46 protein-coding genes and 3 pseudogenes (2 of these 49 cut by a window edge) are annotated in these 57671 nt (G+C 63.7%); 23 read left to right on the top strand and 26 right to left on the bottom strand.

Annotation, left to right across the window (positions count from 1 at the left end; translation table 11 throughout):
• The 3 genes in view from DNK10_RS08800 to DNK10_RS08790 are tightly spaced (at most 56 nt apart) and all read right to left on the bottom strand, a layout consistent with a single transcriptional unit that may run on beyond the window.
• Nucleotides 1-775, bottom strand: partial view of a Bug family tripartite tricarboxylate transporter substrate binding protein gene (locus DNK10_RS08800; RefSeq protein ID WP_131191283.1) — the 5' portion only. Its footprint begins 200 nt before the window's first position; 775 of the gene's 975 nt are visible here — the first part of the coding sequence; its start codon is at nucleotides 773-775; the stop codon falls past the left edge of the window.
• A gap of 56 nt (nucleotides 776-831) precedes the next feature.
• Complete coding sequence (locus tag DNK10_RS08795; RefSeq protein ID WP_131191282.1) at nucleotides 832-1527, bottom strand: RraA family protein; 696 nt, start codon at nucleotides 1525-1527, stop codon at nucleotides 832-834.
• Complete coding sequence (locus DNK10_RS08790; RefSeq protein WP_131191281.1) at nucleotides 1524-2513, bottom strand: hydroxyacid dehydrogenase; 990 nt, start codon at nucleotides 2511-2513, stop codon at nucleotides 1524-1526. The genes DNK10_RS08795 and DNK10_RS08790 overlap by 4 nt, the downstream gene beginning before the upstream one ends.
• Nucleotides 2514-2611: 98 nt before the next feature.
• Here DNK10_RS08790 and DNK10_RS08785 point away from each other — a divergent pair, with 98 nt between their 5' ends.
• On the top strand, nucleotides 2612-3514 hold the full coding sequence (locus DNK10_RS08785) for a LysR family transcriptional regulator (protein ID WP_131179956.1): 903 nt from the start codon (nucleotides 2612-2614) through the stop codon (nucleotides 3512-3514).
• A gap of 12 nt (nucleotides 3515-3526) precedes the next feature.
• Here DNK10_RS08785 and DNK10_RS08780 read toward each other — a convergent pair whose 3' ends face one another.
• The 6 genes from DNK10_RS08780 to DNK10_RS08755 form a co-directional block, all read right to left on the bottom strand.
• A complete protein-coding gene (locus DNK10_RS08780) occupies nucleotides 3527-4498 on the bottom strand; it encodes a Bug family tripartite tricarboxylate transporter substrate binding protein (RefSeq protein ID WP_131191280.1) in 972 nt (323 codons plus the stop codon).
• Nucleotides 4499-4550: 52 nt separating this feature from the next.
• Nucleotides 4551-5582, bottom strand: a complete 1032-nt coding sequence (locus tag DNK10_RS08775; RefSeq protein ID WP_131191279.1) for an AbrB family transcriptional regulator — start codon at nucleotides 5580-5582, stop codon at nucleotides 4551-4553.
• A 4-nt stretch (nucleotides 5583-5586) separates the two neighbouring features.
• Nucleotides 5587-7104, bottom strand: coding sequence for a tripartite tricarboxylate transporter permease (locus DNK10_RS08770; protein WP_131191278.1), 1518 nt, complete (start codon nucleotides 7102-7104; stop codon nucleotides 5587-5589).
• Between the two features lie 3 nt (nucleotides 7105-7107).
• Nucleotides 7108-7578 (bottom strand): tripartite tricarboxylate transporter TctB family protein, encoded by a 471-nt coding sequence (locus DNK10_RS08765; RefSeq protein ID WP_131175569.1) that lies wholly within the window; start codon nucleotides 7576-7578, stop codon nucleotides 7108-7110.
• 71 nt (nucleotides 7579-7649) lie between these two features.
• Nucleotides 7650-8912 carry an OprD family porin gene (locus DNK10_RS08760; protein ID WP_131191277.1) on the bottom strand — a complete coding sequence of 421 codons (1263 nt, stop codon included), beginning with the start codon at nucleotides 8910-8912 and terminating at the stop codon, nucleotides 7650-7652.
• A 159-nt stretch (nucleotides 8913-9071) separates the two neighbouring features.
• Nucleotides 9072-10046, bottom strand: coding sequence for a Bug family tripartite tricarboxylate transporter substrate binding protein (locus DNK10_RS08755; RefSeq protein ID WP_131191276.1), 975 nt, complete (start codon nucleotides 10044-10046; stop codon nucleotides 9072-9074).
• A gap of 423 nt (nucleotides 10047-10469) precedes the next feature.
• Between DNK10_RS08755 and DNK10_RS08750 the strand changes: the two genes are divergently transcribed.
• Nucleotides 10470-11228, top strand: a complete 759-nt coding sequence (locus DNK10_RS08750) for a porin family protein (protein ID WP_131191275.1) — start codon at nucleotides 10470-10472, stop codon at nucleotides 11226-11228.
• Nucleotides 11229-11558: 330 nt separating this feature from the next.
• The gene (locus DNK10_RS08745; protein WP_131191274.1) at nucleotides 11559-12302 is read left to right on the top strand and encodes an endonuclease/exonuclease/phosphatase family protein; all 744 of its coding nucleotides are present in this window, start codon (nucleotides 11559-11561) and stop codon (nucleotides 12300-12302) included.
• A gap of 59 nt (nucleotides 12303-12361) precedes the next feature.
• Here DNK10_RS08745 and DNK10_RS08740 read toward each other — a convergent pair whose 3' ends face one another.
• Nucleotides 12362-13258, bottom strand: a complete 897-nt coding sequence (locus DNK10_RS08740; protein ID WP_131179947.1) for a peptidoglycan DD-metalloendopeptidase family protein — start codon at nucleotides 13256-13258, stop codon at nucleotides 12362-12364.
• A 230-nt stretch (nucleotides 13259-13488) separates the two neighbouring features.
• Between DNK10_RS08740 and DNK10_RS08735 the strand changes: the two genes are divergently transcribed.
• Nucleotides 13489-14985 carry an acetyl-CoA hydrolase/transferase family protein gene (locus tag DNK10_RS08735; protein ID WP_131191273.1) on the top strand — a complete coding sequence of 499 codons (1497 nt, stop codon included), beginning with the start codon at nucleotides 13489-13491 and terminating at the stop codon, nucleotides 14983-14985.
• A 27-nt stretch (nucleotides 14986-15012) separates the two neighbouring features.
• Here the strand turns inward: DNK10_RS08735 and DNK10_RS08730 are convergent, their stop codons facing one another.
• The 16 genes from DNK10_RS08730 to tagH form a co-directional block, all read right to left on the bottom strand.
• Nucleotides 15013-16959: a GGDEF domain-containing protein gene (locus DNK10_RS08730; protein ID WP_131191272.1), complete on the bottom strand. Its 1947-nt coding sequence runs from the start codon at nucleotides 16957-16959 to the stop codon at nucleotides 15013-15015.
• Nucleotides 16960-16961: 2 nt separating this feature from the next.
• Nucleotides 16962-17825 carry an endonuclease/exonuclease/phosphatase family protein gene (locus DNK10_RS08725; protein WP_131179944.1) on the bottom strand — a complete coding sequence of 288 codons (864 nt, stop codon included), beginning with the start codon at nucleotides 17823-17825 and terminating at the stop codon, nucleotides 16962-16964.
• Nucleotides 17826-17846: 21 nt separating this feature from the next.
• Entirely contained in the window at nucleotides 17847-18476 is a 630-nt protein-coding gene (locus DNK10_RS08720) for a thiol:disulfide interchange protein DsbA/DsbL (RefSeq protein ID WP_131191271.1), read from the bottom strand.
• A 153-nt stretch (nucleotides 18477-18629) separates the two neighbouring features.
• Nucleotides 18630-19235: a c-type cytochrome gene (locus tag DNK10_RS08715; protein ID WP_131179942.1), complete on the bottom strand. Its 606-nt coding sequence runs from the start codon at nucleotides 19233-19235 to the stop codon at nucleotides 18630-18632.
• A gap of 459 nt (nucleotides 19236-19694) precedes the next feature.
• Complete coding sequence (tagQ, locus tag DNK10_RS08710; RefSeq protein ID WP_131179941.1) at nucleotides 19695-20579, bottom strand: type VI secretion system-associated lipoprotein TagQ; 885 nt, start codon at nucleotides 20577-20579, stop codon at nucleotides 19695-19697.
• Between the two features lie 159 nt (nucleotides 20580-20738).
• Nucleotides 20739-22436, bottom strand: a complete 1698-nt coding sequence (locus DNK10_RS08705; protein ID WP_131191270.1) for a formylglycine-generating enzyme family protein — start codon at nucleotides 22434-22436, stop codon at nucleotides 20739-20741.
• Entirely contained in the window at nucleotides 22429-23625 is a 1197-nt protein-coding gene (locus DNK10_RS08700; protein ID WP_131191269.1) for an FtsX-like permease family protein, read from the bottom strand. Before DNK10_RS08700 ends, DNK10_RS08705 begins: the two co-directional genes overlap by 8 nt.
• On the bottom strand, nucleotides 23625-24341 hold the full coding sequence (locus DNK10_RS08695) for an ABC transporter ATP-binding protein (protein ID WP_131191268.1): 717 nt from the start codon (nucleotides 24339-24341) through the stop codon (nucleotides 23625-23627). Before DNK10_RS08695 ends, DNK10_RS08700 begins: the two co-directional genes overlap by 1 nt.
• A complete protein-coding gene (locus DNK10_RS08690; RefSeq protein WP_131191267.1) occupies nucleotides 24341-27385 on the bottom strand; it encodes a serine/threonine-protein kinase in 3045 nt (1014 codons plus the stop codon). Before DNK10_RS08690 ends, DNK10_RS08695 begins: the two co-directional genes overlap by 1 nt.
• A 110-nt stretch (nucleotides 27386-27495) precedes the next feature.
• Nucleotides 27496-28224, bottom strand: coding sequence for a PP2C family protein-serine/threonine phosphatase (locus tag DNK10_RS08685; protein ID WP_131191266.1), 729 nt, complete (start codon nucleotides 28222-28224; stop codon nucleotides 27496-27498).
• On the bottom strand, nucleotides 28221-28880 hold the full coding sequence (gene tagF / locus DNK10_RS08680) for a type VI secretion system-associated protein TagF (protein WP_131191265.1): 660 nt from the start codon (nucleotides 28878-28880) through the stop codon (nucleotides 28221-28223). Before tagF ends, DNK10_RS08685 begins: the two co-directional genes overlap by 4 nt.
• Nucleotides 28877-32392 carry a type VI secretion system membrane subunit TssM gene (tssM, locus tag DNK10_RS08675; protein WP_131191264.1) on the bottom strand — a complete coding sequence of 1172 codons (3516 nt, stop codon included), beginning with the start codon at nucleotides 32390-32392 and terminating at the stop codon, nucleotides 28877-28879. Before tssM ends, tagF begins: the two co-directional genes overlap by 4 nt.
• Nucleotides 32389-33738, bottom strand: a complete 1350-nt coding sequence (locus DNK10_RS08670; protein WP_425273847.1) for a DotU family type VI secretion system protein — start codon at nucleotides 33736-33738, stop codon at nucleotides 32389-32391. The genes tssM and DNK10_RS08670 overlap by 4 nt, the downstream gene beginning before the upstream one ends.
• Before the next feature lie 6 nt (nucleotides 33739-33744).
• Nucleotides 33745-35079: a type VI secretion system baseplate subunit TssK gene (gene tssK / locus DNK10_RS08665; RefSeq protein WP_131179933.1), complete on the bottom strand. Its 1335-nt coding sequence runs from the start codon at nucleotides 35077-35079 to the stop codon at nucleotides 33745-33747.
• Nucleotides 35080-35093: 14 nt separating this feature from the next.
• Nucleotides 35094-35561: a type VI secretion system lipoprotein TssJ gene (gene tssJ / locus DNK10_RS08660; RefSeq protein WP_131191263.1), complete on the bottom strand. Its 468-nt coding sequence runs from the start codon at nucleotides 35559-35561 to the stop codon at nucleotides 35094-35096.
• A gap of 52 nt (nucleotides 35562-35613) precedes the next feature.
• Nucleotides 35614-37107, bottom strand: a complete 1494-nt coding sequence (tagH, locus tag DNK10_RS08655) for a type VI secretion system-associated FHA domain protein TagH (protein WP_131191262.1) — start codon at nucleotides 37105-37107, stop codon at nucleotides 35614-35616.
• Nucleotides 37108-37463: 356 nt separating this feature from the next.
• Between tagH and tssA the strand changes: the two genes are divergently transcribed.
• The 19 genes and pseudogenes from tssA to DNK10_RS08560 all read left to right on the top strand — a co-directional run.
• Complete coding sequence (gene tssA, locus DNK10_RS08650; protein ID WP_131191261.1) at nucleotides 37464-38501, top strand: type VI secretion system protein TssA; 1038 nt, start codon at nucleotides 37464-37466, stop codon at nucleotides 38499-38501.
• An 87-nt stretch (nucleotides 38502-38588) separates the two neighbouring features.
• Nucleotides 38589-39107, top strand: coding sequence for a type VI secretion system contractile sheath small subunit (tssB, locus tag DNK10_RS08645; RefSeq protein WP_131179929.1), 519 nt, complete (start codon nucleotides 38589-38591; stop codon nucleotides 39105-39107).
• A gap of 12 nt (nucleotides 39108-39119) precedes the next feature.
• A complete protein-coding gene (gene tssC / locus DNK10_RS08640; RefSeq protein ID WP_131179928.1) occupies nucleotides 39120-40613 on the top strand; it encodes a type VI secretion system contractile sheath large subunit in 1494 nt (497 codons plus the stop codon).
• Between the two features lie 73 nt (nucleotides 40614-40686).
• Entirely contained in the window at nucleotides 40687-41175 is a 489-nt protein-coding gene (locus tag DNK10_RS08635; protein ID WP_131179927.1) for an Hcp family type VI secretion system effector, read from the top strand.
• Between the two features lie 170 nt (nucleotides 41176-41345).
• On the top strand, nucleotides 41346-42146 hold the full coding sequence (locus DNK10_RS08630; RefSeq protein WP_131191260.1) for a type VI secretion system accessory protein TagJ: 801 nt from the start codon (nucleotides 41346-41348) through the stop codon (nucleotides 42144-42146).
• Nucleotides 42134-42649, top strand: coding sequence for a type VI secretion system baseplate subunit TssE (gene tssE / locus DNK10_RS08625; protein WP_131179925.1), 516 nt, complete (start codon nucleotides 42134-42136; stop codon nucleotides 42647-42649). Before DNK10_RS08630 ends, tssE begins: the two co-directional genes overlap by 13 nt.
• Nucleotides 42646-44505: a type VI secretion system baseplate subunit TssF gene (tssF, locus tag DNK10_RS08620; protein ID WP_131191259.1), complete on the top strand. Its 1860-nt coding sequence runs from the start codon at nucleotides 42646-42648 to the stop codon at nucleotides 44503-44505. The genes tssE and tssF overlap by 4 nt, the downstream gene beginning before the upstream one ends.
• Nucleotides 44469-45491, top strand: coding sequence for a type VI secretion system baseplate subunit TssG (tssG, locus tag DNK10_RS08615; RefSeq protein WP_131191258.1), 1023 nt, complete (start codon nucleotides 44469-44471; stop codon nucleotides 45489-45491). Before tssF ends, tssG begins: the two co-directional genes overlap by 37 nt.
• A pseudogene (locus DNK10_RS08610) lies at nucleotides 45491-45922 on the top strand (DUF4150 domain-containing protein); the annotation flags it as partial. The gene tssG and the pseudogene DNK10_RS08610, both read left to right, overlap by 1 nt.
• A 581-nt stretch (nucleotides 45923-46503) precedes the next feature.
• Entirely contained in the window at nucleotides 46504-47361 is an 858-nt protein-coding gene (locus DNK10_RS08605) for a hypothetical protein (RefSeq protein ID WP_131179922.1), read from the top strand.
• 74 nt (nucleotides 47362-47435) lie between these two features.
• On the top strand, nucleotides 47436-50144 hold the full coding sequence (gene tssH, locus DNK10_RS08600; RefSeq protein ID WP_131191257.1) for a type VI secretion system ATPase TssH: 2709 nt from the start codon (nucleotides 47436-47438) through the stop codon (nucleotides 50142-50144).
• A gap of 35 nt (nucleotides 50145-50179) precedes the next feature.
• Nucleotides 50180-52036, top strand: a pseudogene (locus tag DNK10_RS26145) (type VI secretion system Vgr family protein); the annotation flags it as partial.
• Between the two features lie 961 nt (nucleotides 52037-52997).
• Complete coding sequence (locus DNK10_RS08590; protein WP_131177310.1) at nucleotides 52998-53468, top strand: hypothetical protein; 471 nt, start codon at nucleotides 52998-53000, stop codon at nucleotides 53466-53468.
• A gap of 24 nt (nucleotides 53469-53492) precedes the next feature.
• Complete coding sequence (locus DNK10_RS08585; RefSeq protein ID WP_165495967.1) at nucleotides 53493-54602, top strand: DUF2169 family type VI secretion system accessory protein; 1110 nt, start codon at nucleotides 53493-53495, stop codon at nucleotides 54600-54602.
• Nucleotides 54595-56331, top strand: a complete 1737-nt coding sequence (locus tag DNK10_RS08580; RefSeq protein ID WP_165495966.1) for a DNA/RNA non-specific endonuclease — start codon at nucleotides 54595-54597, stop codon at nucleotides 56329-56331. The genes DNK10_RS08585 and DNK10_RS08580 overlap by 8 nt, the downstream gene beginning before the upstream one ends.
• 5 nt (nucleotides 56332-56336) lie before the next feature.
• A complete protein-coding gene (locus DNK10_RS08575) occupies nucleotides 56337-56726 on the top strand; it encodes an immunity protein YezG family protein (protein WP_131181683.1) in 390 nt (129 codons plus the stop codon).
• Between the two features lie 70 nt (nucleotides 56727-56796).
• Nucleotides 56797-56991: pseudogene (locus DNK10_RS26400) on the top strand (immunity protein Imm33 domain-containing protein); the annotation flags it as partial.
• A gap of 56 nt (nucleotides 56992-57047) precedes the next feature.
• Nucleotides 57048-57452 (top strand): antitoxin YezG family protein, encoded by a 405-nt coding sequence (locus DNK10_RS08565; protein WP_131191253.1) that lies wholly within the window; start codon nucleotides 57048-57050, stop codon nucleotides 57450-57452.
• A gap of 47 nt (nucleotides 57453-57499) precedes the next feature.
• Nucleotides 57500-57671: the 5' portion of a hypothetical protein gene (locus DNK10_RS08560; protein ID WP_131191252.1), read on the top strand. It continues 140 nt past the right edge of the window; 172 of the gene's 312 nt are visible here — the first part of the coding sequence; the start codon lies at nucleotides 57500-57502; its stop codon lies off the right edge, out of view.

Here is a 57671-nt window from a genome sequence, read left to right as displayed (position 1 = left end):
CGGTGTACACCCCACGGATCATCGGCCAACTGACGTCGTAACCCTGCTCCCTGGCCGTGGGGATCGAGGCCAGCTTGTCGCCCATACGCTCGTCGGCGAGCACCGCCAGCACCCGCACATCACCGGACTCGACGTAGTTGGCGGCCACGCTGATATCGGTGCTGATGACCTGTACGTGGCCGCCGAGCAACGCCGTGAATACATCGCCCATGGCATCGAAACCGACATAGCGCAGCTCACGCGGATTGACCTGCGCCTCGCGCATCAGCAACGCCGCCTGCATCCATAACTGGCTACCGACCGTACCATTGCCGCCAACCGCCAGGCCCTTGGGATCCTTGCGCAGATCGGCCAGCAGATCCTCCAGGGTCTGATACGGCGAGTCGGCGCGTACCACGATGGCCCCGTAGGTGGCGCCCAGCGCGGCCAGCCACTTCACGTCATGCTGGTCGTACTGGCCGAATTTGCCCTGGGCGATGTTGAGTAGCGAGCCGCTGGAGAACACGGTGATCATGTCACCCGCGCTCGGCTTCTGCGCCACCACCATGTTGTAGGCCACCGCGCCGATACCGCCCGGCATGTACACCACGCGCATGGGTTTCTTCAGCATGCCCTGATCCTTCAGGCCAATCTGCGCCAGCTTGCAGGTCATGTCGAAACCGCCGCCCGGCTTGGACGGCGCGACGCATTCCGGGCGTCGCGGTTCGGCATGGGCCAGGCCGGTACCGACCAGCAGCGCGGCCACGATCAGGGTTCTCGAAAGACGAGTGAACATGGGGATTCTCCATTGTTTTTATTGGGACGGAGCGGTGCAGCGGCAGAGCGATGACGTCAGACCGGGCAGCCCTTGGTGCGCAACAGCGCGTTGAAACGTTCCGGATCGGCATTGCCCTGCTGGTTGGTCAGGCGGATGCGCGCCTCCTTGTCGGCATGAGCGCGCACTTCGGGCAGCAGGCTGTGCAGGCGTGCAGCGGGAATCGCCACCACGCCATCGGCATCGCCGAGAATCAGGTCGCCCGGCGCCACCATCAGACCGGCGCAGGACACCGGCACGTTGACTTCACCCGGCCCCTCCTTGCTCGGCCCACGATGCACATGGCCCAGGGCGTAGACCGGGATCTCGCCTTCGGCCCACTCGGCCACGTCGCGAATCACGCCGTTGACCACGAAACCGCCGAGGCGCTTGGTCAGCGCCGAGGTGCGCATCAGGCCGCCGATCACCGCCTGGCTCAGGTCACCCGCGCCGTCGATGACGATCACATCGCCTGGCTCGGCCATGAGCATGGCCTTGTGGATCATCAGGTTGTCGCCGGGGCGCACGCGCACGGTCACCGCCGGCCCGCACATCACCATATCCAGCGAGCCGTGGTAGGCGCGCAGGCCGAGACCGCCGACCGTACGGCCCATGCAGTCACTGGCATGGGCGACCGGCACCCGGCGAAAGGCCTCGACCAGCTCGCGGTCGGGCGACGCGGCACGTGGATTGACGGCGAAGCCGGCGGGCCAGGCAGGGGTAGCGTGACTCATGATACGAACTCCTCTTGGGGCAATACATGGGGGTTGATGCAGGCGCTGCGCTGCGGCGACTCGCCGTTCAGCCAGGCGAGCACGTGACGGGCCGCGCCCGCCGCCATGGCGGCCAGGGCATCGGGCGTGGAGCCACCGATATGCGGCGTCATGACCACATGGGGATGAGCGAACAGCGGGTTATCGGGAAGCAGGGGCTCCTGGCAGAAGGTATCGAGGCCGGCAGCGGCGACCTGACCACTGGCCAGCGCATCGAGCAGCGCCGCCTCGTCGATCAGCTCGCCACGGGCGGTATTGATCACCAGCGCAGCGGGCCGCAGGCGTGCCAGCTGCGCCCGTCCGAGCATGCCGCGGGTCGCCGCCGTCAGCGGACAGTGCAGGCTGAGCACGTGACAGTCGGGCAGTAACGCATCCAGCGAATCGCGAACCGCCACGCCAGCCACCGGGCTGACGCCGCCCAGGCCAGGGTCGAAGGCCTGCACGCGCATGTCCAGCGCCAAGGCCACCCGCGCCACGCGCTGGCCGATCTGACCGAAGCCGACCAGGCCCAGGGTACGCCCGGCCAGTTGCTGGCCATCACCCGCACGCAGCCATTGCCCGGCCCGCAGGTCGCGGTCGAAGCGGGCGATACGCCGTGCCGCAGCCAGCATCAGGCCAATGCTCAGCTCGGCCACCGACTGGGCGTTGGCCGCCGGCGTGACGAATACCGGAATACCACGCGCGGTGGCGGCCTCGACATCGATGTTGCTTACCCCGACGCCGTGCTTGGCGATCACTTTCAGGCTCGGGCACTGCGCGATGGCCGCCGCGTCCAGCTGCATGGTGCGGGAAATGATGGCGTCCACCGGTTCGCTGGCCAGCAACCTGGCGATTGCGGTGGAATCGTTCTGATCGGAGACGAACAACAGCCGGCAGCCGGCCTGCTCGAGAAGATCGATACCGGCCGCCGAGAGCTTCGGTGCCGTGATGAGAATGGTATGAGGCATGCGCCGCGCCCTGTTGTTATTGGCTGGGTGGATTATTGACAGGCAAAATGATGAAGTCTATTTTCCATTTTTAATCAAACAATAACTTTGGATCATCAATGGATTTACGTGACCTGCGCTACTTCGAGGCCATCGCCGACCACCAGAACATGCGCCAGGCCGCGGAACGCCTGCATGTCACCCAACCGGCCCTGACCAAGTGCATTCATCGTCTGGAGGAGCAGCTCGATGCCGAACTGTTCGAGCGGGTCGGCCGCGGAATCCGCCTGACCGCGGTCGGCCAGGTGCTGTTGGCCCGCGCCCGTTACCTGCGCAACGCCATGGAGGAAACCCGCCGCGAGGTACGCGACTTCGCCCAGGGCATCGCCGGACACGTGCGCATCGGCGCGGCAGCGACCGTGGCCCAGCACCTGCTGCCGGATCTGTGTCGCGAGCTGCTGATCCAGGCGCCGCAGGTCACCCTGGAGATCGTCATCGGCATGAACGACGTGCTGCGCGAGTCACTGCGCAGCGGCCAACTCGACCTGATCGTCGGCCCACTGCCGGACAACGAGGAGTTCGCCGCGCAGCCCATCGTCGAGGACGAGGTGGTGGTGATCGCGCCGCGCAGCCATCCCCTGACCCGCGGCAAGATCAGTCTGCAACAGCTGTGCAACTATCGCTGGGTGCTGCCAGCCCCCACCGTGGCGACCCGCCACTGGCTCGACCGCACCTTCGAACTGAACGGCCTGGCCAAGCCCAACGTGCAGATCGAAACCAACTCGATCATTCTGCTGCCGCGCCTGATCGCCGAAACCGAACTGCTCAGTTTCATTTCCCGGCGCAACCTGGGGCCGGGCAGAGCCGGTGACGCGCTGGTGGAACTGCCATTGGCGAAAACCACCATGCACCGGCGTTTCGGCACCCTGTACCGGCGCGACGGCTACCTGTCACCGGCGGCGCAGCACCTGCTCGGCCTGCTCAGCCAGCGCGGCGCGCAGATCCTCGACGGGCCGCATTGAGCGAACGATGGCTCATTCCGCCAGACCGAATTCCTTGGCCAGTTGCCGGTATTCGGCGACCTGGCGTTTCACGTAGGCATCCAGCTCGTCCCCTGCCATGGCCAGTGGATAGAGATCACGGCGCTCCACCTGCTGGCTGAACTCGGCCGAGGCGAACAGACGATCGAACGCAGCCCGCCACCAGGCGAATGCCTCATCGCTGACCTCCGGGCCCATGTAGAAACCACGGATGACCGGCCAGGAAACGTCGTAGCCCTGCTCCTTCGCGGTCGGAATATCGCTCAGCTTGCCCGGCAGGCGCTCGTCGGCGAGCACCGCCAGTACCCGCAGCGTGCCGGCCTCGATCTGCCCGGCCACTTCACTGGTGGCGCCGAAGACCACCTCGATATGACCGCCCATCAACGCCGTGTAATGGGTGGCCCCTCCTTCGAACGGCACATAACGCAACGCCCTGGCGTCCACCCCGATCTCTCGCGCCAGCAATGCCGCGCGCATCCAGCCGTGGCTGCCGACCGTACCGCCAGCGCCCATCGGCACCGCCCCCGGATCCTGCTTCAACGCCGTGGCCAGGTCGTCGAGGGTCTTGAAGCGCGAGTCGGCGCGCACCGCCACCAGGCCATAGTCCACACCCAGGGCTGCCAGCCACCTCACCGCGCTCTCGTCGAAGCGACCGAATTTGCCTTGTGCCAGGTTCATCAGCGAGCCGCTGGAGAACACCGTGACCAGACCTGGATCGGCTTTCTTCTGCCCGGCGATCACGTTGTAGGCCACGGCACCGAGGCCGCCCGGCATATAGGTCACGCGCATCGGACTGTTGAGCAGTTTCTGCTCGTTCAAACCGCCCTGCAGCAGCTTGCAGGTGATGTCGAAGCCACCCCCCGGACTGCTCGGCGCGATGCATTCGGGGCGCCGCGGCTCATCGGCCTGGGCGCCGACAACGACCAGCGAAAAGGACAGGGCCAGCAGGAAAGCGGGACATTTCATATCTATCACCTTGTTGTTTTTGTAGGTTGAGTGCGCGTCCTGCACGATCGATTCATCCCTGTCGCGACGACGACCAGCGTCGCCAGAGGCGAAACACGCGCTCGGCGAGAAACACCACCAGCACGAAACGCAGTACCTGGATGGCGGTCACCAGCGCCACCGACTGATTGAGGGCCTCGGCGGTCAGGCTCAGTTCGCTGATGCCGCCGGGCATCATGCCCAGCATGGTCGCGGCCACCGGCAGGCCGCCGAGCTGCGCCAGGCACCAGGCCAGGCCACTGGCGCCGAGCACCATCAATGCGGTGAACGCCAGCACGCGCAGCAGGAAGGCCGGCGCCGAGCGGAAGAACGGGCGATCGAAGTAGCTGCCCAGCGAGCAGCCCATCAGCCATTGCCCCGCCTCGCCGAGCCCGGGCGGCAGGCCGATATGCAGATCCATCCACACCGCGCAGGTGGCGCAGACCAGCAGCGGCCCGAGCATCCACGGGTTGGGCTGGTGCAGGCGTTGCCAGGCCCAGGCCACCAGGGCGCCGAGCGGCAGCAGCAGAGCCAGCCAGCGCCAGTCCACCGCTGCCGGAGCCGGCGCGCTCGGCGCGGGGATACCCAGGGTGAACAGCGCCGGGATGCACAGCACGATCAGCACCATGCGCAGGCTCTGCCCGGCGGCCACCCTATCCAGTTGGCCAGCGCCGTGGCGTGCCGCCAGGTTGATCATTTCACTGGCACCACCGGGCATGCTGGCGAAGTACGCCGTGACCGGGTCGTTGCCGCCACGGCGAAAGATCACCACGCCGATCACCGACAGCAGCAGCGTGGCCAAGGCGCAGAGCAGGATCACCAGCGCATGACTGCCGATCTGCTCCACCACCTCGCGGGTGAAGTGCAGGCCCAGGCCGGTGGAGATCAGCCACTGCCCGCACTTGCGCCCGTTGGGGATGTCCTCGATGCGCCAGCCACTGCAGCGCACCAGGATGACCGCCAGCATGGCGCCGACGATCCACGGCAACGGCCAGCCGACCAGGCTTGCCAGCCAGCCGCCGAGCAGGCCGACGAAGGGCGTGGCGTACCAGCGCGATCCGCGCATGCCGTTACTCGGCCGCAGCCAGGGCGCGGCGTACCTCGCGGCGACGACGCAGGGTTCGCCAGATCGGGAACAGGATCATCCCGGCGATCAGCACCCAGACCACCCAGGTGATCGGGCTGGAAAACAGAATGCCCAGATCGCCATTGGAGATCGACAGCGCCCGGCGCAGGTTCTGCTCCATCAGCCCGCCGAGAATGAAGCCGAGCAGGATCGCCGACAGCGGGAAATCCATCTTGCGCAGGATGTAGCCGACCACACCGATGGCGATCATCAGGTACAGGTCGAAGGTGGTGGCGTGCACCGCATAGACGCCGATCGAGGTGATGATGGCGATCACCGGTACCAGCGCCCAGTACGGTACGGCGAGGATCTTGGTGAAGATCTTGATCATCGGTACGTTGATCACGATCAGCATCAGGTTGGCGACGAACAGCGAGGCGATCAGGCCCCAGACGATGTCCGGCTGGTTCTGGAACAGCAGCGGGCCCGGGGTGATGTTGTACAGGGTCAGGGCGCCGAGCATCACCGCGGTGGTGCCGGAGCCGGGCACGCCGAGGGTCAGCATCGGCACCATGGAACCGCAGGCCGAGGCGCTGTTGGCGGTTTCCGGAGCGGCCAGGCCGCGCAGGTCACCCTCACCGAACTTATTGTCCTTCACCGCCAGGCGCTTCTCGGCCATGTACGCCACGGCGCTGGCCAGGGTCGCGCCGGCACCAGGCAGGATGCCGAGGAAGAAGCCCAGGGCACCGGTGCGCAGGTTGGTCGCCAAAACCTGCGCGCCCTCCTTGAAGTTGAACAGCATGCGCCCGCCAGCCTTGATGGCCTTCTGGCCATTGTGCGTGCGCTCGAGCAACACGAGGATCTCGCTGACCGAGAACAGGCCAAGTACCAGCACCACGAACTGGATGCCATCGGCCAGGCCGAGGCTGCCGAAGGTGAAGCGGTACACGCCACTGTTGGAGTCGATGCCGATGCACGACAGCAGCAGGCCGATCAGCGCGGCGATGGCGGTCTTCATCGGCTTGTTGCCGGCCATGCCGGCCAGGCAGACGATGGCGAAGACCATCAGCACGAAGTACTCCGCCGGGCCGAAGGCGACCGCCCAACTGGCCAGCAGCGGGGCGAAGATCACCACGCCGCAGGTGGCCATCAGGCCGCCGACGAATGAGCTCCAGGCGGAGATCGACAGCGCTACGCCCGCCTTGCCCTGACGCGCCAGCGGGTAGCCGTCGAGGGTGGTCATCACGGCCGAGGCTTCGCCGGGAATGTTCAGCAGGATCGAGGAGATACGGCCGCCGTATTCGCAGCCCAGGTATACGGCAGCGAGCAGGATCAGCGCGCTCTCCGGCGGCAGGCCAAGGGCGAAGGCGATCGGGATCAGCAGCGCCACGCCGTTGATCGGGCCCAGGCCCGGCAACAGGCCGACCACGGTGCCGATCAGGGTGCCGCACAGTGCGGTGAACAGGTTGTAAGGCGTGAGCGCAACGCCGAAGCCATGCCCCAGGTAGCTAAGAGTTTCCATCGATCAGATCTCCAGGAGTTCCAGAACGCCCAAGGGCAGGGGCACGTCGAGCGCGTAATCGAACAGCAGGTAGAGGCCGATCGAGGCGACCACGCCGATCACCGCGCATTGCCACCAACGGGCGCCATACAGGCGGGCGATGAACAAGCCGAACAGCGTGGTGCTGAGCACGAAGCCCAGGTTTTCGAACAGCGCGGCATACACCAGCAGCAGACCGACGCAGGTACAGACCTTGATCAGCATGGGCCGATCCAGCGGCACGTCTTCGTCGTGACCGGGCTGCGCAACCAGGGTGAGCGAAGCCGGTTTGAACAGCAGGTACAGCGCGCCGCCCATGATCAGCACCAGCAACAGCAGCGGATAGGCCCGCGGCCCGACCGGCTCGTAGGAAAACGGTGCCTGATAGCCCCAGGCGACGACGACCAGGCCGACGCAGATCGCCAGCAGGATCGCCCCGAAGATGCGTTGATACATGAAACTCCCCTCGCGGACGTGGCTCACGCGTTCCGCTGCAAGAAGGCCGCGCAGGCGGCCAGGTTCGCTGGTTACCAGATCGGCAGGCTGTAGCTGACGATCAGGCGGTGCTCGTCCGTGCCACGGGTGAAGTTGGCGCGGTGACTGGCATGGCGCCAGCGCACCCCGACGTTCTTCAGCGCACCGCTCTGTACCTTGTATTGCACGTCGATGTTGCGCTCCCACTCGCGACCGGTCTGGCTGCTGCCGGTGACCTGGGCATGGGAACCACTGACATAGCGGGTCATGAAGGTCAGCCCCGGTACGCCCAGGGCGCTGAAATCGTAGTCGTAGCGCGCCTGCCAGGAGCGTTCTTCGGCCTGGGCGAAATCGTTGAGCTGGAGGAAGTTGACCAGGTAGGGGTCGGAGCCGTCGATGTAGGCGAAACCGGTATCGCCGAACATGCGCTGGTAACCGGCACCGATGCTGTGTCCGGCCTGGCTGTAGGTGAGCATGCCATTGAGCGCGCGATTGTCGACCTCGCCACCGAGGGCGCGGCCCTGGTCGTCACTGATGGACAGGCGCAGGTCGGTCTTCAGCTCGCCCTCGCCCAGCGGCAGCGAATGCTGCAGGCCGAGGAAGTGCTGGTTGTACACATCGTCCAACTGACCGAAGTGGTAGCTGCCGGTCAGCGCCGGGGTGAAACGGTAGTCGGCGCCGGCGAAATCGAAATGTGCCGATTCCGCCGCACCACCGCTGAAACGGCGGTTCTTGTTGTTCAGCGCCAGGCGCTCGGAATGACTGGCCTCCCGCGCAGTGACCCGTTCCAGGCGACCGAGATTGAGGGTCAGACCCTCCAGCTCGTTGGCGGTCAGCTGCCCGCCGCGAAACACCTGCGGCAGGATGCGGCCATCGTTGGGCCGCACGGTGGGCAACCTGGGAATCAGCGTGCCGACCTTCAGCTCGCTCGCGGACACACGCACCTTGGCGGTCAGCCCGAGTTTGGAATACTCGTCCGCGGCGCGGCCGTCATCGTGAGTGGGCAACAGCCCGGTACCCGTGCGCCCGCGCCCCGAATCGAGCTTGAGGCCGAGCATGCCCAGGGCATCCACGCCGAAGCCCAGGGTGCCATCGGTATAGCCGGAACGCAGGTCGAGGATGAATCCCTGAGCCCACTCTTCGCGCTTGGACTGGCCGGCGCCATCGCGGAAGTCGCGGTTGAGGTAGAAATTGCGCAGATCCAGCCTGGCCGAGCTGTCCTCGACGAAAGCGGCCTGGCTCCCCAGGCTGCAAACCAGCAGAGGCAACGAAGTGCAGATTGCCGCAGCCAGCGGCGCGGAACGGAAAACGGGCATCGACTGCCTCCTTGTTGTTATCGAGTGATGCGTATGCAGCCGTCATCGGCCTGATGACGGCGAGGATGTTCGCGGCTGAGACCGATAGCGTCCATTACCGAATATTCATCATTCGATTCCCTTCGGAAATCGAATCAGCCAGCGTCGCCGTGGCCTCTCTTACTGCACCAGGCCAAAGTCGCTGGCCAGTTGCTTGTACTCGGCCACCTGCTTCTTCACGTACTCGCCCAGTTCTTCGCCGGTCATGGAGAAGGCGTACATTTCCCGCTGATCGCGCAGGCGGGTGAACTCTTCGGTCTGCATCAGCTTGTCGAAGGAGGCGAGCCACCAGGCGTAATCCTCATCCTTCACTTTCGGGCCCATGAAGAAGCCGCGAATCACCGGCCAGGAAACGTCATAGCCCTGCTCTTTTGCAGTGGGGATTTCAGCCAGCTTGCCGTCCAGACGTTCGTCAGCCAGTAGCGCCAGCACGCGCACATCACCCGCCTCGACATAAGGCGCGGCCACGGCGATATCGCCGCTGATCACCCCGACGTGTCCGCCGAGCAATGCGGTGAACACATCGCCATTGGTGTCGAAACCGACATAACGCAGCTTGCGCGGGTCGATGCCGCCTTCGCGGCTGAGCAACGCGGCCTGCATCCAGTGCTGGCTACCAACCGTGCCGGCTGCACCGAGCGGCGTGACGGCCGGGTTTTCCTTGAGGGCAGCGATCAGGTCGCCGAGATTCTGGTAGGGAGAATCCTTGCGTACGGCGATGACACCGTAACTGGCACCCACGGCGGCCAGCCAGCGCACATCACTCTCGTCATAACGACCGAACTTGCCCTGCGCCAGATTGAGCAGCGAACCGCTGGAGAAGGCCACGATAGCGCCGGCATCGGCAGGACGCTGCGCGACCATGGTGTTGTAGGCCACCGCACCGATGCCGCCAGGCATGTAGGTGACGCGCATCGGCGACTTGAGCAATTCGATGTCCTTGAGGCCGCTTTGCGCCAGCTTGCACGTCAGGTCGAACGCGCCACCCGGGCTGGAAGGCGCGATGCATTCCGGACGACGCGGCTCGGCCTGCAGGCTGCCCGCGATCAAAAGAACGCTCAGCCCGAGCGCGTAACGCTTACTCAAACGCAACATAGGAATTCCTCTTTGTTTTTATTGGCCATTGCAGTCTCGGAAGCCACAATAGTTCTACCTGACAGAACATCGTTCTGATTTATCGACAGATTAAGAAATAAAACGCTCGATGTCCACCATTCCTGGGCAAAAGGAGCGGATGTGCAGTGGGAAACAGGCGAGAAAAGTCATCAGCGTTCTGCGCAATGGAACGCAAGGGAGTGACGGCATATGGCAGAAGAGCAAGGATCTGGCAGGAAAAATATTGACCGATTGGTCATTTAACGGATGAAAAATACGAAGTCTTGTTCATTAAAAACAGACACTTGTGACCGTTTGTCGGGCTCTCCGAATCCTCGAGACCTGCGGCAGTCCACCGTGAGCTGGACGCTCTATATCGGTGCACACAGCATTCAATCGACTGTCTCAACACAGGATCTCGCCATGACGCTCAATGGATTAACCTCGAAAACCGCCCTCGCCCTCTGCCTCGCCGGCGCCTCCCACGCGTATGCCGATTCGATCACTGACCCGATCTCCACCATTGGCGTGATCGGATCGCACAACCAGTACAAGCAGAGCACCTTTGGCGAAAGCGACAAGGAACGTCTGAATCAGGGCGGCCTGTTCTACAATTTCGGCAACAAGCTGACCGGCCACGAAGGATTCATCTATCAGGCGGGCATCGAAGGCCAGTACCGTGAGAAGGACGACGACGAATACAAGTCGGCTCGCGCCGACATCGACCTGGGCCTGCGCGCCGCGCTGAGCACCAACAACTACATCGACTTCATCATCGGCGGTGGCTACGACTGGGGTCGTATCGAACAGGACGATGTCGGCCCGCTCGATACCAACGTCAAGCTGACCAGCAAAGCGCCCTTCGCCAAGGCCGGCGTTGGCTACAACTACCTGACGCCGGACTACACCGTCCGTCTCGAAGCCGGCGCACGCTATTCGCTCGACGCGGAAGCCGAGCTGAAAGTCAGCGGCGAAGGCAGCGATACCGTCGACCTGAAGGACAAGGCCAACCCCTACGCCGAACTGACCGTGCTGTGGAACAAGGGCATCAACAACCTGCCGATCAGCACCAGCCTGTACTACACCCGAACCAACTACAAAGTCGACAGCGACAGCGTGCTGGCCGAGAACAGCAAGCTCAAGCAGGAACAGGTAGGCCTGAAGGTCGGCCTGGCGTTCTGAGTAAAACGCGCGCATAGAGAATCGCCCGGCTTGCCGGGCGATTCTCGTTCGTCGGTTACCACGCCCGCTCTTAATCGTGGCGTGAGCCGATCATTCGGAGCGTCCCGCGATAACGAAACCCGGATTACGCCTGCGGCTAATCCAGGCTACAGGATCGTCTGCCAGACTACCGGACGCGAGTGGCGAGCTTGAAGTCATCTCGGTGGTGAGGGCGCAGGCCTTCTGCGGCGGGCGCCTGGTATACTTCGGCATCCCTAGGGTCTCATCGCTGGCGCAGCGCCCCGTGCGTTCTCCACGCTGCCTTCCATGCCGTAATCGCTTACTGACTCCATGTCGCTCAACATCGCCTCCATCAATATCGAACGCTCCAGACACCTGCCGCGAGTCGAGGCCTTCGTTAGTCGTGAACGCCCGGATCTGCTCTGCCTGCAGGAGCTTTGCGAGCGCGACATTCCGTTCTTCGAAGCCCTGATGGGCGGCCGCATGGCCTTCGCGCCAATGCTGCGCTATCCGGGTGAAGGCCCTGCAAATGTGGTCGGCGTCGGCATGATCGCCCGCGCAGAAGCATTGACGGACGTGGTCGCCGACTATTACTCAGGCAGCGCGCACAGCATTCGCGAAATAACCTTCTTCAGCACGCAAGGCCAACGCACTGCCGACCCGCTGAGCATCGCCGAAGTCATGCTGACTGCCACCGTCCGGGGCTTGCGTATCGCCGTCACCCATCTCAACGTGACCCCGCTCGGCACCTCCACGGCGTACCAGCGGGAGAGTGCCGGCAAGCTGATCCGTCTGGCCCAGGCGCAAGCGCAGCAGGCTGGCGACCTGCTGCTGGCAGGCGACTTCAACGCCCCGCGCGGCCGCGCCACCTTCGACCTGATCGCCGAGCACTTCATCGATGGCATACCGGCGCACTACACCAGCAGCATCGACGGCTCGCTACACCGCGCCGGAGACATTCCGTTCATGGTCGACGGGCTGTTCCACACGCCGGGCTACCGGCTTGAAAACGCCCGCCTGAGTACTGGCGTGTCCGACCATTGCGCTCTCGGTTGCCGCTTGAGCAAAGCCTGATGCACTGCTGTAGCGGCACATATCCATAGGGCACTTGAAAGCGGATGGATGCTAGGGCCTCAATCGCCACCCACGGCGAAGTTGGGCAGGCTGTCCACCGGCTGGCTGAACTCGAAGGGAATCGATTCCAGGGCCATGCCGACGTTACGCTGCACCACGAAGTGCAGGTGCGGGCCGGTGCTGTTTCCGGTGTTGCCGGAGCGGGCAATGGGCGCCCCGGCGGCGATGCGCTGACCTTCACGAACGCTGACCGAACCCTGCATCAAATGCAGGTAGACGCCCATTGTGCTGTCGTCATGAAGGATGCGCACGAAGTTGCCGGATGGGTTGGTACCGCGCCCACTCTGGGAATTTTCGATTTTCACCACCACGCCGCTGCGCGCGGCGACGATCGGTGTGCCCTCGGGCATGGCGATGTCCACGGCATAGCGCCCCTTCGGGGTGAAGTGGCTGTACTGGCCGTTGGCACCCTGAGTCAGACGAAACGGCCCGCCTTGCCACGGCAGTGGATAACGTTTCTGCATCGGCAGCAACCGCGGGTCACCCAGGGCGTAACTCAGCTTGGGCGTATAACGCAGTGGCTTGGAGGGATCGAGCGGCGCCAGGGTGGCCAGGCGGATCTCGCTACGCGGTGGCAGCACCCAGTTGATCGGCTTGCTCGGCACACCACTGGCGTTGGCGACCTGCTCGATTTTCAGCTCCACCTGAACCGGCGCATACAAGTCGTTGCGCACCAGCAAGGTCTCTCCCGCCGCGTGTTTGCGGGTTTCCAGCTTCACCTGGTTGTCGAGTTTTTCCTCCATGCGGTCGCTGAACACGAATACCTTCGCACCGGGCGCAGCCTGATCACTGTAGGTGACCACGCCATTGGCGTCGGTGTACTTGTATACGGTCAGCGCACTCGCCTGACAGGCGAACGCACAGAGTCCCAGAAGAAGAGAGAAGCGCCCTAGCATAACGACTCGAGTCGATTTATTTAGTTATCAAGTGTTGGCGGGCCAAGACTAGCAGCGTCTCCATCACCGGGCGACTACCGACTGCGCGCTTTGCGACAACCGGCACAGGCTTTTTGCATACTCTCGGGAACGGCGATGCCAGAGCCTTCCATTCGACCTAAGTCCTAGGGGCAGAACACCGCACGAAGCACTAGACTGCCGCTCTTCTTTTTTGCTCCCAGAGATTCGCCATGTACCGTGACCGCGTGCGCCTTCCTTCGTTGCTGGAAAAAGTGATGAGCGCCGAACAGGCCGCCGCCCTGATCGAAGATGGCATGACTGTCGGCATGAGCGGATTCACCCGCGCAGGCGAAGCCAAGGCCGTGCCCCGGGCCCTGGCCGAGCGTGCCCGCCAGCAGCCGCTGAAGATCAGCCTGATGACCGGTGCCAGCCTGGGCAACGATCTGGACAAACAACTGACCGAAGCCGGCGTATTGGCCCGGCGTATGCCGTTCCAGGTCGACAGCACCCTGCGCAAGGCGATCAACGACGGTACGGTGATGTTCATCGACCAGCACCTTTCGGAAACCGTCGAGCAATTGCGCAACCACCAGCTCAAGCTGCCGGACATCGCAGTGATCGAAGCGGTTGCCATCACCGAGCAAGGCCACATAGTGCCGACCACGTCAGTGGGCAACTCGGCCAGCTTCGCGATCTTCGCCAAACGGGTGATCGTCGAGATCAACCTGGCGCACAACGCCAATCTCGAAGGCCTGCACGATATCTACATTCCGACCTACCGGCCGACCCGCACACCAATCCCGCTGACTCGCGTGGAAGACCGCATCGGCCTCGGTGCAATCCCGATTCCAGCGGAAAAGATTGCCGCCATCGTTATCAGCAACCAGCCGGACTCACCGTCCACCGTGCTGCCGCCCGATGGCGAAACCCAGGCCATCGCCGATCACCTGATCGATTTCTTCAAGGGAGAAGTGGCTACCGGACGCATGAGCAACAACCTCGGCCCATTGCAGGCTGGCATCGGCAGCATCGCCAACGCGGTAATGTGCGGTCTGATCGAGTCGCCATTCGAAGGCCTGACCATGTACTCCGAGGTGCTGCAGGACTCGACCTTCGACCTGTTCGACGCCGGCAAACTGAGCTTCGCCTCAGGCAGCTCGATCACCCTCTCTGCACGACGCAATGCCGAGGTGTTCGGCAACCTGGAGAAATACAAGGATCGGCTGGTGCTGCGCCCGCAGGAAATATCCAACCACCCGGAAGTCGTCCGCCGCCTGGGCATCATCGGCATCAATACCGCCCTGGAGTTCGACCTGTACGGCAACGTCAATTCGACCCATGTCGGCGGAACTAGGATGATGAACGGTATCGGTGGCAGCGGCGACTTCGCCCGCAACGCCCACCTGGCGGTGTTCGTCACCAAGTCCATCGCCAAGGGTGGGGCGATTTCCAGCGTGGTGCCGATGGTCAGTCATGTCGACCATACCGAGCATGACGTGGACATCCTGGTCACCGAGCAGGGCCTGGCCGATCTGCGCGGCCTGGCTCCGCGCGAACGCGCGCGGGCGATCATCGACAATTGCGTGCACCCGGACTTCCGCGGCCCGCTGAACGACTACTTCGAGCGTGCCTGCACACGCGGCGGTCACACCCCACATATCCTGCGCGAAGCCATGGAGTGGCACATCAACCTGGAAGAAACCGGGCGCATGCTCGCTGCGGTCTGAGCGGTAGCGCCTGCTTCGGCGGGCGTATCAGCCTTGTTCGATACGGTTGCGTCCACTGCGCTTGGCGCGATAAAGCGCCTGGTCGGCGCGCTCGAACACCTGCTCGCTACGCTCCGCGGCACTGAACGAGGCGATGCCGCCAGACAGGGTGATGGTCACGCGCTCGCCCTTGAAGTGGAACGGGCAGTTCTCGATCGCCGAGCGCAAGGTATCGAGCAGTTTCAGGCCGCCCTCCATGGGCGTGGACGGGATCAGCAGAACGAACTCTTCGCCCCCGAAACGGGCGATGAAGTCGGTCTTGCGCAGCCGCTTGAACAGTTCACCCGCAATGATCTTCAACACCTTGTCGCCGGCCAGATGGCCGAAATCATCGTTGATGCGCTTGAAGTGGTCGATATCCAGAACTGCCAGCAGCAGATCACCACCATAGCGCTGCCAACGCGCCAGTTCGAGATCCAGGCGCTCTGTCCAGGCCGCGCGATTGGGCAGCCCGGTGAGGGGATCGAGCAGCGCCTTCTGCCGTTGCTCTTCAAGGTGATCACGAAAGCCCTTGGCTTCCAGCTCCATGCTCGCCACGCGCTCGACCAGAACCTGCAGACGCTCACCCACCTGCTGTTCGCGTTCGTCGCGCTGCTGCTGATACTGCGCCATGGTGCCGAGCAAGCCGTTGAGGCGGTTTTCCACCAGACTTTTAAGGCTGTCGAGATCGGTGGCTTCCTGCATGCTGCTGTGCAATCCATCGACCTGCTGACGTAGCTCGCTGTCCAGACTGCGCGCGGCCTGGGTCGAGTCGGCATAGTCCGTGCGCACATCACCCAGGTTGCCCTGGAAGGCCGCCAGGCGCTCGTTGAGTTGCTTGAGATAGCCCTCGAACTCGCGCTGACCGACATCGGCGATCGCCAGCATCAGCACACCGAGGTCATCCAGCACCGGCACGAGTTCGTACATGTTGAGGCCGGCCGTGATGCGCTCACGCAGCACATCGGCCTGCGCCTGATGTCGCTCAGGCAGCGGCAGCTCCTCCAGCAAACCGAGCAGGCTGCTTTCGACATGACTGGCGATGGCGATGTAGCCGGGCTCGGGCACAGCCGGCAGTGCATATTCGGGATCAGCCTGGGCCGCTTCTTCTATCGTGGCTTCATAGAGAATGGCGGCTTCTGCCACCTCGGTGACGGGTTCGCGCGCTGGCTGGGCGGCAGGCGTCGGTAACAGCAGCGAGGACGGCAATGGCAGGCTATCCAGCAAAACAATGCCATTGGCAGCGGCCGAACTGACGGGTGCAACGGCAGGTTCGAGTACCTCAGGCGGCGCGGCCATCACGGCAAGCGCGGGCTCGGCTGCTGCGGGCTGCTCGACCAGCGCTACAGCCGCGGGCGTGCTTTGCGGCGGCAAGGCCTGCGCAATCGGCGTTGTCTCTGCCGCTGCCTCAGGCTGCGCTACCGGGTTCGCCACATCACGGCTGCCGAATAGCCGCTCGATCAATCCCGGGCGCTCGACCTGCTCCGTTCCCAGGGCAACCAGTGCCTGCTGCTGCAACTGGCTCAGTTCGGCCAGCAGGGCGGGCAGCTCACGGGATTGTCGCGCTCGCTCATCGACCTGCTTGGCATAACGTTTGAGCGGTTTGCGTACGTCGCTCGGCAGATCCATCTTCAGCAACTGCGCCACCAGGTTCGACAGCCCGCTGGCGACCTGCTCGATACGTTGCTGACGGCGCTGCTCGGAATCCAGCACGGTCTTTTCCAGCCGCGGAATCAGCGCGCTGAGCCCGACATCCATATCGTCACGGCGGAGGATCTCACGCAGATCCTGCATGCACTGGTCGACCGATTTGTCGGAACCCTCGGCCGCCAGGCTGCTGCGTACCAGACCGCGACGCAGCAGGTCGATGCGCGCATCCCAGCGGCGTTCGAGTTTTTCCTGCTGCTCAAGGTTGGAAAGGTATTTCTCGCGCCAGCGCTGGGCGTCGTCGTCCATGCTCAGGGCTCTTGTACACGGAGCGGCAACGGTGCTGAAAAGGCATTGGGCAAGCGGATTTCCACGGCCACCGGCAGGTGATCGGAGATCGGCTGGGCCAGCACCTGAAAGCGCTCGAGTTCCAGGCCTGGACTGAGCAGGATGTGATCGAGGCAGCGCTGTGGACGCCAGCTCGGAAAGGTCGCTTCGATCTGCGGCGCGAGCAGGCCGAGGTCGCGCAGTGGCGAGTTTTCCAGCAGATCGGCGGCGTGGGTATTCATGTCACCCATCAGGATCTGATGACGGTAACCGCCGATCAGCTCGCGAATGTAGGCAAGCTGCCGGGTGCGGGTACGCGGCCCCAGCGCCAGATGCATCATGACCACGGCAATGGCGTCCTCGCCTTCACCGATACGCAACAGGATCGCGCCACGACCGGCAGGGCCAGGCAGTGGATGATCCTCCAGCAGCGTTGGGCGCAGACGACTGAGCAGCCCGTTGCTGTGCTGGCCGAAGCGGCCAAGATTGCGATTGAGTTGCTGATACCAGTAAGGAAAGGTGCCCAGGCGGGCCAGGTGCTCGATCTGGTTGACGAAGCCGGAACGCACGCTGCCGCCATCGGCTTCCTGCAGCGCCACGATGTCGTAATCACCGAGCAGATCGCCGATACGCTGCAGATTGCCGGCGCGCCCCTGATGCGGCAGCAGGTGCTGCCAGCCGCGAGTCAGGTAATGGTGATAACGCTCGGTACTGATACCGACCTGGATATTGAAACTGAGCAGGCGCAGGCGCCCGTTCTGCGGCCAATCGCCGTCCGGGGTGCAGTCCGGGTTGACCTGTGGATCACACAGGCCAGCCTGACGGGGCATGGAACGGCGACGCAGCATGGCAGGGCGCTCCGGATGCGGTTACTTGGCTGCGCGCTCTTTGGCGATCAGGTGATCGGCGACCTGCAGAGTCTGCTCCGGGCCACCCGAGCTGGAGATATCGAAACGGTATTTGCCGTTGACGATCATCACCGGTACGCCATTGATCTGGTATGCCATGGCCAGCTTCTTGGCTTTTTCCATCTGGCTTTTCACGCCGAAGGAATTGAACGCCTTGAGGAAGGCGTCACGGTCGATGCCCTGGGTGACCAGGAAATCAGCCATCTCATCCGCAGTGGCCAGCTTGCGACCTTCCTGGTGAATGGCGCGGAACACTTCGTTGTGTACCTTGTGTTCGACCTTCATGCTTTCCAGGGTGATGAACAGCTGGCCATGGGCGTTCCATACGCCGCCGAACAGAGCGGGAATACGCACGAAGTTGACGTCATCCGGGAGCTTCTCGACCCAGGGATTGAGGGTCGGCTCGAACTGGTAGCAATGCGGGCAGCCGTACCAGAACAGTTCCACGACTTCGATCTTGCCGGGTTTGGAAATCGGTACCGGGCTGCTCAGTTCGACATACTGCTTGCCGGCCTCGATCTCGGCGGCATGAGCAGCAACGCCGAACAGGCTGGCACCAGCCAGAACCGCGGAAAGGATCAGATTACGCATGCATGACTCCTTGCTATGAGGGTGCTGCGGACAGCTTCGCTTCGACTGGATAGCCACCCGGTAGGTTCCGTCCATTGTAGCGGCCTCGACAACGAAAAAGGGCGGTCAAGGCCAGCCTTTTTCGTTACCGGTATGCAAACGCCGATCAATGCCTCAGTGCAGGCCCTGAACGTAACTCGACACCGCCTCGATATCCTTGTTGCTGAGTTTGGCGGCGATGTCGCGCATGATCATGCTGTCGCCATCGTTGCTGCGCTCGCCTTCGCGGAAGGCAGTCAGTTGCTTGGCGATGTAGTCGGCGTGCTGCCCCCCCAGATGAGGATAGCCAGCGGTGGCGATGCCGCTGCCATCCGGCGAGTGGCAGCCGGTGCAGGCCGGCATGCCTTCAGCCAGTTTGCCGCCGCGGAACAGATCCTGGCCACGCTCCACCTGTCCCGCATCGGCAGCGCCCACGCTCATCTTCTGGCTGGCGAAGTAGGCGGCGACATCGACCATGTCCTGCTCGCTGAGCGGTTCGAGCATGCCGGTCATTTCCAGCACCGGGCGGGCGCCTGACTTGATGTCCTGCATCTGCTTGAGCAGGTAGCGCTCGCCCTGCCCGGCCAGTTTCGGAAAGTTCGCCAGTTGGCTGTTGCCATCCGGCCCGTGACAAGCTCCGCAAACGACGGCCTTTGCCTGCCCCGCAACCGGATCACCTGCGGCCTGGACAGCCCCGACCAGGCCCAGAGCCACCAGCAGACTCACTATTATCTTGTTCATCAGCTAATCCAAAACGGCGTAAGAGAGAAGTGTTATGAACCGGTGAGATCCGCCCGCCGCTTAATCGACGATGGTACGGACATACTCAAGCCGTGCATCCCTGCTCGAACCATGGGGTGGTATGGACTCGCCTCGCAAGACGCCGTCACTAGCACGTCAATCCGGCCATGCCGCCCCGAACAGCCTGCTCACCCACTCGGCACCCGCCATGATTGCTCAGCGCGACACCCCCGATAGTGACCGGCATCAATCACCTGTGCACATTCATGTCAGGGGCTTGATGGCTACGCATCGCCAGCGCGCTGCACATTGATCGAATCAGTCTATACGAACGCATGCTCGACCCGAGGCCTCGAAACGGCGCCAATCAGAAGCCGCGAAAGCCGAAAACTCTCTGCCATCCCGCTGACGGCAGGCATAAAAAAACCGCGCCTGGCGCGGTTTTTTATCTAGCTGGCGTCAGGCCTTGCAGCTGGCTGGCGCCCAGTCACCCATGTCCGGGTTGTTGCACACATCGCTTACCAGTGTGCGACCACGGCTGGCCACCTGCTGGCTTTCCTTCTGCTTGGCCTGGGCCTTCTGCAGCGATTGCTCGGTGGTGATGACTTCCTTGGTCACCTTGGCCGTGGCTTTCGGCTGCTTGGCAGTGGCCACCTTGGTCACCTCCTGGCGCTCGACGCCGACGGTCTGCAGATCCTTCTCGTACGCCTGGGTGTAGGTGCTGACGTTCTCGCCAGTACGGCCGTCCACCTTGGCCAACAGCGCATTGGTTTCGTTCAGGCCACTGACGATTTCAGCCAGGCGCGTACGCCCTTCGGCGTCACTGATCTTGTTCGCCTTGCGATCAGCACGCAGCTGGGTGAACGACTGCTGATAGCAGCTCTGTGCAGCAGTGGCGTAACGAATGTTGCGATCGATGGCTTCGTTGTTGGTGTCGATATCGGTGGCATAGGAAGCCAGGCGTGCATTGTCATCGCTGATCTGCTGCTGACGCTGGTTGTAGTAGGCCACTGCCCCGCCAGCCAGTGCGCCACCCGCTGCACCGATGGCAGCGTTGCGACCGCGCTTGTCGTCGTCGACCAGCGCACCGCCGATGGCACCCAGCAGCCCGCCGGTCACTGCCCCGATGGCGATGCTGCGGCTCATCGCCTCATCCGAACTGCGCAACTGTTTCACGGGCTCGTAGCATTGCGGGAAGAACTCCGCCTTGGTGGTCGAGGCGACCTGGGAGCTCGGCGAGGATATACCGGCACAGCCTGCCAGCAGCACGCTGGTGCAGGTGACGGCAGAAAGCAGCGCAGTGCGCATCGAGGAAAAAGCGAGGGCCTTGTTGGGATTTTGCATCGTCATCGATCTCGTACTTGAGTGAGTGGTTTATTCCATTCAGGCTGCGTTGCGTGACAACCGCCTGCTTGATCACGGCCAAGGCCGCCAGAATTCCTTTCAAAGCCGGCATCGGTCAACAGCCGATACCTGGCATCCATTGCTGAAACGTTACTGCCCTCAGGGCGCCAGCAACTGTTTCAGGATCACGTCCGCGTCTGCCTTGCGGTTCTTGCGATACTCGCCGACATGCCGCACGAACAGCGTAGCCCGATTCACCAGACTTTTACCCAATACCGGCTTACGCGCCAGCTCTTCCTTGGTGCGCTGGAACTGTGCCTGGATAACGGCATTGCTGTAGCGCGTGCCGTTGGCCAGGTTGTCGATGTAGATCGCCAGCGCGCCGTCCAACGCGCTCTGCCCATTGGCCAGCGCGGCATCGAACAGTTTCGCCGAGGTTTCATCCTTGGCACTGCGAGCCTCGTCACGGCTCTTGCGTAAATTGGTCAGGCGAATGTTGTAGTTGTTGATCGTCTCGGCCACCAGCGCCGCCGACTGGATCAGGTTGCCCGCGGCATCCTCGCGCTGCTTGGCAATCAGCGAGACGCTGCGTTTGAGCTCCTCGTTGACGATCGCCAGGCGGTCACGCAGCTGCGGATCGTCGCTATTGGCGATCAGGCCATCAAGTAGTTTGGTGGCGTCCTGTTCTTCGTCGATCTCATCGGTGAGCGTACTGACTCGTCCTTCGTCCTTCCATTGCGCAAACAGTTCCTTGTAGCGCGAACGCGGTGCCGACAGCGCACCGATGGAGACGCGAAAGCCGGTCGTTTCGTTGCGCTGCTCGGAGCCATCGGCGGCGAATAGCGGGTACTCGCGGCGCATGCCGGTGAACAGTGTCATTTCACCTTCCAGGTAGTTGCCACCCTTGACCACGAAACCACCGTAGGTGCCCTGACGCCGCCCGGCGTGCACCAGCTGGAAAGACTCCTGCACCATCTCCGCGGCGTTGCCGACGACGTCGAACAGGCCGATGGGGTTGGGCTTCTTCAGGCCGATGGGCAACAGCCGCGCATTCTGCCCGGTGCCGCCGGATACCTGGTTGAACACCGCCCAATCGCCGAGCGGACCATCGCTGTCGCTACCCTCCACCGGGCGTGGGAACAGGCGCGCCTCCAGTTGCTGGCGGCTGACCGCATGACCGCCACGGGCAGCGTATTCCCACTCCACTTCGGTAGGCAGGCGCACGAAACCCTGGCCACCGTCTTCGCGGTTACTGCTGCGGCCGCTGACCGGCAGCCGATCACGGTGATGCTTGAGCAGCCAGGCGCTGTACACCGCCGCGAAGCGCTCGGCGTCGAAGCGCGACAGGTTGACCTTGGGCAGGCGCCCGGCCATCCCGGAAGGTGCCTCGCAGGCCGGCGCCTCGCCCTCCCCGGCCAATGCTGGCGCCTGGGCCATGACCAACTCGTACTGGCGCTGGGTCACTTCGTACTTGCCGATGAAGTACAGCATCGGTTTCAGCGGCGTCACGCCCTCGGCCTTGGGCAGCTCGCCGCGCACCTTGGCCTGCCAGTCGCGGGACAGATCGTTGAGGGTGAACTGGCCATTGATGTAGTCGCGCCGGTAGCCGGAGATGAACGACTGCTGATAGCCCGGCTCGCCCTCGCTGAAGGGATAACCGAGGATCACCTCCCGGTCATCCAGAGAACCCTTGGCCAGAACGTAGACATGCCGGAACACCATCTGCCCATCGCAAGGCAGCGGCAAACTCACGTCGCCCTTCAGGGGCTTGGGGTTGTAGAGCGGATCCGGATCGTCGGCCCAGGCGACACCGGTGAAACACGACAGAACCAGCGTGGCGCTCAGCACCTTATACATGACGCAATCCTTCCGAGGCTTCCAGGTAGGCCGCCCGCCAGCCACCAGCGGCCGCCGCGAGCATGCAGCACAGCAAAGTGGCCAGTGCCGCCAACAGGTAATGGGAAAGCAGCAGTCGGCAAGCATATTCGCCGGACGCCGACTGGAACAACAGATTCAGACCGCTCGCTGCGATGGCGTACAGCAGGGCCGAAAGCAACAGACTGGCAACCCCCGTGTACAGCGCCTGCAACACCACGAAGGCGACCAAGGCTGCGGCGGGGAAACCCAGCAAGCGCAGTACCGCCAGTTCGTGGCGTTTGCGCTCCACCGCGCCCAGGGTACTGGCGATGAGCGCCGCGAAGGCCCCGGCCAGCGACAGACAGGCCACCGACCAGAAAATCCACGCCAGGTTGCGGCTCAGGGTTCGTACCTGGGCCACCGCCTCGGCCTGGGTCACCACCGCCTGCCGCGTCTGCTGAAAATGCAGGCGCAGACTTTCCACCCCATCGAGGTCGCGGGCATACAGGCGAAAGCCGGGGTAGATTCGCTCCGGTCGCACCCCGGCCTCGACACCCGGCCAAGCGAAATCGGCAACCGCCAGGCCATCGCGATAATCCTCCACAGCTTCCAGCAACGGCAGAGAGGCGAACAGCGCGTCGCGGGAGAACGCCGCCAGCGGCAGCACCGCCTGTACCTGCAACCGGGCACGCGCGTATTGCGGCACTCCCTGGACGGTACGTCCGAACCCCGCTTCCAGCGCATCACCGGCAGCGACACCGAGTTTCTCCGCCGCGCTCTGGCTGAGCAGCACGGCATCGTTGCCCACTGGCGCCGGCAAGCTGCCGAGCAGCGGATCACCCGATGCAGTCGGCAGCATTTCCACGGTGATGGCCTGCCCCGTCCCCTGCAGCTCGGCGGTGGCGGCGATTTGCCGGGTACGCGGAATCACGAAACCGACATCGTCACGCAGGGCCAACGCCTCGATGGCCGGCAGGCTGTAGCGAGCGCCGCCGAGCGGAATGACTTCACGAACGCCGGGGTCGCGCTCCAGGCGCTCGGTGAGCGTCGTCACCAGGCCGAACTTGAGGCCGAACAGCACCAGCAAGGGGGCGATAACAGCCGCCAGCGCAAGGATCGCGCACCAGGACAGCCGCGCATCGCAACGATAGTCCTGCCAGGCCAGACGGGCGAACAGGGCCAGACGCATCAGCCTGCCTCCCCCAACCGCGCAGTCACCACACCGTCGCTACGCTGCGCCACCTTCAGACGCATTGGCGTCAGGCCGTAGTGCACGGCCAGCGTTTCGTCATGGGTGGAGATCACCAGGCACAGGTCACGTACCGCGGCCTGTTCGACCAGCAGTTGCATCACCCGCTCGGCGTTCAGCGGGTCGAGAGAAGCGGTCGGCTCGTCGGCCAATACGATGGCGGGGCGATGGGCCAACGCACGGGCAATGCTGACCCGTTGTCGCTGACCGACGGAAAGCCGTCCCGGCTGCCGGTCAAGCAGATCGGCGATCCCCAGTTGCTCGGCCAGTTGCTCGACCGAACCATCCCTCGGCAGGCCCAGCAGCTCGCGGGGCAACTGAATATTGCCGCGCACATTCAGAAAGCCGAGCAGGCCGCCGGTCTGCAGTACATAACCGAACTGGCGCGCACGCAGCCGCGCCAGTTCGTCATGCCGCCCAAGGCGCCACAGCTCGGCGAGGTCGAGGGACTGCTCGCCGCCGTCCCAGCGCAGGGTGCCGCCAGTGTCCGGTGACAGCGCCAACGCCAGCAGATCGAGCACCGTGCTCTTGCCGCTGCCGCTGGGGCCGATCAGGGCGATTCGCTGCCCGGCGCGCAGTTCCAGCTGCGGGATTTCCAGGCAATAGCGCTGCCCCTCCGCCCCGCGGGTCTTGCTGATCGCGCCAAGCGTGAGCATCAGGGTAGCGTCGACAGGGGCACGCGATACAGCGCGTCACCCGGAGCCGCATCGCCAAAACGCACCCAATTGACCGTGTCGTTGTGGAAGGTTTCGTACAGCTGGATCTTCGAATCCAGCTCGTCGATGAAATCTTCCTGCTCGGCCACACTGAGCGACAGCCACAGATCCTGGCTCATGTTCAGCACCTTGCTGCGGTAGGGCAGCCCATCCAGGTACTCGCCCAGTACGCCGCTCTGAGCCAGGTTGCCACCCTTGACCATAGCCGATGGGTCGCGGCTCATATGGGCGCTGGCGCTGGCGATCTCATCGAAGAAGTCCTTGGGCGAACGCTGCGTACGCCGCGCCGCATCGACCACCATGCGCAGCGATTGCTGCAGATCGTTGAGCTGCAGCTTGGTCAGCAGCACGCAGACCTGGAAGGCCGGCAAGGCGGGATCGGTGATATCGCGATCGCTGGTCCAGGCAGTAACCACCTGGGGCGCGCGGGCTTCGCTCTGATGACCGAGAAAATCCATGTGCATGGCGTAGCCGACCGCGGCGGATTTGTCGGCGATGCTGGCGCCGCCTTTGGGCTCCGGCAGACTGTTGTCATTGCGCACCTGATGCACCAGCTCGGCGAAGGCGCTGCCGATTTCCGTCACGCTGTTGCCGAAGGCGTTCACATCACCGCCGGCTACCGGGACATACAGATCGCCGATGCGCGGGTTGGCGTCGGCCGTGAGGCTGCGGTACTGCTGCTCGGCAAAACCGTGATTGCGTTTGCCCGCGGCGGTCTTCAGGTGCAGCGCATAGATCTTGATCTGCTTGCGCAGCGCCGCTTCGCGCACCTCGGCCTCGTTCATCCGGGTCAGCCCCAGCGGGTCGCTCTTGCGTAGCGCGCCGGCATCGCTGACCAAGAGGATCAGGCGCCCGCCATAGCCATTCCAGTCCATGCCGTCGACGGCCTGCATGACCCCGGCGAAGGCATCCTCATTGAAATCATGACTGGACACGCCGGTGGCCTTGATCTGCTGCGCCAGTTGCAGGAAGCGCTCGGGATCACGGCCCTGTTCCAGGGAAACCAGGGTCTTGGCGGTGTATTCCAGGCCAGGCGTCTTGTCGGTATTGCTGCGGAAACCGACCATGCCGAAGCTGACGCTGTCCAGATCGCCGCGGCTGGCGATCTGGCCCTGCAGTTCGTGGACGACATCACGCACACGGTCGATATAGGGCTGCATCGATACCGAGGTGTCGACCACCAGCACGATGGCCGTTCTGAAACCCTCCGGTCTTGCCACTGGTGCGCTTTCGCCCTGGTTCTGCGGAGCGTTGCCCGGGTCGATGGAGGCGACGTTGAGCAGTTGCATCGGCTGGCCATTGGCGTCGAAGGTTTCTTCCGAGTCGAAGATCGGCAGCAGGTAGAACTGATCCTGAGGCACCGCACTGCCGCCCGGCTCGACCGCCACCACGTTGTGACCGGTACCCTTCAGCGCTTCACGCAGCGCCTCACGAGCCCGGGCCGGTTCGGCCAGCAACTGCTCCAGCGCCGAGGCATCGCGCACGAACATCACCGGCGCACGACCGGAGCGCTCGGTGAATTTGAGCACCAGACTCTGCTTCCAGTCGCTCACCGCCGTGGCCGGCAACCAGCCATCGCGGCGGCCGTCGCTGGAGGCCCCGATTTGCAGCCACGGCTGGCCGTCGATGTCCTGGCGGGCGTACACGTAGAACACCGAGAACGCCGGCATGTCCTTGCCGCTGCTGGCGCCAGCCGTATCGGCAAGCTTGGCGCCCGGTTTGCTCAGCACGCGCTGGAACAGGGTTTTCTTGCCCGGCATGAGCAGCGGCCGCTCGCCGCCGTCACTGTCGGCTGCAGCCGAGATGGGCCCGGCCTCGGTGGTTGAAATGGCCTGGACGGGCCCGGCTACCGGAGCCGAGTCAGTCGGGCTGGAGCCAGAGTCGGAGCCGGAGCCGGAGCCGGAGCCGAACAGCAGGTAGCCACCACCAGCCAGCAACAGGACGCCGGCCAGGGCAGCGCCGAGGATCAGCGGCTTCCTGCTCGAGCCGGCATTGCCTTCACGCACCGAGGACGCCAACGGGGAAGGCTGCGGGCGCGGCGGCGGCACAGCGGTATCCACAGCTGGTGCGTGGGTCGGTATTTCCACGGAAACCGGCGCCAACGATGGCACGCTGGTATCGCCCTGCGCCTCGGCAGCGGGCGGCAGCACCAGCGGCTGGAACAGGGTCGCATCGTCATCTGCAGCAGCCGGCACCTGCAGGCGATCCAGCGCGGCGATCAGCTGCGCTGCATCGGCGAAACGCTCGTTGGGATCCTTGGCCAGCAGGCGCTCGAGAATCGGCTGGTAGCGGCCATGCACCATGGGCAGCGCCGGCAATGGCTCGGTCAGATGCGCCAGGGCCGTGGAGAGCGAATCGCTGCCGATATAGGGCAGCTTGCCGGTGAGGATTTCGTACAGCACCACGCCAAGGGCATAGAGGTCGGCACGGCCGTCGATATCCAGGCCGCGGGCCTGTTCCGGACTCATGTAGCTGGGCGTACCGACGGCGAAACCGGCCTGGGTGAACTGGGTGCGGTCATCCAGCGCCTTGGCGATCCCGAAGTCGCTGAGTACCGCCGTGCCGTCGGCGCGAAACAGGATGTTGGCCGGTTTCACATCGCGATGCACCATGCCCTGGGCATGGGCGTAGCCAAGGGCCGAGGCGATCTGGCGAATCCACACCAGCCCCTGATCGATGCTCAGGCCGGCACTGATGCGTTCCTTGAGCGTACCGTTGGGCAGGTACTCCATGGCCATGTAGTAGAGGCTGCCGACATTGCCGATGTCGTGGATGGTCACGGTGTTCGGGTGCGACAGCCGCGCCAGAGTCTTGCCCTCGCGCAGAAAGCGCTCGCAGAAGGTCGGGTCGGCCGCCAGCGAGGCGGCCATGATCTTCAGCGCGACCTTGCGGTCGAGGGAACGCTGTGTAGCCAGGTAGACCACGGCCATCGCACCATCGCCCAGCTCGCGTTCGATGTCGTAACCCGGTATTTGCATGTCCATGCTTTTGGTCTTCCAAGACCGTCCCGAACGACTCGGATACGGCAAATATTTAGAATGATTGGCAGATCAGCGTATTCCAGGGGCACCTCCACGAGCGCCCCGAGTGAGCACTAGGCGGCCTTGATCACCACGGCGGTAATATTATCCGGAGCGCCTCGGGTCAAGCCAAGGTGCACCAGGCTACGCACCATCTGGTACGGATCCTCGTGCCCCAGCACCTCGCGCAATTCGTAATCCTCGACCGTCTTGTTCAAGCCATCGCTACAGAGCAGAAAGGTATCGCCAGGGCGTACTTCCAGGCGGGCGGTTTCCAGTTGCAGGTCATCCTGCACGCCCAGAGCCCGGGTGACGATATTGCCCATGGGGTGGCTGCGCGCCGCTTCGTCGTCGAGCAGGCCGCTGTCGACCAGTTCCTGAACGTAGCTGTGATCACGGCTGATGGGTTGCAGGTCACCGTTGCGCAGCCGATACAGGCGGCTGTCTCCGGCCCACAGGCACAGCGCTTCGGCACCGCGCGCGGCAAGCACCACCACGGTGCTGCCCATGGTCGCTCCGCCACGCTTCTCGGCCTCGATGCGTACCTGCTGGTTGACCTGATCCAGGGTGTCGATCAACGCCCCTTCGTAAGTGCTCAGCACGGCGCTGGGCGGCAACGCACGCAGGCTGTCGATGATCAGGCTGCTGACGTAATCGCCGCTGGCATGTCCACCCATGCCATCGGCGACAGCCCACAGGCCGTTATCCGGTGCATCCAGGCAGGCATCTTCATTGATCTTGCGCACCATGCCGACATGGGTGTGGCTGGAGGAGTGGTATTGGGTAACGCTCGACGGACTCATGCCTCGCCTCCCGCAGACTCACCGAGCAGGCGGCAGAAGGCCTCGGCCGGTGGCAGCCCCGCGAAACGCACCAGGCCAGGCGCGACGCGCTCGGAACCACGCCCCCACCACAAGCTGGCGCCGCTGCAGGCCTGCTGCATGAGGGCCAGGCCGCGGGCTCGCGGGTTATCCACAGACCAGATCTCAGCGCCGCTGGTATCCCGGCGTGGCACGCTACCAAGTGCCAGCAGCGGGCTGCCCAGGGCGCCCACGCCGTGCTCGAAGACATCTGCGTCGGCATCGGCCTCCAGGGTCGAGAGCAACAGGGCCTCGGCCCGCTCGAACCAGTCGTCGGTCTCGCTGAGCAGGTGACCGAGATCGGTCTGTGCCGGCAGAGCCAGGGCGATGGTCAGTGGAAAGTAACGACCGACCCGATCGACGCTGGGCATCATCACCCCGCAGAAGGCCTCCTGACCGAGCAGGCCAGGCGCAATCGCGAAACGCCAGAGCGGACTGACCAGATAGGCGTCCAGCCAGGCTTCGCCCAGCGTCTGCCGGCTGGCGGTGATACCTGTCGTCAGCCAGTTGTCCCAGGCCTCGACGAAGCCCGGCGCAAGACCGCGATGAATGAAATCTCCACGTACGGCCAGTTTGCCGTAGAAACCTGGCGTACTCACAAACGCTCCGGCAGGCTGAAACCGCTGACGACCTGGCGGCGGAATGGATTGAATGCACTGCTGGCGCGCAGTTCGCTGGAAATGCTCGCGTTGTCGACACGCATGCGCAGGGTGAAACGATCCGGCGAATTACCCTGGGCGAGATCCGATTGATCGAGCAGTCGGAACCAGGCCCAGGGCCCTTCCAGGGTGATTCCGGAGCGGCCGGTGACCGACGCCGGTGAAATGTTCAGGCGCACCACACCGCTGCCGTTGCTGCTCGGCCATTGCATGGCGACCGGTCGTGCCGGGCCGTGGTCGTAGCTGAACTGCTGGCCGTCGAGGTCGAGCTGGAACTGCTCGATGCTGGAATCCATCGCCACCGGCCTCAGCTCGAAGCGCACCATCGGCTGGGTGCCGCCGGAACGGAAGAACGCCTCACGAATGGTCGAGGCCCGCTGGAAGGTCTGCAGTACGCCACTGCCGATGCCGAGCTTCTGCGCGGCGCCGGGCTGCCAGCGCCAGGTGCTCGCCGAAGTATCCACATAAGGCTGCAGGTACTTGCGGAAGTAGCTGTCGAGCACCCCGCCCTGGCCGAAGAAGTGGCCGAAGTCGTCCAGGGTCGCATCACGGCTGCTGCCGCGATCCAGCGGATAACGGCCGGCCAGGGACTGGCGATATACCGACACCACCTCACTCATCCAGGCGGCATTCAGCTGGTTGCGGATGCCGCCCATCATGGTGCCGGTGGTCGAACCGACCACCGACTTGAGGAAGCCCTGCACCAGCGGCGGCTGGCGCTCGGCGCTCAGGCGCACCTGATCGGCGGCGGCAGTGGTCTGGTTGCGCGACTCGCCGAGCAGCGCCTCGCCGCTGGCGCCGCTCATGGCACTGACCTGCACATAGAGCGCGTTGAGATCCTGCAGCAGGGCATCGATGGCCGGGCTCTGGCCATCGCCCTCTTCGACCAGGCTATTGAGCTCGGCGAAGTGCGCGGTGATCGGATCCATCTCCGTGGTCAGGGCATTGGCCACGCCCTCCTCGGGCTGGCCGACCAGGGAGCCGAGCTGTTGCTTGAGGCGGTCGACGGTATCGCCACCACGCTCCTTGAGCTTCTCCGCGACCAGCCGTTCTTCCTTCTGCAGATCGGTCTCCTTGGCGACGGCCTGCAGCAGCTTCTTCAGCGGTGACGTCGGCCCCGACAGCACGCGCAGCACATCCGCGGCCTGGGCCACGCTGGTCACCGGCACAAAGTCGATATCGGCGAGCAGCGCATCCCATTGGCGCATGTAGTCCTGCACGTAGAGGCGACGAACTTCCAGGCCGAGGGCGACAGCATTCTGTCCGTCCAGACTGCGACCGAGAACCCACTGCTCTTCGGCCAGGGTGCCGGCCTGGCTGACGCTGCCGACGAGGAAAGCCTCACGGTAGCCGCGCTGGGTGTAGAAGCCGCTGAGCGGTTCGTTGAGCGGCTTACCACTCTTGCGCGTGAACACCAGCGCGGCATCACGACCGGCGGCATCGCTGAGGCGGAAGTCCGGGATGCCTTCGGGCAGTTTCTGGCGTTTCACCCGGTCGTAGGCGCGCTGCTCGACGGACAGCCGCTGCAGTTGCCGACGCACGTCTTCGACCAGGTGCTCATCGAGACGCACCACCGGCGGCTGACGATCATACAACGCCACAAGATGCCGGTTCAGCGCCTCGCGCTGCTCCGGCTGCAGATCGCGCGGCAGGCTGCGATCCCAGTCGAGGGCGACCCAGGCCTTGATGAAGTCGGCATCGTAATGCTCGGATTCGCCGAGCATCAGATAGGCCTTGAGGCCTTCGTAGAGGAAGTCCGAATTGCCACCGGTACGCAACTGCTCCTCCAGCCGCGCCAGCACCCGTGGTGCCATGACCGCGATCAACAGCTTGCGGTAAACGCTGGAGGCTTCGCTGTCGAGCATATCGCCCTGGTACAGGCCAAAGCCCTCGGCCCAGCCCGGTGCATCGCCGCTGACATTGCGGATGGCGTTGAGCAACGGCTGCACCGCCAGGACTTCGCGTTGTGCCGGGCTCAGCGCCTGCAGCTCGCCACGCAGCGGTTGCACACGGGCATCCACGGCGGCGATATACGCCTGGTTGGCGCGGAAGCTGGCGAACCACACCGCGGCAGTGCCGAGCACCAGAATGGCGGTGGCAGCGATGACACCCCGCGCCAGCCAGCGCTTCTGCCGTTCGACCCTGGGGTTGGCCCCGACCAGGCCGCGCTCGCCGAACACCACGTCACGCAGCAGGCGCTCGATGAAATAGCTGCGCCCTGTACCGGTCTGGCGGGCCAGGTGCTGGCGGTCGAGGCTCATGCTCTGTGCCATGGCGCCGATCAGACGGTCGATCGGGCTGCCTTCCTGGGTGCCACTGGTCAGGTAGACACCGCGCAGCAGCACCCGCTCCTCATAGGGGTTGGGCTTGAACACGCCGTCGAGGAAGCCGGCCAGCGCTTCACGTAGAGCGGCGAACTGTTGCGGGAAGCCATAGATCAGGTCGCGACGCGCGGGGTCGCGCTCCTGCTGCAGGCGCTCGACCAGACGCTCGTTGAGGCGCAGTTCCAGCGCATCGAACTCACTGCGGAACACCTGCAGCGGGCCTTCGGCACTCTTGCCGTCATCGAGGGTGAAAGTCATGCCCCAGACCTGAGCGCGCTCTTCCTTGCTCAGACCGTCGAAGAACTCCATGAAACCGGGCACCAGATCCAGCTTGGTGAGCATCACGTAGACCGGGAAGCGCACACCGAGCTGGGTATACAGCTCCTGCACCCGCGCACGGATGGCCACCGCGTGCGCCGCCCGCTCGCTGTCGCTGCCCAGCAGCAGATCGGACAGACTGATGGCGACGAAAGCGCCGTCGATGGGCCGACGCGAGCGCTGTTTCTTGAGCAGGTCGAGGAAGCCCAGCCAGGCGGCCTTGTCCACTGCGGCATGGCTGTCCTGGGTGGTGTAACGCCCGGCAGTGTCGAGCAGCACCGCCTCGTCGGCGAACCACCAGTCGCAATTGCGCGTGCCGCCGACGCCCCGTACCGCACCGGCACCCATCTGCTCGGCCAGGGGGAAGCGCAGCCCGGAATTGGCCAGCGCGGTGGTCTTGCCGGAACCGGGCGGGCCGATGATCACATACCAGGGCAGTTCGTAGAGATTGCGCCGCTCACCGCCACCGAGCTTGGCGCGCTTGAGCAGCCCCAGGGCTTCGTCCATGCGCTGGCGCAGGGTGGCCAGCTCTTCCGCGGTGGCTACGCTGGTCGGATCCGGCGCGACCTCCACCAGCCCCTGCATGACCTTGGCCGCATTGCGCCGCGCCTGGATGATGCGCATCACCCGCCAGGCCGCCCACAGGGCGAACAACAGGATGATCAGCGTCCAGCGCGCAGTGCTGCCGGCCAGCGGCTCGAAGCCGCCGATGGCGATCAGCGGGCCAACGAACCAGATCACCAGGCTCAGCGCCAGCAACCCCAAAACCGGCATGACCCAGCGGGCTATGAAACCGAAAAACGCCTTCACTCGACGCCCTCCGCAAAGACTGTGATTTCGACCCGGCGGTTACGCGCGCGGCCCTCCGCCGTATCGTTCGAGGCCACCGCCTCGGTGTCGCTGCGTCCCTCGGCACGGAAGCGCGCGGGCTGGCCGGTCTTGGCCGCCAGCACGTCCATCACCTGCTGGGCGCGATCCTGGGAGAGCTTCCAGTTGGACGGATAACGCAGCGTCGCGATGGGACGGTTGTCGCTGTGCCCGGTGACCAGCACCTGGCCGTTGACCTGGCGAATGGCTTCGGCGATGCGCAACAGCAGTGGCTGGAAATCATCGGCAATCGACGCACTGCCGGAGGCGAACAACTGGTCACCACGGATGGTCACCACGGAACGGTCGACGGCGTCTTCCACCGCGACCTTCTGCGCGCGAATCTCCTCGGCCAGGAAGCCGGCCAGGCGCGGACGCTCGACGATGCGCGGCTGCTGTGCCGGACGGTCGATGGTCTGCACCGGCACGTCGCCCAGGGCGTGCAGGTTGCGAAATACCGGCTCGGCTTCGGCGGCCAGCTTCAGGCGCAGGCCGAACAGCAGCAACAGCAGGATCGCCAGACCGATGGCAACCGCCACCCAGGGCGGCAGGAACTGGCGCAGACGGTCACGCGCCACCACCAGGCCCCGCCAATGCGGCGACAGTTCGCGTTCGATCTCGCCACGGGTGCTGCGAATGGTCGCACCGACCCGCTCGCGCAGCGCATCGAGCTGGCTGCGGCCATCCTGCATGACCCGGTAGCGCCCTTCCATGCCGAGGCTGAGGCACAGATACAACAGCTCCATCAGGTTCAGACGCTGGCGTGGGTTCTGCAGGCAATGATCGAGTAGCTGGAAAACTTTCTCGCCACCCCAGGCCTCGTTGTGCAGGGTGATCAGCAGGCTCTGCTTGCTCCAGTCACTGGCGCTGCCCCAGGGCGTACTGAGCACGGCCTCGTCGAGCGCGGTGCAGAGCACGTAACGCGCCAGCATCACTTCATCCTGGGCAACCCCGGCGGCACGCGCCTTGTCCTCGAACTGGCGCAGATAGCCGAGCAGTTGCGCACGCAGGCTGGCTGGCGCCGGATGGGCGATGGTGCTGCGCAGCCGGGTAAGCAGCGCCAGCATCGGCCCGGCAGCGGCTTCGATAGGGTTCAAGCCCAGGCCGCGGGCGGCCAGTGGTGGCGCGCTGGGCATGGCCGGCGGCGGCGAACCGGCGGAGGTGGGCCGCGAGGGCTCGGCCGCGCGGCCACCCGGCCGCGGCATGATCATGGTGCGGTCGTTGCCCGCCTGGTCGTGTGCTTTGCCGGGCTGGCCGGGCAAGGCACCAAATGGATCGTCGATGGTCATCGCGCGTCAGCCTCGGATGGCCCAGAAGGCCAGGTTCAGGCCAGGGAACTGGCCAGCGATATGGAAAGCGAAGCCGCCGGAGTGGATCAGCTGCTTCCAGTGGTCGCTGCCCCGATCCAGTTCGAAATAGTTGGAGCCGGCGTGGTACGGCAACTGGCGTGGCGCCACCGGCAGCGGCAGCAGGCCGATGCCCGGCAGTTGCAGGTTGACCAGATCGCGGATGTGCTCCACCGAACCGATCTTGGCCTGCTGCGGGAAATGGCTGCGCAGGCTCTCACCCGGCACGTCCGCACGTACCACCAGGATGAAACTGGCGGAATCGAGCAGTGATTTGTCGGCCAGCATCGCCACATGCACGCCATGGGATTTTTCGACGATGGGGATGGGGATGGCGCGACTGTCGATGACCATCGACAGCGCCTGACGCAGGGCCAGCATCACCGGTGCGAAGGTGGTGGTCAGATCGTCGTGCTCATAGACCGGGTATTCGCCCGGTCGCCGCTCGCTGGCCGTGAAGGTGGCGAACTCACCGGCCAGCGCCACCAGCTCGCGGTACAGCACTTCGGGATGCAGCGGCGTGATGCGCGCCAGGTGCGCGACCAGCGGCTGGGCACGGTTGACCAGTTGCAGCAGCAGAAAATCGGCGATTTCCGACGCGCCACCGGCACCGGAAGCGACCACCCGGCCAGCCAGGGCTTCACCGCGCTGGTGCAGCAGGCCGAGCAGTTCGTTGCGAAACGCCGAGAGCGGCCGCGAGGCGCTGACGTCGAGCAGCGGCGGGATGTAGCTGTCGTCCAGCAGCAGGCTGCGGTCTTCGCGCTTCTCCACCACGCGCACGATACCGATGGCTGCGTGCTCGTCGAGGCCGTCACGTTCGGTGATCAGGCGCAGCGCCAGGGAACCGATGGCCACCGGCGCGCGACTTTCCAGCGAGGAGTTGTCGTCACGCACCTCGTGCACGCTGCTCTGATAACGGGCCGAGCCCAGGCTCTCGCCGCTTTCCACGGTGTCGCGCACGCCAGCACGACGCAGTGGCAGGGCCAGGTAGACCACGCCATCACGCAGGCTGTCATCGATGTTCAGCGGAATCGGCGCAGCATCGTTCTCGGGAATGTTGAACGGCGTGCCATCCGGCAACAGGCCGCGCGCCGACAGAATCGCCAACTTGCCCTGGGTCAGCAGCGCGCTGTCGATGAGCAATTGGGAAAACCCCCAGGCGCCAGGCTGCGAAGCATGGTTACGTCCTTCCACCAGGGTTTCGATGTAGCGATCCTGCTGCTGGAAGTGCTGCGGCCGCAGGAACATCCCCTCCGACCAAACGACACGATTGTTCCAGGACATGAATGGGTCTCCAGTCACTCAAGAGGGGTCAGCGGCATGGCGCTGATGGCATAGGCGTCCAGCTGCAGGCGCAGGGCGCTTGCCTGATGGGCAGGGATTTCGATGACCTGACGCCAGACCGAGCGGTCGAGGGCGCGATAGGCCACGACCACACCGAGGTGACGGGTGGCATCATCCAGGGTCAGTGACTTGCGCTGGGTTTCGCCGGGGCGCACTACGAAACGATCATGTTCGATCAGCTCGCCGGCCAGGGTGGCGTCGGCACGGTCGACCAGCGAGAAGAAGTCGGCACGGGAAAAGGTCGAGGCATTGCGCAACTGATAGACATGCACCCATACCGGCGCTGCCGCACCCTCGAGCGCCGGGTTGAGATCGCGGCTGGCCTGCACCTGCAGCTCAACGGTAGTGGGTACCGGCTTGCCCGGGCCGGACGCGCAGGCGCCGAGCAGCAGAAAAACCAGCAGTGTCAGAATCCTTTGCATAACGCTTCCTCAGTAGGTGCAGCTGGCTCGCGACAGCGCGAGCCGGGTGATCTCAACGGCCTCGCAATCGTGCGATGTGTTCCTCATAAGCACGACTGAACTCGCGACCGAACAGCTCCTGAAAACCGTCTTCGGCCTCCTGGGAAATGGTCGCGTAGAGTTCGGTGAACAGTTCCCAGTAATGGGCGCGGCGGCCATTGGGCAGCAGGGCCGAGAGGCCGCTCGGCTTGTTCAGACGCCCTTCCAGCTCGCTCGGTTCAAACCGCGCGAGCAAATGTTTGATGGCCGCCTGCACGCCAGCCATCAGGGCCAGTTGGTGAGCACGCAGGTCGTCGAAACTCTCGCCAACCGCCTGATCGGGCGCCATGAACGCCTGATTGTCGTGGCGTAGCAGCAACAGCAGCGCTTCGTCGACATTGGGCGCGAACTTCAGTGGATTGTTCTGTATGGGCTGGATCATGGTCTGCGCCATACGGAATTCGCCCTTGAGACTGGCGCGAGCACGCAGCACGTCGATCAACCCTTCGACCATCAGGCGGTAACTGCGTCCGATGGCCTCCATTTGCGCAGCAGCGGCGGCACGATCCAGACGCAGTTGCTGCAGACCGGCACCACGCAGGAATGCCTCCATCAGCTCACCATCATCGGCAGCCGGCGCTGCAGGTGCAGGTGCAGGTGCAGGTTGAGGTGCCACTATCGGCTCGACAACCGGCAGTGGCTGTACCAGTGGCTCATCCGCTGTGAAGGCGGGGATTTCCACGGCGGGCATCGGCGGCAACTCGGCAAACGAATCCGGCACCGCCACTGCCTCGCCCCTCGGCGTCTCGGCGAACGGATCGGGAATCGGCGGCGCAGAGGCGGCCTGAAGATCAGCGAAAGGATCCCAATCCGCCGGAATCACCGAGGCCGGAGGGGTCGGCGGCGCAGCCGTATCGATTGCAGGCGCCGCCGGTTGTGACGGTCGGGGTGGCCGAAAATCATGGTGCTGGGCCGGTAGGTGATCGGAGACCGATGGCGCCACTGCCGCCGGAGGGCTGAGGAAATCGAACAGATCCGGCTTGGTGTCGAACGGCGAATCGCGCCGTGGCGATGGTGTAACGGACGCTGCGGGGGCATTGACCGGCGGCATCTCGAGTGGCTGCGCGCTGCGGTTGAGCAGCGCCTCGAAGCTGTTGAACGGGTCATCCGTCGCGCCACTCGGCGCAGGCGCGGACGCCAGCGCAATGCCGCTGATCTGCGCGCGAATCTCGTATTCGCCGATCTTCAGTACCTCGCCATCTTCGAGCGGCTCACTGCTGCCGCGACGCAAGCGCGTACCGGCGTTCTGCAGGATCACGCCATTGGTGCTGGTGTCGGTGATGTAGTAGATGCCGTCGCGGTACTGAATCACGCAGTGCTGACTGGACACCAGCCGTTCGGGATCCGGCAGCACCCAATCATTGCCGACGCTGCGCCCGATTTTCAGCTCACCCCGATCGAGCTCGACCTCGGCCCGTTGCCCGGGAGTCAGCTTGTGATAGGTGGTGATGACCAAACGCAGCGGCATTGCGGCTCCTTGCAGTGCGGACGAATAGCATGTGCCATCGACGAAACCATCGTCGATGGGCAAAGCACTCTATTTTTTTCCCTTACCCGATACGGTTCAATGGTCAGGCGGGAATAAAATCGAGGCGGTTGTGAGTCACCGCACAGAAGAAGGAAATACTGTGCGTCGCGATAGTTTCTACCGCCTTACCCTTGCTTGACAATGATCGGAGAGCACTCGGAGAATGGCCATGATTGGCATCAAACCCTGCCTGAATAGTGGCATTTAGCCGCTTTTCATAATGAGTTCAGGTCGGCAGGAAGCCAGCCGACAATGATTCATTTCGACTTTCAGGCCTGACATGGAGAGCACCTGACGTGGTGGATGTGTCGCATTTGCTCAACGCAGTATCCGACGAAACCCCATGCGGGGAAGACCTCGAATACGATGCTGACTTCCTTGAGCTGGAGCGCCTCGCGCAAGGCCAGCCGGAACGCCAGATGGGCCAGTCGGTCATCGCGGCCGAACCGCCGGATTGGCGCCAGGTTCGTGAGCGCGCCAGCGAACTGTTCGCACGCAGCAAGGATCTGCGTCTGGCCAATCTCTACCTGCAGAGCGCCATTGCCCTCGACGGCCTGACTGGTCTGGCACAAAGCCTGACCCTGGTTCGTGAGTTGCTCACCCAGTATTGGGACGGTGTCTATCCCCAGCTGGATGCCGATGACGACAACGACCCGACCATCCGCATCAACGCCCTCAACGCCCTGAGCGCCGAGCCGGTGATCGTACTGCTTCGTGAAGCCAGCATCACCCGCTCACGCGCCTTCGGCTCGGTAAGCATCCGCGCGGCCCTGAACGCGGCGGATCTGCAGCGCTTCGCCAGTGAAAACCTCTCCGCGGATCAATTACGCGGCGCCTTCCTCGACACCGATGTGGAATTGCTCGACAGCACCCGCACGGCGCTGGACGAAGCCAGCGCGGCGCTCGCCGATATCGAAAGCCTGCTCAGCGAGCGGGTCGGTTCGGCGCAAAGCGCCAACCTCGAAGTATTGAAACAGGTGCTGCGCCACGCTAGGCAGATATTCAACGACCAGGCACCTGCGGCCAGTGGCGAGTCATCTTATGCCGACGAAGCGACCCAGCAGGCCGATTCGGCCACGGCAAACGGAAGCGTAGAACAGGCTCCGCGCCAGGCGCCGATAGCGCCAGGACGCATCGCCAGCCGTGACGACGTGATGCGCACGCTCGATCGACTGCTGGAGTATTACGCCCAGCACGAACCTTCCAGCCCGGTTCCGGTCTTACTGACGCGCGCGCAGAAGCTGGTAACCGCAGACTTTGCGGAAATCGTGCGCAATCTGATTCCCGACGGTATGTCGCAGTTCGAAAACCTGCGTGGCCCCGAATACGACTAACGTGCGGTGGATCTTCAGGGAAGCCCTACGCACATCGCTACCGGCCCATGGCCGACGAAGCCAGTGCACATGCACAGGAGGAGCAACATGAGCAGCAACACCAGCAGCCAGAAATTCATCGCGCGCAACCGCGCCCCGCGGGTACAGATCGAATACGACGTAGAGTTGTACGGCGCCGAGAAAAAGGTGCAGTTGCCCTTCGTCATGGGCGTGATGGCCGACCTCGCCGGCAAACCGGTCGAGCCCCAGGCCGCCGTAGCCGACCGCAAGTTCCTCGAAATCGACGCCGACAACTTCGACTCGCGCCTCAAGGCAATGAAGCCGCGTGCGGCTTTCCACGTGCCCAACGCGCTGACCGGCGAAGGTAACCTGAGCCTGGACATCACCTTCGAAAGCATGGACGACTTCAGCCCGGCAGCCATCGCCCGCAAGGTCGACTCGCTGAACCAGTTGCTCGAGGCTCGTACCCAGTTGGCCAACCTGCTGACCTACATGGACGGCAAGACCGGCGCAGAAGAGCTGATCATCAAGGCGATCAAGGATCCGGCGCTGCTGCAGGCGCTGGCTAGCGCTCCCAAGCCCCAAGACAACGAGCCGCAAGCTTAAGAGGACGTCCCGATGGCCCAGTTGATTCAGGATTCCGCGCAAGCGGCCGCCACTACCGAACAGACCAGCGAATTCGCTTCGCTGCTGCTGCAAGAATTCAAACCCAAGACCGAGCGCGCCCGCGAAGCGGTGGAAACCGCCGTACGCACCCTGGCCGAACACGCACTGGGCAAGACCGACCTGATCTCCGATGACGCGATCAAGTCCATCGAGTCGATCATCGCGGCGATCGATGCCAAGCTGACCGCCCAGGTCAACCTGATCATGCACCACCCGGACTTCCAGCAGCTGGAAAGCGCCTGGCGTGGCCTGCACTATCTGGTCAACAACACCGAGACCGACGAGCAGCTGAAGATCCGCGTGCTCAACATCTCCAAACCCGAACTGCACAAGACCCTGAAGAAATTCAAGGGTACCGCCTGGGATCAGAGCCCGATCTTCAAGAAGCTCTACGAAGAGGAATACGGTCAGTTCGGCGGCGAGCCCTACGGCTGCCTGGTGGGCGACTACTACTTCGACCAGTCGCCACCCGATGTCGAACTGCTCGGCGAGATCGCCAAGATCTCCGCGGCCATGCACTCGCCGTTCATCTCCGCGGCCTCGCCGACGGTCATGGGCATGGGTTCCTGGCAGGAACTGTCCAACCCGCGCGACCTGACCAAGATCTTCACCACGCCCGAATACGCCGGCTGGCGTTCGCTGCGTGACTCCGAGGATTCGCGTTACATCGGCCTGACCATGCCGCGCTTCCTGGCCCGTCAGCCATACGGCGCGAAGACCGATCCCGTCGAAGAGTTCGCCTTCGAGGAAGAAACCGACGGCGCCGACAGCAGCAAGTACACCTGGGCCAACTCGGCGTACGCCATGGCGGTCAACATCAACCGTTCGTTCAAGCTGTACGGCTGGTGCTCGCGCATCCGCGGCGTCGAATCCGGCGGTGAAGTACCCAACCTGCCGGCGCACACCTTCCCCACCGACGACGGCGGCGTGGACATGAAGTGCCCGACCGAAATCGCCATCTCCGACCGCCGCGAGGCGGAACTGGCGAAGAACGGTTTCATGCCGCTGCTGCACAAGAAGAACACCGACCTGGCTGCCTTCATCGGCGCCCAGTCGCTGCACAAGCCCGCCGAATACGACGATCCGGACGCCACCGCCAACGCCAACCTCGCCGCGCGCCTGCCGTACCTGTTCGCCACCTGCCGCTTCGCTCACTACCTGAAGTGCATCGTGCGCGACAAGATCGGCTCCTTCAAGGAGCGCGACGAAATGCAGCGCTGGTTGCAGGACTGGATCCTCAACTACGTCGACGGTGACCCGGCGCACTCCACCGAAACCACCAAGGCCCAGCATCCACTGGCCGAAGCCGAGGTGGTGGTCGAGGAAATCGAGGGCAACCCCGGTTACTACAGCTCCAAGTTCTATCTGCGCCCGCACTACCAGCTCGAAGGGCTGACCGTGTCGCTGCGCCTGGTATCCAAACTGCCTTCGGCCAAGGGGGCCTGAGGTTCGTCACTGTGGCGTCCGCTCTCACGGACGCAGTTGAAACAGAGTGGCAAAAGCCACGAAAGGAGGAATGATGGCTGTTGATATGTTCATCAAGATTGGCGACGTCAAAGGCGAGTCCAAGGACAAGACCCACGCCGACGAAGTCGACGTACTGGCCTGGAGCTGGGGCATGAGCCAATCCGGCTCGATGCATGTTGGCGGTGGCGGCGGTGCCGGCAAGGTCAACATCCAGGATCTGTCGTTGACCAAGTACGTCGACAAATCCAGCCCCAACCTGATGATGGCCTGCTCCAGCGGCAAGCATTATCCGGAAGCCAAGCTGACCATCCGCAAGGCCGGTGGCGATTCCCAGGTCGAGTACCTGATCATCACCCTGAAGGAAGTTCTGGTGTCGTCCATCAGCACTGGCGGTAGCGGTGGCGAAGATCGCCTCACCGAAAACGTCACCCTGAACTTCGCCCAGGTTCTGGTCGACTATCAGCCGCAGAAAGCCGACGGCGCCAAAGAAGGCGGCCCGGTCAAGTACGGCTGGAACATCCGCCAGAACGTCAAGGTGTAAGCCCGCCCGACCTTCGGGCGCACATCAATGCCCGGCACTGCGCCGGGCATTGATGGTTTTGAGTAGACCGATTTTTTCGACGGCCCGACCTGCACCTCGCCAGATAGCGAGAGCCGCGGGCCTCATGACCACTGCAGCGCAGTGGTGCCGAGCCAGTACAGGGAATGACGATGACTGCCGAAGAACACCTGCGTAACGCACAGCTCGACGAAGCACTGAAGGCGCTGCAGGATCAGGTTCGGACGCAGCCCGCCAAGGCGGAGCTTCGGGTATTCCTGTTCCAGCTGCTGGCCGTGATGGGCCAGTGGAGCCGCGCCCAGAACCAGTTGAAGGTGGCAGGCGAGCTGGATGCCGCCTGCCTGCCCATGGTGCAGACCTACAGCACCGCGCTGAACTGCGAAGCCCTGCGCGAGCAAGTATTCGCCGGACGCACCACCCCGGTGGTACTCGGCCAACCCGCCGAATGGGTGGCGCCGCTGATCCTGGCCCTGGAGCAGGATGCCCAGGGCAACGCCGAGGCGGCCCAGAGCCTGCGCGACCAGGCCTTCGAAGCAGCCGCCGCGGTGCCGGGCAAACTCGACGAAGCCCCCTTCGCCTGGCTTGCCGATGCCGACCCGCGCCTCGGCCCGGTGCTCGAGCTGATCGTCAATGGCCGCTACGTCTGGCTGCCCATGGAAAACATCGCCAGCCTCAGCCTGGAAGCGCCCAGCGACCTGCGCGACCTGGTCTGGCTGCCGGCCCAGCTGACTCTGACCAATGGCGGCAGCACCGTGGCGCTGATCCCCAGCCGTTACCCTGGCAGCCACAGCAGCACCGACGGTGCGGTGCGCCTGGCGCGCAAGACCGAATGGCAGGACAACGGCCTACCACTCGGCCAGCGTCTGCTCGCTTTCGATCAGGGCGAACAGGCCCTGTTCGATGTCCGCACACTGAGCTTCGAGCACGGGAATGCAGCGACATGGCCGACCTGAAACGTCAGGAACGCCTGCAGCCCGCGCTGCTCGACCGCCTGCTCGACGACGATCCGGGCAACCAGGCGGAAAGCGTCGACAAGCGCGTGCTGACCCTCAACCAGTTGCGTGCCTCGGTGCTGCGCGATCTGGCGTGGTTGTTCAACACCGTCGCGCCGCTCACCAGCGATAACGAAGCCCTGACCCGGGCTGGCAGCTCGGTGGTCAATTTCGGCCTGCCACCGCTGGCCGGGCACAGTGCCTCGAGTATCGATATCCAGGCGGTAGAACGCCTGATGACCAAGGCCATCGCCGACTTCGAGCCGCGCATCGTGCGTTCTTCTCTGCGCGTACGCGCCCGTCAGGAAGCCGAGGAGATGAGCCACAACTCGCTGAGTTTCGAGATCGAAGGCGACCTCTGGGCGCACCCCATGCCGCTGCGTCTGCTGCTCACCACCGAGCTGGATCTGGAAACCGGCCACGTTCAGGTATTACCCGCCGACGCATCACGGAGACGACGATGAACCCGCGCCTGCTCGGCTACTACAACCAGGAACTGCAACACATCCGCGAGAGCGCCGAAGAGTTCGCCGGCGAGTTCCCGAAGATCGCCAGCCGTCTGACGCTTTCCGGCGTGGAGTGCGCCGACCCTTACGTGGAACGCCTGCTCGAGGGCTTCGCCTACCTGACCGCACGGGTGCAGCTCAAGCTCGATGCCGAGTACCCGACCTTCACCCACAACCTGCTGGAGATCGCCTACCCGCACTACCTGGCACCGACCCCGTCGATGACCGTGGTGCAACTGTGCGCCGATCCCAACGAAGGCTCCCTGAGCAGCGGTTTCACCCTCGAACGCGGTGCCTCGTTGCGCGGCCTGCTCGGCAGCGAAGCACAGACCGCCTGCGAATACCGCACCTGCCAGCCGGTCACGCTATGGCCGCTGGAAGTGACCCAGGCCAGCTATTTCGGCAACCCGACGACTCAGCTCGGTCGCCTGGCCGCCAGCGAACCCGGTGCCAAGGCCGGCCTGAAGCTGCGCCTGCGTACCGGCGCCGGCCTGCCGTTCAATGCCCTGGATCTGGATACCCTGACGTTCTTCCTGCACGGCGCCGACGAGCAGCCCTTCCGTCTTTACGAACAACTGCTCGGCAATGCCTGTGCCCTGTTCGTGCGGGCCGTCGATGGCTCATGGATCGAGCGCCTGCCGCCCGACAGCCTGCGCGCGCGCGGCTTCGACGACCAGGACGCCGCACTGCCGGTGGTGCCCCGGGCCTTCCAGGGCTATCGCCTGCTGCAGGAATACTTCGCCCTGCCCAACCGTTTCCTGTTCGTCGAACTGAGCGGACTGAAACGCGCCGTGCAACGCAACACCAGCCAGGAGCTGGAGATCGTGGTGCTGTTCAATCGCCTCGACAACAGCCTGGAAAACAGCATCGGCGCCGAGCAGTTCCGCCTGTTCTGCACCCCGGCGATCAACCTGTTCGCCCGGCGCGCCGACCGCATTCACCTCAGCGACCGCGTCCACGAACATCAGATCATCGCCGACCGCACACGCCCGCAGGACTTCGAGATCCATTCGATCACCGAAGTCAGTGGCCATGGCAGCGGCCCGGAGCAACCCTTCCAGCCGTTCTATGCGGTGCGCGATCCCTCGCGCTACGGCCGCGAACAGGCCTGGTACAGCCTGCGCCGCGAGCCTCGCGTGCTGTCGAGCAAACAGCGCCGTAACGGCCCACGCTCCACTTACATCGGCAGCGAGACCTTCATCTCTCTGGTCGACGCCAACCAGGCGCCCTATCGCCACGACCTGCGCCAGTTGGGCATCGCCGCACTGTGCACCAATCGCGACCTGCCGCTGTCGATGCCGATCGGCGGGACGCGTAGCGATTTCACCCTGGAGGACAGTGCTCCGGTGGTCGCTGTGCGCTGCCTGGCCGGCCCCAGCCGACCGCGGGCCAGCCGGGCCCACGATGCCAGCGCCTGGCGCCTGATCAGCCAGTTGTCGCTCAACTATCTGTCGCTCAGCGAGCAGGGCCAGGGCGCTGCCGCCCTGCGCGAACTGATGCGCCTGTACGGTGACGCCGGCGACAACGCCCTGCAGTTGCAGATCGACGGTCTGCGTCAGGTCAGCAGCAAGGCCTGCACGCGACGTCTGCCGATGCCCGGGCCGATCGTCTTCGGTCGCGGCCTGGAGATCGGCCTGGAGTTCGACGAGAACGCCTTCCGCGGTACCGGGGTGTTCCTGCTCGGCTCGGTGCTGGAGCGTTTCCTGACACGTTACGTATCGATCAACAGCTTCACCGAAACGGTGCTGCGCACCAGCGAACGGGGCGAAGTGATGCGATGGAGGGCCAAGCCCGGATGTCGGCCGACCCTGTAGACACACTGGCGGCGATGGCCGAAGCCCCCTGGAACTATGACTTCTTCCAGGCCATGCGGCGCATCGAGTGCGAATACCCCGAACGCCCGCGTCTCGGCCATTCCGTGCGCCTGGTCGACGACCCGTTGCGCCTCGGGCAGAAGCCGGACTGCGGCTTCGCGCCCTCGACCCTGGCCAGCGTCATCCACGACAGCACCGGCACACCGCGCATCGAGCAGTTCTTCTTCGGCCTGACCGGCCCCAACGGCCCGTTGCCGCTGCACCTGACCGAACACGCCCGCGAGCGTCAGCGGCACCATGGCGACGCCACCTTCAAGCGCTTTCTCGACGTTTTCAACCATCGTCTGTTGACCCTGTTCTACCGTGCCTGGGCCGAAGCCCGGCCCACCGTCAGCCAGGATCGCGCGGACGATGACTACTGGTCGCCACGCCTCGGCGCCCTGTCCGGCCGCGGCATGCACAGCCTGATGGGCCAGGGCCCGATCGACGACGCCGCACGCTATTACTTCACCGGCCATCTGGCCGCGCAGACCCGCTATCCGGATGGCCTGCAGGCGATCCTCAGCGAGTACTTCGGCGTGCCGGTGGCGCTCGAGGAGTACGTCGGCCAGTGGCTGCAATTGCCGGAATACAGCCGCCTGGGCGCCGCCACCTGCAGCCTCGGCGTGGACCTGTGCCTGGGCACCCACGTGTGGGATCGGCAACACAAGTTTCGCTTGCGCCTGGGCCCGTTGAGCCTGGCGCAGTACCGACGTTTCCTGCCGGATCAGCCGCTGCTCGCCGAGCTGGTGGCCTGGGTGGCCGAATACCTCGGTGAAGAACTGGACTGGGACACCAACCTGGTGCTCAAACAGGAGGAAGTACCGCAGGCTACCCTGGCCGGCGATTACCGACTCGGCTTCGATACCTGGCTCGGGCAACCGATCGAGGATGCCGATGACCTCCATCTCGGCAGCGGCCACTGCCGAACCAGGGAGGCGTGCTGATGGCCAATCAGGTCTTCGCCAACAACATGGAGATTGCCTGCAAGTCGGCCAGCGGCAAATCCGTCGCGGCCTTTCCGGACGTCTGCTTCACCCCGCCGCAGGCACCGCCCACGCCCATGGGCATACCGATTCCCTATCCCAATACCGGGTTGGCCAAAGACACCAGCCGCGGTACGCGCAGTGTGAAGATCACCCGCAAGGAGGTCATGCGCAAGAACAAGAGCCACTTCAAGACCAGCTATGGTGACGAGCCCGGCTGCGCACCGAAGAAAGGCATTCTTACCGGCAAGATCAAGGGCAAGGTGTACTTCACCAGTTGGTCGATGAACGTCAAGGTCGAAGGCCTCAACGTCGTCCGCCATATGGATCTGACCACTCACAACCATGGGTCGATGCCCGGCAATACGCCGCCTTGGCCGTACATGGATGAAATGGCCATGGCCGTCATGAACTGTGACGAGGCACTGGAACGAACACCGGTTAAAAATCATAGCGAGCAACAGAAGCGCTGCCAGGCCATCAAGCAGGAGACTGGAGTGGAATACCAATCCCACCATGTCATCCAGAATTCGCACTTCTGCTATCCGCGCGGCACCACGCTCACGGAAATCTGCCCAGGGTATGACGAAGCGCTGGCGCCCTGTATCGCGCTAGAGGACGGTACCGATCCGAGTACCGGCCACGGCCGGGTATCGCAGATGCAGAAGGCGGATGCCAAGCGATATCGGGATGCCTATAAGGACAAGCAGACCAGTCCGACCTATCAGGACGCACGAGCCGACGCCAAGCGCCAGTTGACCGAGCCGGAACCCGGCCCGGGTCTCAGCGAGAACGATGCCGAATGCGTGCTGCGTGAGGTCGACAAGCAATTTCACCAGATGTGCAAGAGCGGTATGAAGCAGCCCAAACAGTTCGAACTGCGAGCGCCCGGCACTCGTGGTGCAGCGTTGCCGCAGAAAGTCATTGCGAAGAAAGCCCAAAAAACAAAGTTGTTCTGATAAGGACGTTTTCAATGAACGATTCACGTCAAGTCAGTATTGTCGCCGTATGTGGCAACGGCCGAGGACAGGCCGATGTTCTATTGAACGTCTACGAACCACCTCTGGAACCAGACGCGATCATTTCCTGCGTCCATCGTGTTTCCTATGACGACGAAGGGCTGAGTGCTACCTCGCTGTTCGATGTCGATCACTGGCTGACCCATATGCATCGTCGGGGTGACTGGATCGCCACCTGTTCCATGAATGGCCATATCCACTATTTCGATGGCGTTCGCTGGCAGACGCTGCAGACCACAGCAGAAGATGGCTTCAACGCCGTATTCATCGCATACCAGGGCAGCATTCATGCCGCAGCGCTGGACGGCTCCATACGTCTGATCGAAAACCATCAAGAGCAGATTGTTTCAGCAGCAGGCGGCAAACGCCTCAATGCGCTGCACGGCTGTGCCAGCGATTGCCTATATGCCGTTGGCGATGGTGGGCGAGTTCTTCATTTCGACGGGAGCCGCTGGAACGAAATTGAGCCCTTCACCAACATTAGCCTGCTAGATGTGCTGTGCATATCCGCATATCAGGTAGTCATTGCCGGGGCCAAAGGCGGTCTTTGGATCGGCTATGGCGATATCTGGCAGCAACTCGATGCGGCTGACTACAGCATCAGTAACCTCGCTTTGCAGCAGGGTCAAATCTGGCTTGCAGCGGGGGCCAACGGCGTATTCAAGCTAGATGGCGATCAGTTGCAGGAAAGCAAACAGGCCCCCCTGTATCGGCTGGGGGCCAATGACACACACCTGTTGGCGGTTGGTGGAGAAATATTCGCCTGGTGGGACGGATATGAGTGGCAGGGTTGGCGTTATGAAATCGACTGACATGCCTACTGCCCCCTCACGGACACCAGATGCAGCAAGCAATGGAAACAAGTCATTAGGTAAAGGAGCACACCATGAGTGAAATCAGTCGCGCCGCGCTGTTCGGCAAGTTGAACAGCGTCGCCTACAAGGCCATCGAAGCCGCCACCGTATTCTGCAAGCTGCGTGGCAATCCCTACGTCGAGCTGAGCCACTGGCTGCACCAGATCCTGCAGTTGCAGGATTCCGACCTGCACCAGATCGTGCGCCAGTTCAGCATCGAGCCGGCGCGCCTGGCCAAGGACATCACCGAAGCCCTGGATCGCCTGCCGCGCGGTTCCACCTCGATCACCGACCTGTCGTCCCATGTAGAGGAAGCGGTCGAGCGCGGCTGGGTCTATGGCAGCCTGATGTTCGGCGAAAGCCAGGTGCGCACCGGCTATCTGGTGGTCGGTATCCTCAAGACGCCAAGCCTGCGCAACGCCCTGCTGGCCATCTCCCGCGAGTTCGACAAGGTCAAGATCGAGACACTCACCGAACGCTTCGACGAGATCGTCGGTGCCTCGCCGGAGAACGCCCTGAGCGCCACCGACGGTTTCGATGCCGGTGCGGTGCCGGGTGAAGCCAGTGGCGCCATCGCGCCCAGCGCGATGGGCAAACAGGAGGCGCTCAAGCGCTTCACCGTCGACCTCACCGAACAGGCGCGCAGCGGCAAGCTCGACCCCATCGTCGGGCGCGACGACGAGATTCGCCAGCTGGTCGACATCCTCATGCGTCGCCGTCAGAACAACCCGATCCTCACCGGCGAGGCCGGCGTGGGCAAGACCGCGGTGGTCGAGGGTTTCGCCCTGCGCATCGTCGCCGGTGACGTGCCGCCGAGCCTCAAGGACGTCGAGCTGCGCAGCCTGGACGTCGGTCTGCTGCAGGCCGGCGCGAGCATGAAGGGCGAGTTCGAACAGCGCCTGCGTCAGGTCATCGAGGACGTGCAGAGCTCGCCCAAGCCGATCATCCTGTTCATCGACGAAGCCCACACCCTGGTCGGCGCCGGTGGCGCGGCCGGTACCGGTGATGCCGCCAACCTGCTCAAGCCGGCGCTGGCCCGCGGCACCCTGCGCACCGTGGCCGCTACCACCTGGGCCGAATACAAGAAACACATCGAGAAAGACCCTGCCCTGACCCGACGCTTCCAGGTGGTGCAGGTGGACGAGCCCTCCGAGCACCGCGCCATCCTGATGATGCGCGGCGTCGCCTCGACCATGGAAAAACACCACCAGGTGCAGATTCTCGATGAAGCCCTGGAGGCCGCCGTCAAGCTGTCGCACCGCTATATCCCGGCACGTCAGCTGCCGGACAAATCGGTGAGCCTGCTCGACACCGCCTGCGCCCGCGTGGCCATCAGCCTGCACGCGGTGCCGGCCGAGGTGGACGACAGCCGTCGGCGTATCGAGTCCCTGGATACCGAGCGGGCGATCATCGGCCGCGAACAGGCCATCGGTGTGGCCATCGGCAGCCGCCTGTTGGACGTCGACGCGGCGCTGGCTGAAGAGCGCCTGCGTCTGGTCACCCTGGAAACCCGCTGGGCCGACGAGAAGGCGCTGGTCGACGAACTGCTGGCCACCCGCGCCCGTCTGCGCGCCGCCGCCGAACCGGTGGACGACACCAGCCGTGAAGGCGGCGCCGAACAACCGGCATTGAGCGACGAAGAACGCACGGCCCTGCGCGATACCCTCGGCGATCTGCAGCAGCGCCTCAGCGCCCTGCAGGGCGAAACCCCGCTGATCCTGCCAACGGTGGACTACCAGGCCGTCGCTTCGGTGGTAGCCGACTGGACGGGCATCCCGGTCGGGCGCATGGCGCGCAACGAGCTGGAAACCATCCTCCAGCTCGATGAGCACCTGAAGAAACGCATCATCGGCCAGGATCACGCTCTGGAGATGATCGCCAAGCGCATCCAGACCTCCCGCGCCGGCCTGGACAACCCGAACAAGCCGATCGGCGTGTTCATGCTCGCCGGCACCTCCGGCGTGGGCAAGACCGAAACCGCCCTGGCCCTGGCCGAAGCCCTCTACGGCGGCGAGCAGAACGTCATCACCATCAACATGAGCGAGTTCCAGGAAGCGCACACCGTCTCCACCCTCAAGGGCGCGCCCCCCGGCTACATCGGCTACGGCGAAGGCGGCGTGCTGACCGAAGCGGTACGCCGCAAGCCCTACAGCGTGGTACTGCTCGACGAGGTGGAAAAAGCCCACCCGGACGTGCACGAGATTTTCTTCCAGGTGTTCGACAAGGGCGTGATGGAAGACGGCGAAGGCCGCCAGATCGACTTCAAGAACACCCTGATCCTGCTCACCACCAACGCCGGCACCGAGATGATCGCCGGGCTGTGCAGCGACCCGGAGCTGATGCCCGAACCCGAAGGCATCGCCAAGGCCCTGCGTGAGCCGCTGCTGCAGATATTCCCGCCGGCCCTGCTCGGCCGCCTGGTGACCATCCCCTACTACCCGCTCTCCGACGACATGCTCAAGGCCATCACCCATCTGCAGCTCGAGCGCATCAAGAAGCGCATCGAGGCGACGCACAAGGTGCCGTTCGATTACGACGACAGCGTGGTCGATCTGGTGGTCTCGCGCTGCACCGAGAACGAGAGTGGCGGACGGCAGATCGACGCCATCCTGACCAACAGCATGCTGCCGGACATGAGCCGCGAGTTCCTCACCCGCCTGCTCGAAGGCAAGGCACTGACCGGGGTTCGTGTGACGCAGCGGAACAACGAGCTGCATTACGATTTCGACCGAACGCAGTGAGCGTCAGCGACGCCCGCTGCGCCTGAGGACGCGACATGGCAATTACCCAAGACGCACGCATGGCCGTCGTCACCAGCCCGCTGGGTGGTGACGCCCTGGTGCTGCGCAGGATGGAAGGCCGGGACGAGCTCAGCCGTCCCTTTGCCTATGAGTTGGCGCTGATCTCCGAGGATCATGCGCTGCCACTCGATGCCCTGCTGGGCAAGCCGATGGGGCTTACCTTGCAACTGGCCGACGGCAGCGACCGCTATTTCCACGGCATCGCTACCCGCTGCAGCCAGGCGGCAGGCAACGGCCAGTTCGCCAGTTACCGGGTCAGCCTCAAGCCCTGGCTGTGGCTGCTGTCGCGCACCTCCGACTGTCGCATCTTCCAGAACAAGACCGTGCCCGATATCGTCAAGCAGGTGTTCCGCGACCTGGGTTTCTCCGACTTCGAGGACGCCCTCAGCCGCTCCTACCGCGAGTGGGAATACTGCGTGCAGTACCGCGAAACCAGCCTGGACTTCATCAGCCGGCTGCTCGAGCAGGAGGGTATCTACTACTATTTCCGCCACGAACAGGCCCGCCACGTGCTGGTGCTGTGCGACGCCTATGGCGCCCATCGGGCCGCCCCTGGCTACGCCAGCGTGCCCTACTTCCCCCTTGAAGATCAGATGCGCGAGCGCGACCACATCTACGACTGGCACCTGAATCATGAAGTGCAGTCAGGCTCACTGGAACTCAACGATTACGACTTTCAGCGCCCCAGCGCGCGCCTGGAAGTGCGCTCGATCGTCTCGCGCCCCCATAGCAACGCCGGACACCCGCTGTTCGATTACCCGGGCGAGTACGTGCAGAGCAAGGACGGCGAGCAGTATGCGCGCAATCGCATCGAGGCCATCCATACCCAGTACGAACGCATCCATTTGCGCAGCAACGCGCGGGGAATCGGTTCCGGCCACCTGTTCAACATGACCGGCTACCCACGAGCCGATCAGAATCGCGAGTACCTGACGGTCAGCGCCGACTACCAGATCGTCCAGGAATCCTTCGAGAACAATACCAGCGACGAGCCGCTGCAGTTCGACAGTCGCCTCGACTGCATCGACGCCAGCCAGGTATTCCGCCCGCTGCCACTGACCGTGCAACCGATCGTGCAGGGACCGCAGACCGCCATGGTGGTCGGCCCCAAGGGTGAGGAAATCTGGACGGATCAGTTCGGCCGGGTCAAGGTGCACTTCTACTGGGATCGCCACGACCAGTCCAACGAGAACAGCTCCTGCTGGATCCGCGTGTCGCAGAACTGGGCCGGCAAGAACTGGGGTTCGATCCAGATCCCGCGCATCGGCCAGGAAGTCATCGTCAGCTTCCTCGAGGGCGATCCCGACCGGCCGATCATCACCGGCCGTGTCTACAACGCCGAGCAGACCGTGCCCTACGACCTACCGGCCAATGCCACCCAGAGCGGCGTCAAGAGCCGCTCGAGCAAGGGCGGCACACCAGCGCAGTTCAATGAAATCCGCATGGAGGACAAGAAGGGCGAAGAGCAGTTGTACATCCATGCCGAGCGCAACCAGGACATCGTCGTCGAGCTGGACGAGACCCATGCCATCGGCCGCGACCGCAGCAAGTCCATCGGCCGCAACGAGACAGTCGATGTCGGCGCCAACCGCACCAAGAAGATCGCCCGCAACGAACGCTACAGCATTGGCCACAACAAGACGGTCAACATCGGCCGCTTCAAGGTCGAGAGCATCGGCATGGCCAAGATGACCAACGTCGGCCTGGGCTACAACCGTAACGTCGGCATGGCCATGTTCTCGGCGGTGGGCCTGAACCGCACCGATTTCGTCGGCAAGACCTGGGCCATCTCGGCCGGGGACAAGATCGAACTCAAGGTCGGCAGCTCCCAGCTGACCCTGACGCCGGATGCCATCTACCTCAGCGCCAAGGACATCCACTTCAAGGCACAGGAATACCTGCACGCCGATGCTCCATCCGACATCCTGCTCAACTCGGGTACGGCACAACCGGCGCCCGAACATAGCGGCAAGATCGATCCGGCCACCCAGGTCGGCGCTCTCGGGGTGGTCGCCGGCGTACTGCGGGGCCAGGGCTCGCAAGCGCCGCCGGTGGCCCAGGGTAACGACAAGCGCCCGGGCGCCGAGGCCCAGGACAGCGCCACGCTGAGGAGCACGACGCCCGCGGCGAGCGATACGCCGGCTGCCGTGGCCACCGGCCTGGGCAGCGCCGTGGATCGCATCGCGGCGCAATCGCCTTCCCTGCAGGACGATCTGCGCCAGCTCAAGGCAGAAGGCTGGGATATCGAGTATGGCCCCGCCGGAGAAGGCACCTATGCGCTACAGGAAGGGGACGTGAGCAAGATCGTCATCGATGGCGACCTACAGAGCGACCCGGCCACCGTCGCCCAGGTGCTGGCCCATGAGGTCGGCCATGCCACCTACCCCTACGAGGCGGATCTGTCCTCCAGGGCGGCCTATGTCGGTGGCGCGCTGGAAGACGAAGGCGCGGCGGTACTGAACAACATCAAGGTACAGCGGGAGATACTCGCCAATGGTGGCCCGGATATCGGCATCAACGGCAGTGCTGCCAACCACGCGGCTTACAACGCTGCCTACGACCAGTTCATCGCCAACGACAACGCGGACGCGGCACGCCAGAGCATCGGCCGGGTATGGGGCAGTGAAACGTCCTCGGTCAAGGTCGATGGCCAGTTCGTCGATTACAACGACTACTACGGCGGCTGGTATGACGATAACGTCGGCTCCGAGTGAGCGGCCCTTTTTCAGGTTGTGTGCCTGCGTACTCCTGGCGAGCACCGCAGCCTGTTCCACAGTCAACGAGAGCGAACAGATGAAGCAAGCCCCTTTCAGCCTCTGGCAAGCCATCGAGCGACTGGCGCAGCAAGCGCCCTTGAGCCCGGACAAGGTTGAGCAAACCCTGGGCAGCCCCCTGCTGCTCGACAAGCAGGACGCCCACCGCACCCGCTGGGTTGGCGGCGAAGTGGCGCTGCAGGACAACGTACGCATCGCCCAGACCGGCTTCACCCTGCTCAGCCAGGAGCAGGCCAACCCCAGAAGTAGCGTCGGCCTGTTCCTGAGCGGAGCCTGCATCGGCCGCGACGAGATCGAAGCCCGGTATGGTTCCCTGCGCCTGGTCACGGCGCCCCGAGGACGCTCGCTGAACGAATCCAGCGTCTGGGAAAGTGCCCAACCCTGGGGCCAGTTGCGCTTCGCCTTCAAGCAGAACAACCCCGAATGCCTGCACAGCGTGTCGATATCCCCGGTGCAGCGGCCCACGCCCGGCACGCCGCCTCAGCAGTAAATCCAAGCGAACGACGGACATACGGTGCAGATCGATAACCGCAGCGGCTTCCCCCATGCCTGGTTCGAGAAGACCGGTCCAGGCGGCATCGTTTACGACGTGCTGGTGCTGCGCGGCACCTTCGCGCTGACCGGCGACTATCGTCCACTGCCGCGGGCCGACGTCCAGGCGCCCATCGTTTACGCCGATGAGTACGATGGCCATCCCGAAGCCAATCCCCTGCAAAGCGTGCTACGCCGCGAAGGCGACCTGAGCCTGTTCAAACCGGCCAGCGACGTCTACGTCACGGGTACCGCGCACAGCGAGGGCGGCGTGGCCAGGCCCGGCTGGCTCGCCGGCATCCGGGTCGGCACGCAGCGCAAGCTGTTGCAACTGCATGGCCCGCGCCGCTTCGAACGCCATGGACAGGACTGGCAACTGAGCAACGCCGAGCCCACCAGCCAGGTGCCACTCGATTACCGTTACGCCTTCGGCGGCTGCTACAGCGTGATGGCGAACCCACAGGGCCAGGTGGAACGGGTATACAACCCCGACAATCCTGCCGGATGCGGCTGGCTGCCCGGGGAGGCTGATCTGCAAGCCGTGTCGCCCGAGGCTCGGCAGCAGATCCGCCAATGGTTGGAGGGTGTACGCGAGCTGCCGGCCCCGCAGATCGAAGACCCCCAGGCGCCGCTCACCAGCCCCCATGACGATCTGCCGGCACAAGGCTTCGCCCCCCTCGCCCGCTGGAGCCAGCCACGCCTCCAGCATGCCGGCACCTACGACGAACACTGGCAGAGCGAGCGCTATCCGTTGCTACCGGAGGATTTCGACGAGCGCTTCTACCAGGCCGCGCCGCCCGACCTCATCCAGCCAGGCTACCTGGCCGGCGACGAGTTCATCTCCCTGCTCGGCATGCTGCCCGAGGGCTTGCTGCATTTCCGCCTGCCCGGGGTACTGGCGCTGGCTTCGCTGACCCCGTTTCGCGGCCGTACCCGGCAGGGGCCGCTGGTGCTCGATACCGTGGCCATCGACCTGGATACGCGCCAGGTCTCACTGCTCTGGCGCGGCACCTTCGAACGCCGTAATCCGCTACGCCGGCTGGCGATCGGTACGCTGGATGTGCCCTTCCGCGAGGTGGCGCCCCATGGATGATGTCATCGTTCTGGACACCATCGTCGTCACCCCAGGAAGCAATGCCGACATATTCCGCAGCGATTACGGCATCGACAGCCTCGCCCAGGCTCAGCAAGCCATCGACAACGCGGATCGATTGTTCGCGGCGGACGGGCATCTTTGGGACAACGACCGGGATTTCTTCGACGAGACCGCGCGCGAAGTCAAACAGCGCTTCGAGGACGGAACCTACAAGGAAGGCGAACTGGCCGAATCGGAGCCGATGGAAGATGGGCGGGATCTGTGGGGTAACGCCCGCCACGTCGCCAACGACAGCCATGAGTGGAAAGCCATCTGTTCGGTGCCGGACTTCTGCAAGGTCGGTAATGCCGTGGTGCCCTTCGACAGCTTCGCCACCCTCGGCAACCAGACCCAGTCCTCGCCGGACGTGAAGGCCCAGGATGTGCCGGTGTATCGAGTCGGCGACCTGCACAAGGGCGTGCAGGGCGATGCCGGTTCCCACGTGGTCGCCGGTACTTCGCTCGGCGGCGGCTACGTCAGGTTCCTCAGCGGCCAGAACAACGTCAAGGTCAATGGCATTCCCCTGGTACGCCAGGACAGTACCTGCCTGGTCAACTGCAACGGCGCCGGCATCGGTGGCGCCCCCGGCAAGGTCGTCACCACCCAGCGCAGCGCAGACACCCAGGCCGAAGAACCGGCCCAGGAAGCCAACCCGGAGCTGCAGGCCCTGCTCGACGCCGAAGCCGACGAACGCTCGCTGTGGCAAAAGACCAAGGACTTCGGCTCCGGCGCCTGGAGCAGCGCCCAGCGCATCGCCGACGCCAGTGCCGACGATCCGCTGGATACCGGCATCGGCGTCCTCAAGGGCATCGGCAACCTGCCTACGGATCTGTGGAACCTCGGCGTACTGGCCAGCAAGTACAGCTCGGCGGCAGGCCTGCCCAGCATCGCCATGCGCGCCGACGCCATGGAAAAGGCTGCCCTTGCCGCCCACCAGGCCGGCGACCTGGCCAAAGCCAACGAACTGGCCAGCCAGGCAAGCCAGATGATGGCCTCTGGCTACGCCGACGACCTGTTCGAACTGACCAGCGATGCACAGACCGGCGGCTCGGTGCTGTCGATGCTCATCCCCGTTGGCGCCGCAGCGAAGGGCGCCGGCACACTGGGCAAGGCGGCGCGCGGTACGCGTGCCCTGGATGCAGCGGCAGATACCGCACGAGCCGCTGATGTCGCGGGTGATGCGGCAAAGGCAGGTCGCAGCGCAGAGGTCACGCAGGATGCTACAAAAGCCAATGATATAGCGACTGAAGGCGTGCACATCAAACGCCCTAGAACGGTCAGCAAGAATGGCTACACCTACCATCTCGATGACCAAGGTAGAGTGACCAAAGTTGAAGGTGACCTGAAGCTCAACAAGTCTCAGGGGCGCAATGCCAAGGCACAACGAGAGGCTGGAGGCGCGGATCGTCTGTCTGACGATCAGGGAGGCCACTATATCGGTCGCCGCTTCGATGGCCCTATGGATGACTTCAATCACTTTGCGCAAAATGGCAATTTCAACAACAGCGCCTACAAGAAACTTGAAAACGCCTGGGATCGCGCCTTACAAAATCAGGACACGGTAAAAGTTGAAATCGTTCCCAAGTTTAAGGGAGACTCGCTGCGCCCAGATACAATCACCGTCAGGCACTGGATCAACGGCGAGCCACAACCGATCAAGCGATTCAGAAATCAATACGGAGGATAACTATCATGACACCTGAAATAGAGGCCCTTTATCCCGAAATAGGGCAGGAGCTTTTGAATGCTTTACCATCCGACTTCCGCCAGGCCTGGGCGACAGCCGAGCTTCTGGATGACGTATCGGGTACAGAAGTCTTCTATCAAACCCAACAGAATGAATACTTCCATATTTACGACGGACTGGATGATCTCGATGACCTGATTTTTAATCTACGCGAACAATTCAAATCACTCAAACAAGATGTATGGAGCACGATAACAGTCTGGCTCAATGAAGAAGGACGGTTCTCAATAGATTTCGGCTACGAAGACGTTTCAGATCTGGGTACCGCTGGCGCGCGACGTAAAGATTGGATAAAGAAAAATATCGGGGAGCATGCAAAGATAAACTACGAATAATCGACAAGCTTGCTTGCATCACGGTTGAAGGTCATCCGGTGATGTACATGTACCGCGAAAAGCGCGGAACGAGCAGGACAGTGGATGGCGCTTTTTTTCTGGACTGGAGGATGACGCCTATATGAGTACGCCATCGTTCCATGCCGTTTACGACGTCAATACGGTTGCCAATTATGATCCCACAATCGTGACCTTCCTAGAGGCGCCTGTTGGATCGGAGTTCGAGAAGGACGCCCCGGACTCTCAATTCAAACCTGTCATGTGATGGGCACGATATTCTCTATAAGCCAAATCCTGGCGTCGATGGGAACGCTATCCGATATGGAACAACTGCAGCAAACCATCGCCCAAGGCGTGCACGATGAATTGCCGGACACCGGCTGGATACACGCTGCCTATTCGTTTCAGGCCATTACCCGCTTTTTTTCGGAGACCGGTCACTATTTGCGCAGCGACGGAAAAACAGTGTCGTTCGTCGTCGAGGATGAAGTCAGCGACGCGTTCCGCGAACTACGCCCCAAGATGGCGGCCATCCATGAGAACGGCCATGCTTGGTATACCGCTACCTTGACCCTCTCCCCGGACGGTAACTTCAGATTCGATTTCATCTACGACGAATTGCCAGCGTTCGAGATAATCCCATCCCCGGACAAGTGGGCCGACGAATTTCGCACCTACCCGCGCCCGGAACTGCAAGACCGTATTCCGGCTCAGCCGAAGGACTAGGATTACCCGGGAGATGACGGCGGTTATATGAAAACAAGGCGAAGCCCATGAGCCTGGACGATCATATCGCCGGTGCCACCGTCAGGCATGCCAACCCCTTCGCCGGGCTCGAGGTGCCTTGTCGCCGCGAGCCGCTGGAGGATTCGTTGCGTGAGGGCTGGGTGGTGCCGCTGTACTTCGGCCTGCATACGGCAAAGGCACGCGAGCATCTGGCCCGGC

Origin of the sequence: Phytopseudomonas daroniae (genome assembly GCF_004327275.1) — a bacterium.
In the GTDB taxonomy this organism is placed as follows: domain Bacteria; phylum Pseudomonadota; class Gammaproteobacteria; order Pseudomonadales; family Pseudomonadaceae; genus Aquipseudomonas; species Aquipseudomonas daroniae.
This window is presented reverse-complemented; position numbering and strand designations above follow the sequence as displayed.

Bases quoted from the DNA above. Each gene is read 5' to 3' on its own strand.
- DNK10_RS08725 (WP_131179944.1), bottom strand. From the start codon at position 17,825: ATGCTGCGTCGCCGTTCCATGCCCCGTCAGGCTGGCCTGTGTGATCCA.
- tssK (WP_131179933.1), bottom strand. From the start codon at position 35,079: ATGTCCTGGAACAATCGTGTCGTTTGGTCGGAGGGGATGTTCCTGCGG.
- DNK10_RS08785 (WP_131179956.1), top strand. From the start codon at position 2,612: ATGGATTTACGTGACCTGCGCTACTTCGAGGCCATCGCCGACCACCAG.
- DNK10_RS08580 (WP_165495966.1), top strand. From the start codon at position 54,595: ATGGATGATGTCATCGTTCTGGACACCATCGTCGTCACCCCAGGAAGC.
- tssC (WP_131179928.1), top strand. From the start codon at position 39,120: ATGGCCCAGTTGATTCAGGATTCCGCGCAAGCGGCCGCCACTACCGAA.
- DNK10_RS08695 (WP_131191268.1), bottom strand. From the start codon at position 24,341: ATGCTCACGCTTGGCGCGATCAGCAAGACCCGCGGGGCGGAGGGGCAG.
- DNK10_RS08745 (WP_131191274.1), top strand. From the start codon at position 11,559: ATGTCGCTCAACATCGCCTCCATCAATATCGAACGCTCCAGACACCTG.
- DNK10_RS08720 (WP_131191271.1), bottom strand. From the start codon at position 18,476: ATGCGTAATCTGATCCTTTCCGCGGTTCTGGCTGGTGCCAGCCTGTTC.
- DNK10_RS08775 (WP_131191279.1), bottom strand. From the start codon at position 5,582: ATGCGCGGATCGCGCTGGTACGCCACGCCCTTCGTCGGCCTGCTCGGC.
- DNK10_RS08760 (WP_131191277.1), bottom strand. From the start codon at position 8,912: ATGCCCGTTTTCCGTTCCGCGCCGCTGGCTGCGGCAATCTGCACTTCG.
- DNK10_RS08630 (WP_131191260.1), top strand. From the start codon at position 41,346: ATGACTGCCGAAGAACACCTGCGTAACGCACAGCTCGACGAAGCACTG.
- DNK10_RS08795 (WP_131191282.1), bottom strand. From the start codon at position 1,527: ATGAGTCACGCTACCCCTGCCTGGCCCGCCGGCTTCGCCGTCAATCCA.
- tssH (WP_131191257.1), top strand. From the start codon at position 47,436: ATGAGTGAAATCAGTCGCGCCGCGCTGTTCGGCAAGTTGAACAGCGTC.
- DNK10_RS08575 (WP_131181683.1), top strand. From the start codon at position 56,337: ATGACACCTGAAATAGAGGCCCTTTATCCCGAAATAGGGCAGGAGCTT.
- DNK10_RS08705 (WP_131191270.1), bottom strand. From the start codon at position 22,436: ATGTATAAGGTGCTGAGCGCCACGCTGGTTCTGTCGTGTTTCACCGGT.
- DNK10_RS08685 (WP_131191266.1), bottom strand. From the start codon at position 28,224: ATGAGTCCGTCGAGCGTTACCCAATACCACTCCTCCAGCCACACCCAT.
- tssF (WP_131191259.1), top strand. From the start codon at position 42,646: ATGAACCCGCGCCTGCTCGGCTACTACAACCAGGAACTGCAACACATC.
- tagH (WP_131191262.1), bottom strand. From the start codon at position 37,107: ATGCCGCTGCGTTTGGTCATCACCACCTATCACAAGCTGACTCCCGGG.
- tssE (WP_131179925.1), top strand. From the start codon at position 42,134: ATGGCCGACCTGAAACGTCAGGAACGCCTGCAGCCCGCGCTGCTCGAC.
- DNK10_RS08735 (WP_131191273.1), top strand. From the start codon at position 13,489: ATGTACCGTGACCGCGTGCGCCTTCCTTCGTTGCTGGAAAAAGTGATG.
- DNK10_RS08690 (WP_131191267.1), bottom strand. From the start codon at position 27,385: ATGGACATGCAAATACCGGGTTACGACATCGAACGCGAGCTGGGCGAT.
- DNK10_RS08715 (WP_131179942.1), bottom strand. From the start codon at position 19,235: ATGAACAAGATAATAGTGAGTCTGCTGGTGGCTCTGGGCCTGGTCGGG.
- DNK10_RS08780 (WP_131191280.1), bottom strand. From the start codon at position 4,498: ATGAAATGTCCCGCTTTCCTGCTGGCCCTGTCCTTTTCGCTGGTCGTT.
- DNK10_RS08700 (WP_131191269.1), bottom strand. From the start codon at position 23,625: ATGCGTCTGGCCCTGTTCGCCCGTCTGGCCTGGCAGGACTATCGTTGC.
- DNK10_RS08790 (WP_131191281.1), bottom strand. From the start codon at position 2,513: ATGCCTCATACCATTCTCATCACGGCACCGAAGCTCTCGGCGGCCGGT.
- tssG (WP_131191258.1), top strand. From the start codon at position 44,469: ATGGAGGGCCAAGCCCGGATGTCGGCCGACCCTGTAGACACACTGGCG.
- DNK10_RS08670 (WP_425273847.1), bottom strand. From the start codon at position 33,738: ATGACCATCGACGATCCATTTGGTGCCTTGCCCGGCCAGCCCGGCAAA.
- DNK10_RS08590 (WP_131177310.1), top strand. From the start codon at position 52,998: ATGAAGCAAGCCCCTTTCAGCCTCTGGCAAGCCATCGAGCGACTGGCG.
- tssB (WP_131179929.1), top strand. From the start codon at position 38,589: ATGAGCAGCAACACCAGCAGCCAGAAATTCATCGCGCGCAACCGCGCC.
- DNK10_RS08770 (WP_131191278.1), bottom strand. From the start codon at position 7,104: ATGGAAACTCTTAGCTACCTGGGGCATGGCTTCGGCGTTGCGCTCACG.
- DNK10_RS08605 (WP_131179922.1), top strand. From the start codon at position 46,504: ATGAACGATTCACGTCAAGTCAGTATTGTCGCCGTATGTGGCAACGGC.
- DNK10_RS08765 (WP_131175569.1), bottom strand. From the start codon at position 7,578: ATGTATCAACGCATCTTCGGGGCGATCCTGCTGGCGATCTGCGTCGGC.
- DNK10_RS08750 (WP_131191275.1), top strand. From the start codon at position 10,470: ATGACGCTCAATGGATTAACCTCGAAAACCGCCCTCGCCCTCTGCCTC.
- DNK10_RS08730 (WP_131191272.1), bottom strand. From the start codon at position 16,959: ATGGACGACGACGCCCAGCGCTGGCGCGAGAAATACCTTTCCAACCTT.
- DNK10_RS08740 (WP_131179947.1), bottom strand. From the start codon at position 13,258: ATGCTAGGGCGCTTCTCTCTTCTTCTGGGACTCTGTGCGTTCGCCTGT.
- DNK10_RS08565 (WP_131191253.1), top strand. From the start codon at position 57,048: ATGGAACAACTGCAGCAAACCATCGCCCAAGGCGTGCACGATGAATTG.
- DNK10_RS08635 (WP_131179927.1), top strand. From the start codon at position 40,687: ATGGCTGTTGATATGTTCATCAAGATTGGCGACGTCAAAGGCGAGTCC.
- DNK10_RS08755 (WP_131191276.1), bottom strand. From the start codon at position 10,046: ATGTTGCGTTTGAGTAAGCGTTACGCGCTCGGGCTGAGCGTTCTTTTG.
- tagQ (WP_131179941.1), bottom strand. From the start codon at position 20,579: ATGCAAAATCCCAACAAGGCCCTCGCTTTTTCCTCGATGCGCACTGCG.
- tssJ (WP_131191263.1), bottom strand. From the start codon at position 35,561: ATGCAAAGGATTCTGACACTGCTGGTTTTTCTGCTGCTCGGCGCCTGC.